At 39.8% G+C, this 52,698-nt stretch carries 49 protein-coding genes (1 of these 49 cut by a window edge); 35 read left to right on the top strand and 14 right to left on the bottom strand.

The annotated features are described in order from the left end of the window. The 3 genes from BFM98_RS14200 to BFM98_RS14210 all read left to right on the top strand — a co-directional run. A protein-coding gene (locus tag BFM98_RS14200; RefSeq protein WP_048390111.1) for an OPT/YSL family transporter crosses the window boundary here: on the top strand, positions 1 to 124 show its 3' end. It extends 1,451 nt beyond the left edge of the window; 124 of the gene's 1,575 nt are visible here — the last part of the coding sequence; its start codon lies off the left edge, out of view; the stop codon is at positions 122 to 124. 16 nt (positions 125 to 140) lie between these two features. Beyond that, positions 141 to 1,184: an S-methyl thiohydantoin desulfurase domain-containing protein gene (locus tag BFM98_RS14205; protein ID WP_066037712.1), complete on the top strand. Its 1,044-nt coding sequence runs from the start codon at positions 141 to 143 to the stop codon at positions 1,182 to 1,184. Positions 1,185 to 1,887: 703 nt separating this feature from the next. Continuing rightward, entirely contained in the window at positions 1,888 to 2,502 is a 615-nt protein-coding gene (locus tag BFM98_RS14210) for an HD domain-containing protein (protein ID WP_066037713.1), read from the top strand. Positions 2,503 to 2,690: 188 nt separating this feature from the next. Here BFM98_RS14210 and BFM98_RS14215 read toward each other — a convergent pair whose 3' ends face one another. Beyond that, positions 2,691 to 4,088, bottom strand: a complete 1,398-nt coding sequence (locus BFM98_RS14215; RefSeq protein WP_083225379.1) for a pyridoxal phosphate-dependent decarboxylase family protein — start codon at positions 4,086 to 4,088, stop codon at positions 2,691 to 2,693. A gap of 110 nt (positions 4,089 to 4,198) precedes the next feature. Between BFM98_RS14215 and pdxR the strand changes: the two genes are divergently transcribed. The 13 genes from pdxR (at position 4,199) to BFM98_RS14280 (ending at position 20,183) form a co-directional block, all read left to right on the top strand. Next, a complete protein-coding gene (gene pdxR, locus BFM98_RS14220; RefSeq protein ID WP_066037715.1) occupies positions 4,199 to 5,662 on the top strand; it encodes a MocR-like pyridoxine biosynthesis transcription factor PdxR in 1,464 nt (487 codons plus the stop codon). A gap of 124 nt (positions 5,663 to 5,786) precedes the next feature. Further along, positions 5,787 to 7,673 (top strand): ABC-F family ATP-binding cassette domain-containing protein, encoded by a 1,887-nt coding sequence (locus BFM98_RS14225; protein ID WP_066037716.1) that lies wholly within the window; start codon positions 5,787 to 5,789, stop codon positions 7,671 to 7,673. Positions 7,674 to 7,685: 12 nt separating this feature from the next. Continuing rightward, positions 7,686 to 8,813 carry a conserved virulence factor C family protein gene (locus tag BFM98_RS14230; protein WP_048390119.1) on the top strand — a complete coding sequence of 376 codons (1,128 nt, stop codon included), beginning with the start codon at positions 7,686 to 7,688 and terminating at the stop codon, positions 8,811 to 8,813. A gap of 460 nt (positions 8,814 to 9,273) precedes the next feature. Then, positions 9,274 to 10,506 carry a M20 family metallopeptidase gene (locus tag BFM98_RS14235; RefSeq protein ID WP_009374236.1) on the top strand — a complete coding sequence of 411 codons (1,233 nt, stop codon included), beginning with the start codon at positions 9,274 to 9,276 and terminating at the stop codon, positions 10,504 to 10,506. After that, positions 10,503 to 11,591, top strand: coding sequence for a tartrate dehydrogenase (locus BFM98_RS14240; protein WP_066037717.1), 1,089 nt, complete (start codon positions 10,503 to 10,505; stop codon positions 11,589 to 11,591). The genes BFM98_RS14235 and BFM98_RS14240 overlap by 4 nt, the downstream gene beginning before the upstream one ends. 1 nt (position 11,592) lies before the next feature. Beyond that, the gene (locus BFM98_RS14245; protein WP_054550825.1) at positions 11,593 to 12,339 is read left to right on the top strand and encodes an SDR family NAD(P)-dependent oxidoreductase; all 747 of its coding nucleotides are present in this window, start codon (positions 11,593 to 11,595) and stop codon (positions 12,337 to 12,339) included. 10 nt (positions 12,340 to 12,349) lie between these two features. Further along, complete coding sequence (locus tag BFM98_RS14250; RefSeq protein WP_066037718.1) at positions 12,350 to 13,804, top strand: aldehyde dehydrogenase family protein; 1,455 nt, start codon at positions 12,350 to 12,352, stop codon at positions 13,802 to 13,804. Between the two features lie 15 nt (positions 13,805 to 13,819). Next, positions 13,820 to 14,854, top strand: a complete 1,035-nt coding sequence (locus tag BFM98_RS14255) for an ABC transporter ATP-binding protein (RefSeq protein ID WP_054550827.1) — start codon at positions 13,820 to 13,822, stop codon at positions 14,852 to 14,854. Next, positions 14,823 to 15,836 carry an ABC transporter ATP-binding protein gene (locus tag BFM98_RS14260; protein ID WP_066037719.1) on the top strand — a complete coding sequence of 338 codons (1,014 nt, stop codon included), beginning with the start codon at positions 14,823 to 14,825 and terminating at the stop codon, positions 15,834 to 15,836. The genes BFM98_RS14255 and BFM98_RS14260 overlap by 32 nt, the downstream gene beginning before the upstream one ends. Positions 15,837 to 15,839: 3 nt before the next feature. Next, complete coding sequence (locus tag BFM98_RS14265; protein ID WP_066037720.1) at positions 15,840 to 16,811, top strand: P1 family peptidase; 972 nt, start codon at positions 15,840 to 15,842, stop codon at positions 16,809 to 16,811. A 17-nt stretch (positions 16,812 to 16,828) separates the two neighbouring features. Then, positions 16,829 to 18,385, top strand: a complete 1,557-nt coding sequence (locus BFM98_RS14270) for an ABC transporter substrate-binding protein (RefSeq protein WP_048390132.1) — start codon at positions 16,829 to 16,831, stop codon at positions 18,383 to 18,385. Positions 18,386 to 18,401: 16 nt separating this feature from the next. Then, positions 18,402 to 19,343 (top strand): ABC transporter permease, encoded by a 942-nt coding sequence (locus BFM98_RS14275; RefSeq protein ID WP_009374228.1) that lies wholly within the window; start codon positions 18,402 to 18,404, stop codon positions 19,341 to 19,343. 12 nt (positions 19,344 to 19,355) lie between these two features. Then, the gene (locus BFM98_RS14280) at positions 19,356 to 20,183 is read left to right on the top strand and encodes an ABC transporter permease (RefSeq protein ID WP_004229583.1); all 828 of its coding nucleotides are present in this window, start codon (positions 19,356 to 19,358) and stop codon (positions 20,181 to 20,183) included. Here the strand turns inward: BFM98_RS14280 and BFM98_RS14285 are convergent. Further along, entirely contained in the window at positions 20,172 to 21,809 is a 1,638-nt protein-coding gene (locus tag BFM98_RS14285; protein WP_066037721.1) for a PucR family transcriptional regulator, read from the bottom strand. The genes BFM98_RS14280 and BFM98_RS14285 overlap by 12 nt on opposite strands. A gap of 140 nt (positions 21,810 to 21,949) precedes the next feature. On the opposite strand from BFM98_RS14285, the gene BFM98_RS14290 reads away from it, so the two are divergent. Then, positions 21,950 to 23,305: an aspartate aminotransferase family protein gene (locus tag BFM98_RS14290; protein WP_048390134.1), complete on the top strand. Its 1,356-nt coding sequence runs from the start codon at positions 21,950 to 21,952 to the stop codon at positions 23,303 to 23,305. A 43-nt stretch (positions 23,306 to 23,348) separates the two neighbouring features. Here BFM98_RS14290 and BFM98_RS14295 read toward each other — a convergent pair whose 3' ends face one another. Further along, the gene (locus BFM98_RS14295; protein ID WP_004229576.1) at positions 23,349 to 23,801 is read right to left on the bottom strand and encodes a MarR family winged helix-turn-helix transcriptional regulator; all 453 of its coding nucleotides are present in this window, start codon (positions 23,799 to 23,801) and stop codon (positions 23,349 to 23,351) included. A 125-nt stretch (positions 23,802 to 23,926) separates the two neighbouring features. Here BFM98_RS14295 and BFM98_RS14300 point away from each other — a divergent pair, with 125 nt between their 5' ends. Next, positions 23,927 to 24,358: a GNAT family N-acetyltransferase gene (locus tag BFM98_RS14300; protein WP_066037722.1), complete on the top strand. Its 432-nt coding sequence runs from the start codon at positions 23,927 to 23,929 to the stop codon at positions 24,356 to 24,358. Between the two features lie 127 nt (positions 24,359 to 24,485). Further along, positions 24,486 to 25,136, top strand: coding sequence for a hypothetical protein (locus BFM98_RS14305; RefSeq protein WP_254660040.1), 651 nt, complete (start codon positions 24,486 to 24,488; stop codon positions 25,134 to 25,136). Between the two features lie 122 nt (positions 25,137 to 25,258). On the opposite strand, the gene BFM98_RS14310 is transcribed toward BFM98_RS14305, so the two are convergent. The 6 genes from BFM98_RS14310 to BFM98_RS14335 all read right to left on the bottom strand — a co-directional run bounded on the left by BFM98_RS14310 (position 25,259) and on the right by BFM98_RS14335 (position 30,730). Continuing rightward, on the bottom strand, positions 25,259 to 25,648 hold the full coding sequence (locus BFM98_RS14310) for an RDD family protein (protein WP_066037724.1): 390 nt from the start codon (positions 25,646 to 25,648) through the stop codon (positions 25,259 to 25,261). 63 nt (positions 25,649 to 25,711) lie between these two features. Further along, positions 25,712 to 26,674, bottom strand: a complete 963-nt coding sequence (locus BFM98_RS14315; protein WP_048390141.1) for a carbohydrate kinase family protein — start codon at positions 26,672 to 26,674, stop codon at positions 25,712 to 25,714. Continuing rightward, a complete protein-coding gene (locus BFM98_RS14320) occupies positions 26,674 to 27,558 on the bottom strand; it encodes a DMT family transporter (RefSeq protein ID WP_004229564.1) in 885 nt (294 codons plus the stop codon). Before BFM98_RS14320 ends, BFM98_RS14315 begins: the two co-directional genes overlap by 1 nt. A 39-nt stretch (positions 27,559 to 27,597) precedes the next feature. Continuing rightward, positions 27,598 to 28,848, bottom strand: a complete 1,251-nt coding sequence (locus BFM98_RS14325; protein WP_066037725.1) for a glutamate-5-semialdehyde dehydrogenase — start codon at positions 28,846 to 28,848, stop codon at positions 27,598 to 27,600. Positions 28,849 to 28,861: 13 nt separating this feature from the next. After that, complete coding sequence (proB, locus tag BFM98_RS14330) at positions 28,862 to 29,956, bottom strand: glutamate 5-kinase (RefSeq protein ID WP_048390146.1); 1,095 nt, start codon at positions 29,954 to 29,956, stop codon at positions 28,862 to 28,864. Between the two features lie 390 nt (positions 29,957 to 30,346). Next, positions 30,347 to 30,730 carry a hypothetical protein gene (locus BFM98_RS14335; RefSeq protein WP_004229554.1) on the bottom strand — a complete coding sequence of 128 codons (384 nt, stop codon included), beginning with the start codon at positions 30,728 to 30,730 and terminating at the stop codon, positions 30,347 to 30,349. A gap of 215 nt (positions 30,731 to 30,945) precedes the next feature. On the opposite strand from BFM98_RS14335, the gene BFM98_RS14340 reads away from it, so the two are divergent. Together BFM98_RS14340 and BFM98_RS14345 are read left to right on the top strand one after the other, a co-directional pair. Next, complete coding sequence (locus BFM98_RS14340) at positions 30,946 to 31,569, top strand: LysE family translocator (protein WP_066037726.1); 624 nt, start codon at positions 30,946 to 30,948, stop codon at positions 31,567 to 31,569. Positions 31,570 to 31,581: 12 nt separating this feature from the next. Then, entirely contained in the window at positions 31,582 to 32,370 is a 789-nt protein-coding gene (locus BFM98_RS14345) for a DUF1835 domain-containing protein (RefSeq protein WP_054550835.1), read from the top strand. Between the two features lie 43 nt (positions 32,371 to 32,413). On the opposite strand, the gene BFM98_RS14350 is transcribed toward BFM98_RS14345, so the two are convergent. After that, the gene (locus BFM98_RS14350) at positions 32,414 to 33,295 is read right to left on the bottom strand and encodes a LysR family transcriptional regulator (RefSeq protein WP_048390154.1); all 882 of its coding nucleotides are present in this window, start codon (positions 33,293 to 33,295) and stop codon (positions 32,414 to 32,416) included. Positions 33,296 to 33,580: 285 nt separating this feature from the next. On the opposite strand from BFM98_RS14350, the gene BFM98_RS14355 reads away from it, so the two are divergent. After that, on the top strand, positions 33,581 to 34,333 hold the full coding sequence (locus BFM98_RS14355; protein ID WP_048390156.1) for an alpha/beta hydrolase: 753 nt from the start codon (positions 33,581 to 33,583) through the stop codon (positions 34,331 to 34,333). 166 nt (positions 34,334 to 34,499) lie between these two features. Next, on the top strand, positions 34,500 to 35,840 hold the full coding sequence (brnQ, locus tag BFM98_RS14360) for a branched-chain amino acid transport system II carrier protein (protein ID WP_066037727.1): 1,341 nt from the start codon (positions 34,500 to 34,502) through the stop codon (positions 35,838 to 35,840). 48 nt (positions 35,841 to 35,888) lie between these two features. Here brnQ and BFM98_RS14365 read toward each other — a convergent pair whose 3' ends face one another. After that, positions 35,889 to 36,647: an SDR family oxidoreductase gene (locus BFM98_RS14365; RefSeq protein ID WP_066037728.1), complete on the bottom strand. Its 759-nt coding sequence runs from the start codon at positions 36,645 to 36,647 to the stop codon at positions 35,889 to 35,891. A 155-nt stretch (positions 36,648 to 36,802) separates the two neighbouring features. Here BFM98_RS14365 and BFM98_RS14370 point away from each other — a divergent pair, with 155 nt between their 5' ends. Next, positions 36,803 to 37,384 carry a TetR/AcrR family transcriptional regulator gene (locus tag BFM98_RS14370; protein ID WP_048390162.1) on the top strand — a complete coding sequence of 194 codons (582 nt, stop codon included), beginning with the start codon at positions 36,803 to 36,805 and terminating at the stop codon, positions 37,382 to 37,384. Between the two features lie 300 nt (positions 37,385 to 37,684). Here BFM98_RS14370 and BFM98_RS14375 read toward each other — a convergent pair whose 3' ends face one another. Continuing rightward, positions 37,685 to 38,857, bottom strand: coding sequence for a YhgE/Pip domain-containing protein (locus BFM98_RS14375; RefSeq protein ID WP_066037729.1), 1,173 nt, complete (start codon positions 38,855 to 38,857; stop codon positions 37,685 to 37,687). 58 nt (positions 38,858 to 38,915) lie between these two features. Then, positions 38,916 to 39,503: a TetR/AcrR family transcriptional regulator gene (locus tag BFM98_RS14380; RefSeq protein ID WP_227744833.1), complete on the bottom strand. Its 588-nt coding sequence runs from the start codon at positions 39,501 to 39,503 to the stop codon at positions 38,916 to 38,918. A gap of 153 nt (positions 39,504 to 39,656) precedes the next feature. Between BFM98_RS14380 and BFM98_RS14385 the strand changes: the two genes are divergently transcribed. The 10 genes from BFM98_RS14385 to BFM98_RS14430 all read left to right on the top strand — a co-directional run bounded on the left by BFM98_RS14385 (position 39,657) and on the right by BFM98_RS14430 (position 49,406). Beyond that, on the top strand, positions 39,657 to 39,971 hold the full coding sequence (locus tag BFM98_RS14385) for a PadR family transcriptional regulator (protein ID WP_009374222.1): 315 nt from the start codon (positions 39,657 to 39,659) through the stop codon (positions 39,969 to 39,971). A 1-nt stretch (position 39,972) separates the two neighbouring features. After that, positions 39,973 to 40,509 carry a DUF2812 domain-containing protein gene (locus BFM98_RS14390; protein ID WP_066037730.1) on the top strand — a complete coding sequence of 179 codons (537 nt, stop codon included), beginning with the start codon at positions 39,973 to 39,975 and terminating at the stop codon, positions 40,507 to 40,509. Between the two features lie 77 nt (positions 40,510 to 40,586). Further along, positions 40,587 to 41,117 (top strand): DUF2812 domain-containing protein, encoded by a 531-nt coding sequence (locus BFM98_RS14395; RefSeq protein WP_066037731.1) that lies wholly within the window; start codon positions 40,587 to 40,589, stop codon positions 41,115 to 41,117. Between the two features lie 13 nt (positions 41,118 to 41,130). Continuing rightward, positions 41,131 to 42,036, top strand: coding sequence for an ABC transporter ATP-binding protein (locus BFM98_RS14400; protein WP_054550841.1), 906 nt, complete (start codon positions 41,131 to 41,133; stop codon positions 42,034 to 42,036). Further along, a complete protein-coding gene (locus BFM98_RS14405; RefSeq protein ID WP_081011063.1) occupies positions 42,020 to 43,264 on the top strand; it encodes an ABC transporter permease in 1,245 nt (414 codons plus the stop codon). The genes BFM98_RS14400 and BFM98_RS14405 overlap by 17 nt, the downstream gene beginning before the upstream one ends. Before the next feature lie 139 nt (positions 43,265 to 43,403). Continuing rightward, a complete protein-coding gene (locus BFM98_RS14410) occupies positions 43,404 to 43,661 on the top strand; it encodes a hypothetical protein (RefSeq protein WP_066037732.1) in 258 nt (85 codons plus the stop codon). A gap of 66 nt (positions 43,662 to 43,727) precedes the next feature. Continuing rightward, positions 43,728 to 44,897: a toxic anion resistance protein gene (locus tag BFM98_RS14415; protein WP_048390185.1), complete on the top strand. Its 1,170-nt coding sequence runs from the start codon at positions 43,728 to 43,730 to the stop codon at positions 44,895 to 44,897. 223 nt (positions 44,898 to 45,120) lie between these two features. Further along, positions 45,121 to 45,657, top strand: coding sequence for a hypothetical protein (locus tag BFM98_RS14420; protein WP_048390186.1), 537 nt, complete (start codon positions 45,121 to 45,123; stop codon positions 45,655 to 45,657). 134 nt (positions 45,658 to 45,791) lie between these two features. Beyond that, positions 45,792 to 46,700, top strand: a complete 909-nt coding sequence (rarD, locus tag BFM98_RS14425) for an EamA family transporter RarD (protein WP_048390187.1) — start codon at positions 45,792 to 45,794, stop codon at positions 46,698 to 46,700. Positions 46,701 to 47,501: 801 nt separating this feature from the next. Continuing rightward, on the top strand, positions 47,502 to 49,406 hold the full coding sequence (locus BFM98_RS14430; RefSeq protein ID WP_066037733.1) for an endonuclease MutS2: 1,905 nt from the start codon (positions 47,502 to 47,504) through the stop codon (positions 49,404 to 49,406). Between the two features lie 40 nt (positions 49,407 to 49,446). On the opposite strand, the gene BFM98_RS14435 is transcribed toward BFM98_RS14430, so the two are convergent. Then, entirely contained in the window at positions 49,447 to 50,700 is a 1,254-nt protein-coding gene (locus BFM98_RS14435; protein WP_066037734.1) for a helix-turn-helix domain-containing protein, read from the bottom strand. Positions 50,701 to 50,821: 121 nt separating this feature from the next. On the opposite strand from BFM98_RS14435, the gene BFM98_RS14440 reads away from it, so the two are divergent. Next, positions 50,822 to 52,117, top strand: coding sequence for an MFS transporter (locus BFM98_RS14440; protein WP_048390190.1), 1,296 nt, complete (start codon positions 50,822 to 50,824; stop codon positions 52,115 to 52,117). Positions 52,118 to 52,698: the final 581 nt, after the last annotated feature.

The raw sequence follows: 52,698 nt of genomic DNA on the forward strand, positions 1-52,698 counted from the left end.
TGTTATTTTCACATATGTGACGAAAGGTAAGAGAGAATCTGAAATGACGGTCTTTGCAGCAGGTGTCATCGCTGGAGATGCGCTATATAGCTTCTTCTCTTCCATTCTAAAAATAGGGAAATAGAAAGGAGTCATGCTGAATGGCGAAAGGATTATCGTATGAGGATGGGATTGCTGCCGTTTATGGAGGAGCAATCCTTGGCGGAGGCGGCGGTGGTCTCCTAGAGGAAGGACTCAAGCTAGTGGAGGAAATCTTTGCAGCAGGCGAACCTCAAATGGTGGATATTACTGAATTAGACCAAGAAGATTTAGTTGCCTGTGTGGCAATGGTAGGTGCGCCATCAGCGGCCGATCAATATATTTCAAATGAACAGCTTTGTTGGAGCTATCGTAGTATGAACAACTATATCAATCGACGTCTAAAGGGCATCATTACCAATGAAAATGGTGCCATCACGACGATCAATGGCTGGTTGCAGTCAGTCTTATTAAATGTACCTGTTGTGGATGCTCCCTGTAATGGACGAGCACATCCAACGGGAATCATGGGTTCTTTAAATCTCCATGAACAACAAGAATATCAATCCGTACAATTTTATGCAGGAGGAAAAGGTGACTTCGCCGTTCAAGGCTTTGTGGAAGGGAATTTACACAGCACCGCAAAGACAGCACGCCAAGCTTCTATTTTAGCAGGCGGGCTAGTCGGGGTCACTCGAAATCCTGTGACGATTGACTATTTACAAAAACATGGCGCACCAAATGCGATTACCATGGCCATAGAGCTTGGCTATTGCTTCTTAAATGGGCAAACCTTTGAAGAAAAGCTAGCCCATGTGTTGCAGTATTTGAATGGGGTGCACATCGTATCAGGCGCTGTCACAAATTATTCGTTAACAAAGGAAAATGGCTTCGATGTAGGGGAATTATCAGTGGGTGATTACCATCTGACGTTCTGGAATGAATATATGACATTATCGAAGGAAGGGCAGGTACAATCCAAATTCCCAGATCTCATTATGACGTTCGATACAGAGAAAATGATGCCAGTTCCAAGTGCAAGTATTGAAGAAGGAATGCATGTCGCAGTGATTCATGTAGACCAATCTAACTTAAAATTAAGTACAACCATGCAAAACGAAGCACTATTGCGGGAAATTGATGAAGTGATCAAAGGCGTTCTATAAAGTAAGAAAATAAAACAGTAAAAGCTGCCATCATCTACTTGAATGTAAGATGGGCAGCTTTTATTTGTCCTTCAGCGGGATGGTAATACATTTTATCACAATCGTTCCTACTTCCTTTTTCACTTCATACATTGATGGCTTAAATGAATTTCTTACTGATTTGCACAACTCATCGAACGTGGTATTCACAAGCTGTAAGCAATTATCGTGTACGATTTTCATTAAAGGGAGGAGCTACGTTCATACATAATCAAGGTATTGACCAGAAGAAGGTAACAACCAGTAATGAAAAAACAATGCACTTCTGCTACAACTGGCGAAATCCTTTTGGTCATGCAACAAACTAACTTGTTGTTCACATTTTCGGCATGTACATCTGGCTATGCGGGTTAAACAAAGAATTTCTAAGGGAAAGTGTTCACTTTTATTTGTTTAGATGATAGGTTTTCAATACGCACGTCATCTTTTAAACAGGTTATTCAATTGTAAGCCCGCTGAAGTTAATGTTAAATCTGTTAAACACACAGCTGTTGTACATTGCTGAAAAATATGAGGTACAGAACAAATAGCTGTTCTGTACGTTTATCATACAATATTCTGAAAAATTAGTCAATTGAAATGGATTTGATTTTTAATTTTTCTAGATTACCTCTTATGTAATAAAATACAGTATAATTTTGTAGGAAAGGAATGAGTGAAGACTATGAATCATTTAATGAATAAAGTACGTGAAATATATGATCAATTTGATGCTAGTCATGATTTTCAACATATTGAACGTGTCTATCAAAATGCATTAGCTATCCTACATAGCGAGCCAACAGCAGATGAAGAAGTTGTGAAAATAGCGGTACTTTTACATGATGTCAGTGACAAAAAGTATACCGATAGCAAGGAAAAGGAAGAACAGCTTATTGCGGAATTACCTGTTAGTGAAGGTAAAAAGCAGCATATTCGAGATTGCATTGCTCAAGTGTCATTTAATGGTGGGAATGAGCTAGAAGCAACATCATTGGAAGCAAAAATCGTCCGAGATGCAGATCGTTTAGATGCGATTGGTGCTATTGGCATTGCCAGAACATTTGCTTATGGTGGCGCAAAAGGTCGCAAGCTTTATGATAAGGAAGAAGAAGCACGCACAAATATGTCAGAGTCAGAATATCGTCAAAACAATACCGCGTCTGTTACTCATTTTTATGAGAAATTATTACTGCTAAAAGATTTAATGGTGACGGAAAAGGGCAAGCAAATGGCACTTGAACGTCATCAATTTATGGAAAGTTTTTTAAAGCAACTCCAGCACGAAATCGGTCAATAGCACATAGCACAAAAACCGCCTTTTCAATTTGAAGGGCGGTTTTTGTGCTTCATTCGGGTATGGTCTTCGTACCACCAAAAGGATGTATGGTAAGCTAGTACTTTAGTTTTGTATTGACTATCAAATAGATGGGAGACGCACAAATGAGGAATCCTTCATCATGTGTTACTCCATTACCTTTTAATAGCTTAGATGGATTCATTAAAATAGGAGGATATCGCTGTTGTTAATGCTTCCCAAATGATTGCCAGGTCTGCTTGGGAAGTACGCCAATTACTGAAAGCCGCGCGAATAGCTGGCGTACCTTTGTAGACAGTTGGCGTCATGTATACTTGGCCTTGTTGATTTAAAGTTGTTAAAAATTGTTGGTTCATTTCAGCTGGCAGTGCCTCATGATTGACGGCGAAGCACACGATATTCAGTCGAACAGGTGCTAGCAATGTAAAGTAGGGACTGTCATCTATTTTTTGACCAAGCTGTTGTGCGAGTAATACATTTTCTTCTATTAATTGTTGGTAGCCCAATTTACCATAGGCCTGTAAAGAAAACCAAGCAGGTAGCGCACGAAAACGACGTGAATTTTCAGGTGTAAGATCACAGAAATCTGGATTTTTAAGGGAACTACCAAGATAGGCAGCATTATTTTGAAAAACGGTTGTTTGCAACGATTGATGACGGGTAAATTGCATAGCGGCATCATAAGGGACGTTCAGCCATTTATGTGCGTCAATTGTAATAGAATCTGCATAATTCATGCCCTCAACAAAGTGACGATACTTTGGTGAACAGGCTGCAAAGCCACCAAAGGCCGCATCGATATGAAGCCAGAAAGGGTATCGCTTTTTTAGCTCGCCAATTGCTTGTAAATCATCAAAGTCAACCGTATTGACAGTTCCCGCATTTGCTACAACTATACAAGGTTCATGTAGGTTTTCTTCAAGAAACTGCTGTAATTTTGTGATGTCAATGGCTTCTCGCTGTTCTAGGCATAGCATAGTATGAATGGAATTTCTCCCCATACCAAGCATAGAAGTTGCTTTGATTATACTTGAGTGGGGCGTTCCGCTAACAATCTTTATTGGAGGGATACCATATAGACCATCCAGAGCAGTGTTTTTTCCATAGTATTGTGCAATCCATTCCCTTGCTTGAGCAAGTCCTACAAAATTAGCCATCGTAGCCCCACTGACAAATGTTCCTCGATAATCATCGCTTAATAGCAATAACTCCTTTAGCATGTCAATTGTCGCAAGCTCCATTGTACCTGCAATAGAGCCCTTAGAATGGGATAAATTTTGATCGTAAATACTTACTAACCAATCTCCGACAATCGAAGCAGGGGTAGATCCACCTGTGACAAAACCCAAGTATCTTGAGCCTACACTACTATTTAAGCCTTCAGCAAATTGCTTTGTAAAATATTGAAGTGTTGCCTGAGCACCCTCACCCACTTCTGGAAGTGTCGGAGTAGGAAGGCTAGGGGAATGGTTCGTTACAGCTCTATGCTCCAGATTAGTAAAAAAATTGGCTGCATGGTCAACTACAGCCATTAAAAGCGTTTTTATTTTTTCCTGATCTTGCTTCATGTTCATCATGTGTCATCATTTCCCTTCATTTTAACTTAGCTATTTCTGCCTCTACACTATATAGTGATATATATAACAGTCAAATGAAGACTATAACAGTTGGAGGTCCAATGGAAATAAAGCTGAATCGTCAGTCCGATCAATCTTTAATTACTCAGATTTCAACTATCCTTGCAGAAAAAATAAGGTCAGAATTTTTACAGGAAGGGAGCCAATTACCTTCTATTCGGAGCTTTTCAAAAGAAAATCAAGTGAGCCCTGTCACGGTCAGTAAGGCATATGCCTTATTAGAAAGAAATGGTTATATTGAAGTGATACATGGCAAGGGGGCGTTTGTTCGAAACAAAGAACAAAGAAGCACAAATGAGAGCCGTAGTGATTATAATTGGCAACTAACCATTCCTGATTACATTCAACGTTCACAATCTATGTTAAATAAAAGAATGGAATATGCGATGAAATTCTCCAGTGCCACCATCCACCCTGGATTATTACCCTCTGTTTATTTGGTGAATGAAATTGTGGCGATATTACAGGCAGATCCTCAGATTGTGGCTCGTTATGGAACGGTACAGGGGGATGAAGATGCACGAAAGGCAATCCGAGACTATGTCAAAACATATAGTAATATTGCCGCAACACCACAGGAAATTATTGTGACAAACGGTGTACAACAAGGTATAGATTTAGTGGCTAAAACATTTATTGGACCTGGAGATATTGTCATTACCGAAGCCCCTACATATACAGCAGCAATCGATGTCTTTAGAAATCGTGGGGCCCACATTATTCCCATACCAGTAGACGAGGAAGGAATGCAGACAGCTCTTCTAGCGACACTCTGCCTAAGCAAACAGCCAAAGCTTATCTATACAAATCCTACCTTCCATAATCCTACAGGCACAGTTTTAAGTGAAGCAAGAAGGAGAGAATTACTGGATCTTGCCCAACAATATGGCTTTCTTATTGTAGAGGACGATTCATGGAATGAAATTTATTTTGACGATAACCCACCACCACCACCTCTGAAAGCTTTAGATACAAGTGGTCATGTTATTTATATAAAAGGCTTTAGTAAGACGTTGGCCCCAAGCTGTAGAATCGGCGCTATCCTTTCAAAAGGTACCGTTCATCAACGACTTTTATCTGCCAAATCCAGTGCCGATTCGGGTAACCCCTTATTAACACAAAAGGCACTGATTCCATTTTTACGTTCAGACCGAATGCATGCCCATTTAGAAAAACTGCGCATTGCACTTGAGATAAGAAGGGATCAGACCATTGCATTGTTGAATAAGCATGCACCAAAGGGCGTTACGTGGATCGAGCCAAAAGGTGGACTTAATATTTGGGTGTCTTTACCTAGTAATGGCAATACGGATGAGCTGTTATGGAAGGCTCAACAAAACCAAATTACCTTTTTACCAAGCTCAGCTTGTTATCCAGGAGAGCCACAATATCACCATCTAAGAATTAGTTACTCTTATCCTGAACCTCACGACTTAACACAAGGAATCATCAAGCTTTGTCAGCTTATGGAATCCTATTTACAGGACATGCCACCAGTTCGTTGATAGTTTGTTGTTCTTTGTTTACCTGCGGTTTGATGTTATGATGAATAGTGGATATCAATAATCGTCTACATAAAAATCGTGTGGGCATGAACAATACCTAACATGAAAGAGATGGAATAGTGGAATGAGTCATTTAATTGTACAAAATTTAACCAAAACAGTGGGCGATAAAACGCTTTTTCAAAATATTGAATTTACTATTTATGAGGGAGAGCGGGCAGGCTTAATCGGTATAAATGGAACGGGAAAATCAACCCTGTTATCCATTTTAGCTGGGGACATGGAAGCGGATTCGATGACAGTAGATCGTCCGAATAAATACCGTGTCGCTTATTTACCACAGGAGCCTACATTTCAGGCAGGTGAAACAGTTTTACAAGCTGTCTTTTCAGGCGATTCGCCCATTTTACAGCTGAATCGTCAATATGAGGAAACGGTTGCTGCACTAGCAAGTAACCCAACATCCGAAAGTATACAAAAGACGTTATTTAGTCTGCAACAGCGCATGGATGAAGAGCAGGCATGGGATGTCAATGCCCTTGCAAAGACGGCCTTAACAAAGCTTGGGATTGAAACTTTTGAAAAAGAGGTACTAACGCTATCAGGCGGTCAGCAAAAACGTGTTGCATTAGCGAAGGTGTTAATTGAACCAGCGGATCTTTACTTATTAGATGAGCCCACCAACCATTTAGATGTACAGTCTACAGAATGGCTTCAAGAGATGGTCTTACGATTAAAGGGTGCAGTGATTTTCATCACCCACGATCGTTATTTCTTAGATGAATTATCAACACATATTTACGAGTTAGCAAATCAAACCTTGTATCGTCATACAGGGAATTACGGTGATTATTTAGAGGCTCGAGCTATTCGTGAGGAGATGCAAGCTGCTTCTGCACAGAAGGATCGCAATCGTTATCGTTCAGAATTAAAATGGATACGTCGTGGTGCGAAGGCGCGTTCAACTAAGCAAAAGGCTCGTATTCAACGCTTTGAAAAGCTAGAAGAAAACCTAGAACGCAAAACAGAAGATGTTTCCTTGGATATGGGACTTGCGACAACACGGCTTGGACGTAAAGTGCTGGAGGCTGAGAAAATTTCGAAAGCCTTTGGCCAGCAAAAAATCCTTGAAAACTTCTCATTTCTACTACAGCAAGGTGATCGAATTGGCATTATCGGCGCGAACGGTGTAGGGAAATCAACTTTGTTGAACATGCTAGCAGGAGAGCTGACACCCGATCAAGGTGAAATTCTTGTTGGGTCAACGGTCAAGCTGGCACATTTCAAGCAAACATTGCCGAAAATGAATGAAAATGAGCGCATGATTGAATATATACGTGAGGCTTCAAATGATATTACCGATGCAGAGGGTGTCCGTTACTCAGCTGCTCAAATGCTGGAGCGCTTTTTATTCCCGTTGCATGCTCATGGTACTCCAATTGGAAAATTATCGGGCGGTGAGCGCAAGCGTCTTCATTTATTACGTTTATTGATGGAGCAACCAAACGTCTTATTATTGGACGAGCCAACCAATGATTTAGATATTGAAACATTAGGTGTACTAGAGGATTTCATCGAGCATTTCCCAGGCGTGGTTATCACGATTTCCCATGATCGTTTCTTCCTCGACCGTATTGCGAAAAAGCTATGGATACTAGATGGTCAGGGACAAGTAGAGGAAACACTGGATCTATACAGTGAGTATCTGGAGAAACGTGAGCAGACAGCTACTGTCAAAGTAGAAACGCCAAAAGTAGAAAAACCAAAATCAGAAAAGCCAAAATCAGACAAAAAAAAGCTATCGTTTAAAGAGCAAAAAGAATGGGAAACGATTGCAGACGAGATAGAGAAAACAGAAACTGCTATTATGGAGACCGAAGAAGGAATCGCTAATGCAGGCTCAGATTTTACCAAGCTACAGGAATTAACAGCTAAGTTGGATGAGCTAAATGCACAGTATGAGCATCTAATTGAAAGATGGTCGTATTTAGATGAAATAGTTAACGGATAAGGAGCGATAAACATGAAGATTATTACCATTGAACCGACGCCAAGTCCCAATTCTATGAAGATTGTTGTTGATACAGAGCTACCATTCGGGAAGAGCTATAATTTTACAAAGGATAATAAAGACGAAGCAACAGGCGAGGCGGCTGCTATTTTAGCGATTGAGGGAGTAAAGGGCGTTTACCATGTAGCCGATTTCTTTGCTGTTGAGCGCAATGCCAAATATGCATGGGAAGGCATTCTAGCAAGTATTCGTCAAGTGTTAGGGGAAGATGTCCAAACACAAGAAGAAACGGTTGTGGCCAATGAATTTTATGGAGAGGTTTATGTCCATGTACAATTTTACAAGCAGGTGCCTTTACAAGTAAAAGTTTTTGATAACCAACGTGAATATCGTATTAGCTGCGGAGACCGTTTTGTCGATGCTTTTAATCAAATTATTGAGTCAGCAGTAGATGAAAACTATATTTTCCAACGTAAGTGGATTGATTATGGGGTTCGCTACGGTGAGCTTGAGGAAATTGCTGAAACAATCAAACAGGAGATTGATGTCACTTATTCTGCAGACCGTTTAGCAGAAATTGTCACAGCTATCAATAATGATGGTGAAAAAGCCGCTGTGAAAACGGACAAACTTAAAGTGACAGTAGAACAGTTCAAGCAACCTGAATGGGAGAAACGCTTCCAACTGCTCGATCAAATGGCTGATCCTGAGCTAGACGATCTACCGCTATTAGATTTAGCCTTACAGGATGAACAAATGTCTATCCGTCGACTAGCGACGGTGTACTTAGGCATGATTGAGGATGTGGCAGTTGTCCCTTATTTAGAAAGAGCCCTACAAGATAAAAGTGCAGCAGTACGTCGAACAGCAGGTGACTGCATGAGTGACCTTGGCTTTGTAGAATTTGAAGAAGCCATGCTGCAAGCCTTACAGGACAAAAACAAATTGGTTCGCTGGCGCGCAGCCATGTATTTATATGAGGTCGGCACAGAACAGTCCTTACCAGCATTGAAGGCTGCCGAAGATGACAAAGAATTCGAAGTGAAGCTACAAGTGAAAATGGCCATTGCCCGTATCGAACAAGGCGAGGAAGCAAAAGGCTCGGTTTGGAAGCAAATGACCGAATCCCGTCAACAATAATCAGGAAAAACCAGCAAATGCTGGTTTTTTTCTATTTTGTAATGGTTGGCATTCGCCCTAATAAATGGGTAAGGTGCTTCTGAATGGTGATAGGTCCTCTCCAAGAGTGAGCGAACCACTCCAAAGAAGTGTGGACCAGCTCTTAAAAAGGGTGAACCGCTCCAAAGAACCAAAAACTTCTTTCTCCAAATTAAAGAAATCCGCTTAAAAAAGTGTTGCCTCTTCCAAACTATAATTATCTAACCACCTCAAAATCAAAAACAATACTCTCTTGCATTCGATGAATTGATCGAAAAACCGTGTAAAACAGAAAAAAATGTTGTTTTCTAGTGATTTATTGCTAAACAAAAAGTTAAAGGCGTTCTTTGAATCATTAACATATTGTCTAGTTTCATAGAGAAAGGACAATGTTAAAATAACATAAATTCAGAATATTCTTTAAAAATAGGGGGTCCTTTGCATGACAGTAACTAGTTTAAAGACAACAAAATCGTATGTGCGAGATCGTGAGACGGTCATCGCCTTAACACAGAAGCTCGTGCGCATTGAAAGCGTTTACCGTGAGAACGATCCGAAGGGCAATGAGCAAGAGGTGGCAACTTTTGTAGCGGCGTATTTACGAGATATTGGCATCGAGACGCATATCGAGGAGGTTGTGCCAGGGCGACCAAATGTCATTGGTATTATTGATTCGGGCAAGCCTGGGAAAACATTACTTTTCGAAGGACATACGGATGTGGTGACAGAGGGCAATCGAGAGGCTTGGGCCTATGATCCATTTGGAGCAGAAATTGTAGATGGGCGTATGTATGGCAGGGGAACGAATGATACAAAAGGGAATCTGGCTTGTATGATTACAGCTTGTCAGTCATTGCTACTAGATCAAGAGGCGTTTACGGGCAAAATTATTTTATGTATTCCATGTGATGAAGAAGGGCTTATGCTAGGCATTAAGCATTTTATTAAGAATGGCTGGGCCGATGGTGTGGATGGTGCGATTATCTGTGAGCCACAGGAAAATAATGTGTGTATTGCACAACGCGGGGCTATTCGTTTACAGGTAGATATTTTCGGTAAAATGGCGCATGGTGCGATTTCGTGGAGTGGCATTAATCCTAACTGGCGTATGGCACGTTTCATCGTAGAGCTTGAAAAATTGGAAAAAGAGGAGCAAGCACGATTAGGGCGTGATCCAATGCTGAATTGGCCATCTATTACACCAACGATTTTACGAGCGCCTGTAAAGGGAGATGCACAAATCAATGTCATTCCTGATCACTGTATGACAACACTCGATATTCGCACGGTGCCTGCGCAGGACCATGATGAACTACTGGGCAAGATTGAAGCGATTATTAAACGATTACAAGCAGATGATCCTGATTTCAAAGTAGAACTGACGGTTCTTGATAACCGACCTGCAACAGCAACAGCGAAGGAAGACCCTGTTGTACAGGCAATATATGAGGCTGTGGCAGAGGTAACAGAGAAGGAACCAAAATATAATGGTGTTCCAGGCGCGACAGATGGGACGTTTCTTCATGTGCATGGTATTCCAATTGTAACGGTTGGAGCAGGAGATCGAGAAATTCCTCATCAAATCAATGAGTATGTGGACATTGAAGAATTGGCAGAAACAACGGCCATTTACCGTTTAGCAGCATTAAAATTTTTGGCGGGTGATGCACAATGACAGCTTTCAAAATAGCAGTAATACCAGGAGATGGCATAGGAAAAGAGGTTATGCAGGAAGCGTTAAAAGTTTTAAATTGTTTGCAAGAACAACATAGCTCCTTACAAATTGAAACAACCATCTTTCCTTGGAGCTCCGATTACTACGTGCAGCATGGCTGTATGATGCCTAATGATGCACTGGCAACACTTCAAACATATGATGCGATTTTATTTGGGGCTATTGGCGATGCTCGTGTGCCTGATGATGTTACCGTTTGGGAATTAATTATGCCCATTCGAAAGCATTTCCAGCAATATGTGAATTTCCGTCCTATTAAATCACTACCTGGGATAGCGTCGCCCTTGGCTAACGGCAAAGAAATTGACTTTGTGATCTTCCGTGAAAATGCAGAGGGTGAATATTCGGACAGCGGTGGTCGACTGTACCAACAGCAGCCGCAGGAAATGACGATTCAAAATACAATCATGACGCGCATTGGGATTGAAAAAATTGTCCATGCTGCCTGCGATTATGCGAAGCAACACGGTAAAACCAAAATAACAAGTGCGACAAAATCGAATGCCATTATTCATTCGATGAAATTCTGGGACGAGCATACAAGCAAAACGGTGAAGCAAAGTTCTCCAGCACTACAGCTCGAATCCATTTATATCGATGCACTCGTCGCCTATTTCGTAGAACGACCACAGAATTTTGAAGTGGTGGTAGCGTCCAATTTGTTTGGCGATATTTTATCCGATTTAGGCTCTGCTATTGTAGGAGGACTTGGTCTATCTCCATCAGCCAACCTGAACCCCGAAAAGGATTTTCCATCGATGTTTGAGCCTGTTCATGGCTCAGCACCAGATATTGCAGGCAAGGGTATTGCCAATCCAATCGCTCAAATTTGGTCGCTTGCCTTACTGCTTGGCCATCAAGGCAGACCAGATTTAGAACAGCTCATTGTTAAAGCCATTTCAGCTGTGCTGCAAGAAGGCGTTGTGAAAACAGCAGATATTGGTGGACAAGCGACAACAGCACAAATGGGCGATGCGATTTGTCAGGAAATTATTAATAGAACTTTAACAGCAGGAGGTGTTTAGCATGGCAGTTGAGCAAAAGGTGATTGTGGTTACTGGTGCGGGAGGCGGTATGGGAAAGGCCATTATTCACGAGCAATTAAAGCTGGGCAATCGAGTTATTGGACTTGATCTATCCATAGATGCCTTATCAGATATTGCACAGGATGCCCTTCAATGCTTTGAAGTCAATGTGTTACAGGAGGAACGTGTGCAAGACATCTGCCAGCAGGTTTTTGATAAGTATGGCAGAATAGATGGTCTTGTTAATGCACTGGGAATTGCCCAGTCAGCTACGCCGATTGAAGAGGTCACAATGGATGAATGGAATCGTTTAATGGATGTTAATGTGAAAAGTTTATTTATCACGACAAAGGCAGTTGTCCCTTTTATGAAAAAACAGCAAAGGGGTTCTATTATTACAATTGCCTCGATTTCAGCAGTGCGACCAAGACCGGGCTTACAGGCTTATATTGCATCGAAGGGTGCAGCAGAGAGCTTTACGAGAGGACTAGCAATTGAACTAGCATCTAGTCAAATTCGGGTTAATACGATTCATCCAGGACCAGCAGACACACAAATGCTTGGTCAATTTGCCGCACAGGGTGCAGACGTAGAGCAGACGAAGCAAAGTGTCTTTGTGCAATCTGTGCCATTAGGACGATTAGTGAAGCCAGCAGATATAGCAGGAGCTGTTAGTTATTTACTATCAGATGCAGCAAGTATGGTCACAGGAACGACATTACATGTAGATGGTGGCCGTGGATTATAGGAGGGGTACAATGAAAAAAATTCCTATGTTGATAGATGGTGAGTGGGTTCACGGTGATGCTCAGACATACCTTGATGTTAAGAATCCCTCAACGGGTGAAGTGATTGCACAAATTAGCAACGCGAGTAAAGAACATGTAGAAGAGGCAGTACGTGCAGCCCGTGTAGCCTTTGAACGTGAGGACTGGCGTCAATGGAAAGCCTATGAACGTGGGCAGTTATTGATCGAATTTGCTCATTATATTCGTAAGCATGCAGAGGAATGGAGTTTGCTAGAATGTCGGGATGTAGGAAAGCCCTTATCACAGGCAAGAGCAGATATTGAAGCAGCGGCACGCTATTTTGAATTTTATGGTGGTGCAGCGGATAAGGTGATGGGAGATACAATTCCGATTGAGGATGGGCTTTTAAATGCAGTAGTGCTAGAGCCAGTGGGCATTACGGTACATATTGTGCCATGGAATTATCCGATTCAAATTACGGCAAGAAGTGTAGCAGCTGCTATAGCAACTGGTAATGCAGTCATTGTGAAAAGTGCGGAGGATACACCGCTAACAACACATGCCATTGCAGAATGGTTAGCCGATAAGTTGCCGAAAGGGATTTTCCAGCATATTACGGGCTTGGGACGAGAAGTTGGTCCTTATTTAACTTCACATCCCGATATTAATCATATTACGTTTACAGGTTCTGTTCCCACAGGAATTGCGGTGATGAAGGCGGCTGCTGAAAATGTTGTGCCTGTGACATTAGAGCTTGGTGGTAAATCTCCTAATATTGTTTTTGCGGATGCTAACATGGAGCAGGCATTAGAGGGAGTTGTACGTGCGATTATTCAAAATGCTGGTCAAACTTGTTCAGCAGGGGCACGTTTACTCATTGAGGAACGAATAAAAGAGTCCTTTATTTCCCGATTAGCCCAAAGGTTCCAAGTGATCCAAGTAGGACCAGGTGAAGCAGATATGGAGATGGGACCTTTACTGAATGAACAACAATATACAAAAATCACTGCATTATTACAGCAAGCAAAGGTAGATGGCTATGTTGTGACGGGTGGGGAACCATTGACATTGGCAGGCTATGAGAACGGCTTTTATGTTCAGCCAACTATACTTGATGGTGTTGATCCAAATGATCCATTAGCTCAGGAGGAAATTTTCGGTCCAGTGTTAACCGTCTTGACATTTTCGACTGTAGAGGAGGCCATCGCATTAGCCAATAGTACGGACTATGGCCTAGTGGCGGGCATTTGGTCACAAAATATCGATACGGCTCACTATGTGGCAAGTCGTGTGCAGGCGGGACAAGTATTTGTCAATAATTATGGGGCTGCTGGAGGCATTCAAATGCCATTTGGAGGCTATAAAAAAAGCGGAATTGGTCGAGAGAAGGGCTTTGTTGCACTGCGAAACTATACGCAAATGAAAAATATCGCTATACGCTATGCACCACCTAATCAACACTGAGATGGAGGGACGCATATGGAACAGCCAAAAGAAAAAGATGTGCTTTTAGAGGTCAATCACTTATCAATTAAATTCCATTTAAAAAATGGCAAAGAGGCAAAAGTTGTGGAAGATGTGAATTTTACTATTCATAAAGGAGAAACCGTTGCACTGGTTGGTGAATCGGGAAGTGGCAAAAGTATTACATCCTTAGCCATTATGCGGTTGCTGCCTATACCTCCAGGAGAAATTACGTCAGGTTCTATCACTTTAAACGGTAAAAATCTACTTACCTATAAAAATAAAGAAATGAGCCGTATACGAGGCAATGAAATTAGTATGATTTTTCAAGAGCCCATGACCTCTTTAGATCCCGTTTTTACGATTGGCAATCAAATGATTGAAGGCATACGAAGACACCAAAGGGTATCGAAAAAAGAGGCATGGAATAAAGCGCTACAGCTATTAAAAGAAGTCGGGATTGCGAATGCAGAAAAGGTCATCGCTGAATATCCTCACCAACTCTCAGGCGGGATGCGACAACGAGTTATGATTGCCATCGCAATGTCGAATAATCCGCAGCTATTGATTGCGGATGAGCCAACTACTGCACTTGATGTCACGGTTCAGGCACAGATTTTAAAGCTGATGCTAAAAATGAAGGAAGAGCATCGATCAGCCATTTTATTCATTACCCATGATATGAGCGTTGTTGCAGAGACAGCTGACCGCGTTATGGTGATGTATGCGGGACAGATTGTCGAGGAGGCCCCAGTAAGAGAGCTCTTTTTAAATCCACAGCATCCTTATACCACAGCGCTTTTAAAGACGATGCCAAGCCTTGAAACAGATGTCAAAAGGCTACCATCGATTCCTGGTACTGTGCCACCTGCGTATGCATTACCTGACGGCTGTCGCTTTGCGCCACGTTGTCCCCATGCGCTGGCACATTGTCATCAGGAGCAACCTGCTGTTCATCACATTCAGGAGGCACATAAGGTACGCTGTCATTTATTCACGGAGAAAGGAGAGCTGGCTCATGACAGAGAAAGAAGTTTTGCTGGAAATTAATCATTTAAAAGCCTACTTTCCTGTGAAGCGTAAATCGATGAAGGAAGAGAAAAAGGTCATAAAAGCGGTTGATGATATTTCGATTGAGATTTATAGAGGGGAAACACTTGGAATTGTTGGTGAATCAGGCTCAGGAAAATCCACCTTTGGGCGAACAATTTTAAAGCTCGTTGAACCAACAGCAGGCGAAGTGCTATATAAAGGACAACCCATCCAGCATTTAAAGGGGAATAAGCTACAAAGTTACCGCAATCAAATGCAAATGATTTTTCAAGATCCCTTTGCCTCTCTCAATCCTCGGATGCGAATCGGTTCTATAATCGAAGAGCCGATGAAGCTACAATTAACCTTGACGAAGGAGCAACGCAAAGAGCGTGTGAAGGAGCTATTACAAAAGGTAGGGCTACCTGAGGATGCCATGCATAAATTTCCACATGAATTTTCTGGTGGGCAGCGGCAGCGTATTGGGATTGCACGGGCATTAGCGATTCATCCAGAATTCATTATAGCCGATGAGCCCGTTTCAGCATTGGATGTGTCGGTGCAATCACAAGTGCTCAATCTCATGATGGATTTACAGGATGAATTTCAATTAACCTATTTATTTATCTCACATGATTTAAGCGTTGTGAAGCATATTAGTGACCGTGTGGCAGTGCTGTATTTAGGTAGAGTAGTGGAGATTGGGACAAAGAAGGAGCTATATGCCAATCCGTTGCATCCCTATACACAAGCATTACTATCTGCAATACCAGTTGTTAATTTTGATGAGCCTAAGCAAGAAATACTTTTACAGGGCGAGTTACCAAGTCCGATGAATCCACCTGTTGGCTGTGTCTTTCATACACGTTGCCCGCATGTGATGGAAAGATGCCATCAGGAGAGACCGAAGCTTCACAATGAAAATGATCATCAACGAGTAGCCTGTTTTTTATATGATAAAAAATCAGAAAATTATAATTATTTAAAAAGTGAGGTGTGAAGAATGTTTGGCAATATAACGGATGTGCCAGGTGTTAAGGTAGGACATCGCGAGAACAAGGAGGGCATCACAGGCTGTACGGTGCTAGTAGTGGAAAAAGGAGCAGTTTGTGGAGTGGATGTTCGAGGCTCTGCACCAGGTACTCGTGAAACAGATGCGTTAGATCCCATCAATGAAATTGACCGAGTTCATGCTATTTGTTTAGCTGGGGGTAGTGCGTTTGGGTTAGATGCTGCTACAGGCGTTATGCAATTTTTAGAGGAGCAAGGGATTGGGGTAGATGCAGGAGTAGCGAAAATACCGATTGTACCAAGTGCTGTACTCTTTGACTTGTTTATCGGTGATCCACATGCACGACCTACAGCACTAATGGGCTATGAAGCGGCACAAGCGGCACAAGTTGGCTCATTTCCAAATGGCAATGTAGGCGCAGGCTACGGAGCAACTGTAGGCAAATTAGCTGGTCCAGAATTTGCAATGAAGGGTGGGCTTGGTAGTGCTTCCTATGCGGGAAAAGATGGTCTTGTAGCAGGTGCTATCGTGGCTGTCAATGCAGTTGGAGATGTCAAGGACCCGACAACGAGGAAAATTTTAGCTGGAGCAAGAGATACGCATTCTGGTCAATGGGTGGATTGCTGTGCCTATTTAGAGCAACATGCACAATCAGAGGCTTTAGCGGGTACAAATACAACCATTGGTGTTGTAGCAATGAATGCCAAGCTAACGAAGGCTGAGGCTAAAAAGATTGCGCAGCTTACGCAAAATGCCTTAGCACGCACGATTTATCCTGTTCATACAATGCTGGATGGCGATACGATTTTTGTGCTTGGTACAGGGGATCAATCCTATGCACTTGATTATTTAGGCCAGCTAGCGACAAAGGTGATGGAGGAAGCAATTCTGGCTGGCATTAAAGCCGCTGAACGATTGGCGGATGTTGAGAGTTATACAAGCATTCAAAAGACAAGCACTTAGAAAAAGGGGGAACAGCCATGCAATGGAAAAAAAGCGGATTAATACTACTAACAGTGTTAATGTCAATCGTTATGGCAGCGTGTTCAAGTGATGGAGAGAAAACGACGACTACTTCAGGTACTACAGATGGTCAAGCGGCAACAGATGCTCCACAGGAAATTGTTGTACGTGTGAATGATGATCCAGATTTTTTAGATCCACATAAAGCGACAGCGTCCATTTCTTATCAAATGATTCTAAATATCTTTGAGGGGCTAATGGCTCCTGAAACGGATGGCTCCTTAAAGGAGGGACTTGCTGAAAGCTATGAAATTTCTGAGGACGGCTTAACCTATACGTTTAAAATTCGCCAAGGTGTGAAGTTTCATAATGGTGATGATTTAACGATGGAGGATATTCAATATTCCTTTGACCGTTTAATGGGGAAAAATGGTGGGGAAAAAATGTCCAATAGCTTTGATAATGTAGCATCTACAGAGGCGCCTGATGCAAGTACATTTGTGATTAAGCTAAAAGAGCCAAATTCAAATTTCTTGTACTCATTAACAGGCAGACAATCAGCTATTATTCCAAAGAGCAATGATGGGAAGCATAATGAAAATCCAATTGGTACAGGTCCATTTGCCTTTGTGAAATATGCACCAGGTACAAATTTAGAGCTTAAGAAAAATGAACAGTATTGGCAAGAAGGATTACCTTATTTGAATAAAGTAACCTTTGCCTTCCAATCAGATGATCAGGCAGCCATTATGAGCTTAATGGCAAACGAAGTTGATTTAACGAGTGTTCCTTGGCACCGTGTGAGCGAGGTAGAGGGAAGCTATAATTTATCACACCAAAATAATAACTCTTCTCTTATTGTTACATTTAACGAAACAAAGGCACCATTTGACAATGTGAAGGTTCGTCAAGCAATCAATTACGCAATTAGTAAAGCCGATATTATTGACTCTGTGTTTGCAGGCTATGCTGTGCCACTTGGCTCTAATATGAGTCCAGCGATGGGCGATTTCCAAAAGAAGGGCTTAGAAAGCATGTATGAGCGAGATGTGGAAAAAGCGAAGGCGTTATTAGCAGAAGCAGGATATCCGGATGGCTTTAAAACAAAAATTACAGTGTCTTCACACAATGATATTTACTCAAATATTGCACAAATTGTCGTAGCTAATCTACAAGAGATCGGAATTGATGTAGAAATTGAAGTAGTGGAATGGGGAATTTGGCTAGATCGCGTTTACTTTGGTCGTGACTATGCAATGACAACGATTGACTTAACAGGTCGTGCATCTGCTTTTGAAGTGTTGAATGATTACATTTCTACAAACGATAGTGAAAACTTCTTCTTATTTAAAAATGAAGAATACGACAAAATTATGGCTGATGTTTTAAAGGAAACCGACCAAGCCAAGCAAATAGAGTACTATCATCGTGCACAGGAAATATTAGCTGAGCAGGCAACAGCAGTGTATATTGCGGATTATCAAATCGTTTGGGGATCTGACAAACAGGTGACGGGGCTCAAGAGCTATCCATTCTGGTTCCACGATATGTCAGAGGTCAAGTTTTCAAACTAGAAAGGGATGAGTGCTTATGATGTATATCCTACGTCGAATCATCCTGTTAATAACAACCATCCTTCTAGTATCCATTATTACATTTGGTGTTTTTCAAATTTTACCTGGTGATCCAGTTCGCACAATGCTAGGAACAGAGGCGGATCCCACTCAAATTGAAAATTTACGATCTGAGCTTGGCTTGGATCGTCCTCTTTATGAACAATATGTGGATTGGATGAAGGGCTTATTGACAGGGCAATTAGGGAATTCCATTCGATTTTCCATGCCAGTAAAAGAATTACTATTTGATCGACTTCCTGTCACCATGTCATTAGCAGGACTCACCCTTATCATTGTCTTAATCATCTCATTACCTTTAGGGATGTTTGCAGCAAGAAGACAAAATAAATTAAGTGATGTGTCATTATCGACTGTAACCCAGATCGGTATGGCAGTGCCTTCCTTTTGGCTAGGGATGATGCTTATTCTTTACATTGGCCTACAGTTCAGCTTCTTTAAAATTAGTGGCTATATACCTTGGACACAAAGTGTAGCAGGGGCGCTCAGTACCCTAATACTTCCAGCCTTAACGATTGCGATTCCGCAAATTGCGGTGAATTTTCGTTATGTTCGTACAGCCATTTTGGAGCAGGTCCAGCTCGATTATGTCCGTACGATACGCAGTAAAGGGATGTCTGAACAAAATGTAATGTATAAGCATGTTTTGAAAAATTCCATGATTCCGATATTGACGGTTTTTGGGTTGATTATGGCGGAGGTTGTGGCAGGAACGATTATTGTGGAGCAGGTGTTTTCATTGCCAGGGATTGGTCAGTTATTGATTACGGCTATCAGTAATCGTGATTTTCCACTCGTACAAGGGATCGTTATGTATATTACAGTAGCTGTCGTCATGATTAATTTTATCGTCGATGTTTTATATTCTGTGTTGGACCCTAGAATTCGATTACGTTAAGAGGTGACTACCATGAAACAATTACAGCGCTATACTAAAAAAATCAATTTAGTCATTGGTCTCCTCGTCATTGTTGGCTTTCTGCTCGTCATGATTGTTAGCTTTTTTTATACACCCCATGATGTCAACGCGATGAATATACCTGAAAAATTGCGTGGTCCAGGTGGTGCCTATATGTTTGGAACAGATGAATTTGGGCGAGATATTTTTAGTCGCATTATGAAGGGGACACAAACAGCCTTTGCCGTGGGTCTATTAACGGTTGCGATTGGAACGATATTTGGTATTCTCATAGGCGGAATTGCAGGCTATGTTGGTGGCTGGGTCGATGAAATATTTATGCGTACGATGGACGCTTTAATGGCCTTTCCAGGAATCATCTTAGCATTAATGCTTGTAGCAGTATTCGGCCCAGGAATAACGAATACAGCGATAGCGCTGGGGATTATCGCGATACCTGCTATTGCGAGGATTGCCCGCAGTGGCTTTGTGCAACAACGTGACTCGGAATATGTGCTGGCAGCGAAATTAATTGGTGTTAAGCCTTATAGCATCATGTTTCGTCATATTTTGCCAAACATTTCGTCGCAAATTATTGTGGCAGCAACCGTGACTTTTGCGACAGCCATGTTAGCCGAGGCAGCACTGAGCTATTTAGGGCTTGGGGTACAGCCACCAAACCCTAGCTGGGGCAGAATGTTAAAAGATTCACAAGCCTATTTAATCGGTGCCCCTTGGTATACGTATGCCCCTGGAGGAGCCATTACGATTCTTGTTTTAGGCTTATATATGCTCAGTAATGCTTTACGAGATTTTATGGACCCGCGTTCAAAATCGTAATAGATCAGGTGCTGTCTTTTGCAACAGTTCATATGCCTTAACAGCCATCTCAATATTGAGGCGATGGGGAGCTTGTAAAAAATCAGCACCTAGTATACTTTCTAAGCGTTCTATTCGTTTGTAAAGTGTTTGACGGACAATAAACAGCTGTTCTGCTGTATCATTTTTAGCTCCATTACAGGACAGATAAACAGCTAATGTTTGAAATAAATCATGGCTACTTTTTTGATCTAATACTAAAATTTCCTGTAAATAATCTTTTACAAATTGTAGGAGAGCTGTTTGATCCTGCTGTAATAACAATCGATAAACACCTAAATCCTTATAATAGATGGAGCTCGTCAATTGATGATGCTGCATTTGGATGGTTGATTTGGCTTCCTTATAGCCCAGATGAACACTTTCGATCGTTTGATAGACATTGCTAATACCACAGCTAAGGGTAAGTTGCTCAAAAAATTGTGCTGCTTTTCTTGCAACGATTTGTGAAATCGCTTGATCAAAAGCGTCGCGATTGTCTTTCATATAATCTGCGGCAATGAAAAAGGCTAAAATAATTATTTCGTGCTGTCTTACTGAAACAGTGGGGAAAAATCCAAGCTTTTTCAGAATTGAACGAACATACATGGCATTTTGTAGCTGGATTTCCTGCCATTCTTCTTCAGGCACAGTATTGGCTTCATCATGTAGATTGAACACGACGACTCGGTAAAATAAATTACGACTTTCGATTGGTAAATAGCTTTGGTAGTATTGAATATCTACTGGCTGACCTTGAATTAAGGCTAGTATGAATTCATCTTCACGGCTTTGCTGTCGCTCCTGAAGCATGCGGTTACGCATTAAAATATGGGCAATCGACATAGTTGCTCGTTCAAGATTTAACAAGGTGTAATCACTCTGCTTTGGCAGTTCAGAATGCATACATAAATAGCCCCACACTTGTCCAAGCCCATTAACAGGAATAATGACAAAATGGTCTTTACCCAAGGATAGAAGGTGCAAGGGCTCTTGTAGTTCTAACTGCTGACAATGCTCCTCCATGACACGTAAGTATTTTTTAGCCTCCATAGGATAATAAAAGCTTTTTGTATCTTCTGAAACAAATAGAAAAGGAGCATTTGTATCTTGATGGAGTACTTGTAATATTTTTAAAATACCATTTGGCATTAATGATAATTCCATAAAAGTTTTGGATAGTGTATCTAGCTGTGTAAGTGCCTGCTGGTGTTGATTAATTATGTACGTGTGCAAATCTTGCGTAATATCAATAAATCGTACAATTTCCTCAAAGATGATGATAGGGAAATGATGGGCATTTGCCATGGCAATCAATTCTACGGGAACATGGTCAAAATAGTCGCCAATTTCTATACAAAGACCAGCTGCCTCATTACGAATAAGGTTCTGTAAGTAGGCTATTTGTGTTTCTCGTTCTAGCTGTAAACCGACACCCGTGGTTAAAATTAATTCACCACCATTGATTAAGGTTTCAAAATCTTTAATTTCTAATATATGTGTCCACAATACTTGGCGATCTAGGCCGTGCTGCCCTGCAATAAGCTTCGCTGATTCAAAATGCTTGCGCTTGAGGACATCACGTACGAGTAGAGGATGTTTCGACATCAATTAGCACCTGCCCTTCGAATGTACAATGTCTATTTCATTATGTTAGAGAAATCAGAAAATTTCAATATTAACTAGCTTAATAGGGAAAATGGTGATAGACAAAAAGACACCGATGATACACGATTGGAGGTCATGATATGGAGCGAAACGATCAGTTTACACATACTTTACAGCAAAAAGATCATGAAAACATTTGGCATCACATGTCTATCTATAACGACAAAGCACCTCCCATTATTGAGCAGGGAGAAGGGGCATGGATTACAGATAGTTTAGGCAATCGCTTTTTAGATGGCATGTCAGGCTTATGGGCAGTGAATGTAGGGTATGGGCGTGAGCGTCTTGCTAGGGTTGCGTATGAGCAGCTAAAAAAGCTTTGCTATGCTCCTTTAACACAAAGCCATGAACCTGCCATCAGGCTCGCTGAAAAAATAAACAGCTTACTTGAGGATGACTATATGATGTTTTATTCCACTAGTGGCTCAGATGCGAATGAAGTAGCGTTTAAGTTAATACGTCAATACCATCAACAAAATGGGGAAGGGAACCGCTACAAAATCATTGCTCGTTATCGGGGCTATCATGGCAGTTCACTTGGGGCATTAGCAGCTACAGGTCAGGCATTACGTAAATTTAAGTACGAGCCGCTGACACCGGGCTTCTTACATGTTGCTCCACCTGATCACTATCGTCGTCCAAAAGGGCAGTCAATTGAGGCATACAGCCTAGCACTTGCCCGAGAAATGGAAGAAAAAATTATTTGGGAGCAAAAAGAAACCATTGCGGCTGTCATTATGGAGCCACTCATCACGGGTGGTGGAGTGCTTATTCCACATCCAACTTATGTCAAAGAAGTCGAGCGCATTTGTAGAAAGCATGGAGTATTACTCATCATGGATGAAGTCATTTGTGGCTTCGGACGGACAGGTAAGCTATTTGGCCATCAGCATTTTGATATTCGACCAGATGTCATTACCATGGCGAAAGGATTAACGAGTGCCTACCTACCACTATCCATTACAGCTATACGGAAAGACATTTATGAAAAATTTAAAGAGACGGACGGCTATAGTCATTTTCGCCATATCAATACGTTTGGGGGCAATCCAGCAGCTTGTGCAGTGGCCTTAGAAAATATAAAAATCATGGAGGAGGAAGGACTTGTGCAGCGAGCAAGAGATTTGGGTATTCAATTCCTACATGATTTGCAAGACCTATTAGAGCTGCCTTTCGTTGGCGATATTCGTGGGCTTGGGCTACTCATTGGCATCGAGCTGGTTGAAGATAAACAATCTCAAACACCTGCTAAGCCTGAGCTAATCGCGAAAATCATGGCTGATTGTCAAGCAAATGGCTTAATTATTGGAAGAAATGGTGATACAGTTGAAGGCTTCAATAATATCATTACGTTAAGTCCACCGCTGTGCTGTACAGACGAGGACTTTGATTTTATGGTTGCTGTATTAAAACGAGTATTTGCAGCCAATGTCTAGCCTAAGGCGATTCCAAATGTGCGAAAAACACGAGGAATCGCCTTTAATACTGTCGTTTATGCCCTTTCTTCACCTCTTCCCAGTCAATTTCGATGTTATGCAACACACGTGTTAGAAGACTGTGAATGCAGTTAATCTCCTCATTAGAAAACCCCTCAAGCGCACGAGCATTGGAATATTCGCCCTCCCGTTTTAAAAAAGGATAGATGTCCATACTTTTAGCTGTAGGAAAAAGTAATTTATTTTTCTTATTTCCTTGTTCAATTCGTTTTTCAATAAAGCCTTTGGTCTCCAATTTTTGAATAGCTCGTGAAGCCGTTGTACGGTCTACCTTCAAAAGCTCTGCGACTTTCTCTTGAATAATACCTGGATGTTCACAAATACGGATGACATATAAATATTGCCCCTTTGTCAAATCCAATTCCTTGAATTCAATATTGCTTATCGAGTCTAATGCCCGTGCTATGGCACCTATTTCACGTAAGATTTCTTTCATGTTCGATCCTCCTGAGATTTTTGTTGTAATTGCAATAAAAATCATTCTATACTAATACTATCATCTTCAAAGTGAAATTGCACCTAGAGAAGATGATAAGGCAGGAGAAACTAGGAGGAATAGTAATGACTATAAAAAAAGTGACAACTGAAGCAGAATTACAAACAGCGTTTGATTTTAGACGAAGCGTTTTTATTGAAGAGCAGCAAGTCCCTGAGGAAGAAGAATATGATGAATTTGATGCACTGGATGCTCCATGCGATCATATTTTGGTGTATTACAATGAGCAACCTGTTGGAACAGGGAGACTTCGAGTTGTAGAGGACTATGGCAAATTGGAGCGTATTTGTATATTAGAAGAATACCGCAAATATGGCCTTGGTAAGGAAGTTATTGTAGGCCTAGAGCAAATTGCTCGAGATAAAGGGCTAACAAAAGCAAAATTAAATGCTCAGTCCTATGCAGAAGGCTTTTATGAAAAATTAGGCTATCAGCGTGAAGGTGAAGAATTTATGGATTGTGGCATCCCCCATATTTTAATGAAGAAATACTGGTAACAGACGAAATTCACACGATTATAGAACATGCCAGACTTAGCGTCATACTTTGTAACTTTTTAATCGTTGCTTGGGTCTACTGCTGAAAGGGGGGATGTTGTTGAAGAAATGGATATGCCTTTGTTTCATGTGTTTGTTGTTACTGACTGCTTGCGGTAGTCAAGTCATCATCGAATGGGTTGATTTAATTAAATGGGATGGTGAGCAATATGAAGCTGTATATGAAGTAGCGTTAGCAGATCGTTCATTCATCGATAAGGAAATAGGGGAAGTTGATTTTAAAGTGGCAGATCATATCAAAAGAACTTCCTATCGCTTTAAGGATGGCGATGCAGCCTTCCATGAGAAGGGAACAAAGCTTTATGCGATAAAGGGTCTTGACGATGCCATTGCGGTAGAGGATCAGTCGGTTATTAATGGCTATCGAATTTATATGATAAGAGCTGAAGCTCCGCCGCGACGGAATTTTGATCAGGTTCCATTAGAAGAAGTGAAGAAAATAGAATTTTACTCATCTACGGAAGAAGGCAATCGGAAAACGGCTAGCTATACAAACCAGTCTGACATGGCAGATTTAAAGGCAATTTTAGTCAATAGTAAACCAGCCCCATCCTTTGAGCCAAACAGGGATACGAACCGTTATGATGTACTCCTTTATACAGACGATGCCATTGCTTTTCAATATGGCATACAATTTGATGGTACTACTTATTTTTGGTTTCCGTCAGAAAACGCGATTTTATCGAATGATATACAGCAGTTTATTTCCAAAGATTAGCGTACTTCTCTAAAGAGAATTCCATGCTACTTTCTGTAATGGTTCAGGCGATCAGGAAGATTAACACTTTAGCAAAATGCTCCAATTAAAGAAAGCTGCCCAAACGATAAGGCAGCTTTCCTTTATTCTTTCTTTACAACCGTACCTGCAAAGCTATCATGAGGAAGACGTTGACCGTGCTGCTGCTCGAAGGCTTGGCGATCTTTTAGATAATCGAACGTACTGATAGTGTCTCGATATGCCATGCGTTTAATAATTTGACATGCTGATAATGGACGACCATCTTCATTTTCGAGTGCTAATCCCATTGCTTTGTAGCCAATCGTTTGTCCGTTTTTACGGAGTTGTGCATATTCTAGCGCCCACAATACCACAGTTGGCGTAACGAGTGCATGAACAGCCTCATTTTTTACTTTTTTTCGTAGGAAGTATTCAACCCCAAACGTGACAGCTGTTGAAACAGCTGTATCGATTAAAAATGCAGCTGTGCGTTTTTTTGTCATCGATTCCATATAAGCCCTCCTTAAATGACCTGTCACTAGTACATACGAACAATAAGGACAAAAAGTTTCGGTTTATCCTAGATTCATATCTAATGAAAGTACAGGATAGGATGGAATCGCCCCATGCTTTGTTGTTGAAATGCCCGCATATCCGTTTGCAAAAGATAGCAGAGACATTGCATACTGTTCACAATGAGCTACCACTTGATCTACTGTTAGTTGATGATGAAGAAATTGACTTAAAATCGCGCCAATAAAAGCATCACCAGCCCCAGTTGTATCAACGGTTTGTACCTTGTTAGCAGGAGCCTTCACATGATGCTTTTTCGTATATAAGGTAGCCCCAGCAGCACCATGTGTAATGATAATAACTTCTACATATCCCTTGAATAACGTTTGAACAGCTTCCTGTTCATCTTCTAGAGTTGTTAAAAACAACAGTTCTTCCTCTGAAAGCTTGACAATATGGGCTTTTGGTAAAAAGGCTAAAATGGTTTCACAACACGCCGTCTTATCCTGCCATAAAGGAAGGCGCACATTCGGATCGAAGGATATAAGGCTTCCTGCTTGATGTGCCTGTTCAATAAGGGCAAGATGTGCTTGTTTCATAGGACTCTCTACAAGATTAACAGAGCAAAAGTGAACGATATCGTGCGCTGTTAATAGCTGCGAGGGGAGGTATTCCTGTTTGTATAAGAGATCTGCAGCATGTCGGCGATAAAATTGAAAATCTCGTTCGCCATGTTCATTTAATGAAACAAAGGCAAGACTTGTTTCACCATCCGTTGATTGACGAATAAACTGTGTATCTACACCTGCTTGCTGCAACGTTTTGATTAGGAAGTCACCAAAGGCATCCTGACCGACTTGTGTAAGAAGGGCCGCCTGCTGTCCTAGCTTTGCACAGACAGCGGCTACATTGGCAGGTGCCCCTCCTGCATGTTTAGTAAAATGCTCAATGTTGGCTAGGGAGCCGTGCTGCTGTGTCGGTGTAAAGTCAATTAATAATTCTCCAATTGTGAAGAGCTTGCCCATTATGAGACCTCCTGTGGTAGTCGCTTTTTCTTAGGAACATAAATGGTATAAAAAATACCAGCGAAAATGAGAAGGATCCCCATCGTTTGCGTAAAGCTTGGCATAAAATCAAGCAATAGCATATCCAGTAAAATGGCGACAACAGGGTCGACAAAAACCAATACAGAGACAAGAATCGTAGACAGGCTACGAATACTATCAAAAAATAAATAGTAAACAAATCCTGTATGAATAAAGCCTGTGCCGAGTATATAAAACCAATTGGTTGACGTTAATCCATCAAACAGCGAGAAGTCGATAAAAGGCAGTAGTATCACGATTCCAACTGTTGTTTGAATATAGGTTAACGCATACGAGCTAAGCTTCGTGATGGTTTTGCTTGTTAGCATTGTAAGGGCGTAAAATACTGCTGACAGTAATGCCCAGATAAAGCCAGATTGCATAAATTCTGAGAACGACACAAAATTATTGAGACCGATGATAAAAATACTACCGATAAAGCAAGTGATTGTTGCGACAAGTGCCTGAATGGTCATTTTTTCCTTCAAAAAGATAGCGCCTAAAATTAACACAAATATGGGGGCTAAATTATAGATGGAAATGGCAATTGAAATGGACATTTCCTCAAAGGCTTTAAATAAAAATACCCAGTTTAACACAATAAAGACACCGCAAATAAGCGTTTGAAAAATTTCTTTCTTATCCCATACCTCTGTTTTATGTCCACCAGTGATGAGCCACATACCACCTAGAAAGAGGGTTGCGCAAATGCATCTAACAAAGACAAGCTCTGTAGCGGGAACACCAGTGTGAACGGTAAAAAAGCCGATGGAACCAAACAGTGCCATGGAGACTGTTAGTTTAATGATTGCTGAGATGTTCATACGAAACCTTCCTTCTATTATTTTATGAAACTATAAGAACTATTCACGAATTTGGCCGTTGCCATGAATAACATATTTTGTTGATGTTAATGCAGGCAAGCCCATTGGTCCACGGGCATGTAGCTTTTGTGTACTAATACCGATTTCTGCACCATAGCCAAATTCAAAGCCGTCTGTGAAGCGGGTGGAGGCATTATGATACACTGCTGCTGCATCAACATTGTTTAAGAACGTCTCGGCGGTTAATTGATCTTCTGTAATGATGGCCTCAGAATGATTTGTGCCAAAGTATTGAATATGCTCAATCGCTTCATAGACATTTTCCACCAATTTAACGCTTATTTTTAAATCAAGGAACTCTGTCGCATAATCTTCCGCCGTAGCTGGAAGGGCAGCTGCAAATTGCTGACATACTTGCTCATCACCGATGATGGCTACACCTGCATGATGAAGGGACGTTAAAAGCTGGACACCATGTTCTTGAAACCAAGTAGGATGAATGAGTAAGCTTTCTGCTGCATTACAAACAGAAGGACGCTGTGTTTTAGCATTCAGACAGATTTTTTCTGCTTTTATGTAATCCGCCATTTCATCCACGTAAATGTGACAGTTGCCTGCACCTGTTTCCAGTACAGGAACAGTCGCTTCATTGACAACTAAATCGATCAGGGCTTTGCCACCGCGAGGAATGAGCACATCTAAGTACTCTTTTAAATGGAAGAGTTCTTTGGCTGTTTCGCGGCTTGTATCCTCAATTAATTGAACAGCATCTGTAGGGATGGATGTTTTAGCAAGCGCGCGATGAATACTTGCAACAAGAGCCATATTAGAAAACTTAGCAGAGGAGCTTCCACGCAAAATAACTGCATTGCCCGTTTTTAGGGAAAGTGTTGCTGCATCGATCGTGACATTTGGTCGAGCTTCATAGATCATACCAATAACACCAAGTGGCACAATTCGTTTTTCAATGCGCAGCCCATTGTCTTTTTCAATGCGTTCAACAATTGTACCTACTGGATCGTTTAAGGAGACGAGTAAATGAATGGCATCGGCCATTGCCGCAATCCGTTCTTCATTGAGCATGATACGATCTAACGTAGACGCAGGAATACCTTGCTGCTCACCCTGTGCCAAATCCTTTGCATTTTCAGCCATGATGTCAGGTTGATCGATTAATAGCTGTTCTGCAATTTTTTTCAGTGCCTCATTTTTCTCGCAGGTTGTTTTAATATTTAACATGTAGCTTGCGGCTTTTGCGCGTTGTCCTTTTTCTTGAATTTCACTTGTCATTTGTCATTCCTCCTTAATTCGTTTGAATTTTCAGCCATTTGTCTCGGTGAATTACCTCAATAGGGCTTTTCAGCAATGTATCAGTCCGTTTTCCCATGGCAGAGATAAGCTCTTGGGATGAGTACAGTACTTCGCCGCGTCCTAGTAAGTCTTTCTCACTATAGACTTCAACAACATCACCATTTACAAAATCACCTTCTACACGATAGACGCCAGCAGGTAATAGACTTTTCCCATTATTCATTAAAGCCTGTTCAGCACCACTATCTATAAAAATTTTACCAGAAATTTCCGTAAGTGCAATCCACTGTTTATGATTTGTTAACACAGCAAGCTCGTCATGCTCCACATAAGTGCCATCACCATGTCCTGCTAAAATATCGACGAGCTTCTGTGCACCATGACCTGTTCCGATAAACACCTTCACTCCTGCACGTAGCGCTGTTCGGGCAGCCAGAAGCTTAGAGGCCATGCCACCTGTGCCAACCTTTGATCCTGTACCATCCGCAAAGCTTAGTAGATCATCTGTAATAGCTGCTAATCGATCAATGCGCTCTGCCTGAGGGTTTTTATTGGGATTGGCATTATAAAGGCCATTGATATCTGTTAAAATGATGAGCTGATCTGCGTGGACAAGTCCACTAACGAGTGCTGAAAGCATATCGTTATCTCCAAAGGTTAATTCACTAATTGACACTGTATCGTTTTCATTAATAATCGGTAGCATGGATCGTTCTAACAATTCCTCGAAAGTCGCATAGGCATTTTTATAGCATTCTTTTTTAGAAAAATCTGTTCGTGTCAATAATATCTGTGCAGGCATGATATCGTAAATACTAAATAAGGCACTGTACGTTTGAATAAGTAGGCTCTGTCCTACAGCAGCAGCTGCCTGCTTTCCTTTCACTGTCACAGGGCGAGCAGGGTAGCCTAGTTGTTTAAAACCCGCCGCTACAGCACCTGACGAGACAAGCAACACTTCATGACCCAATTTCTTCAACTCGGCGATTGCCTGCACATGGTCCATTAAGCGAACTTTATCGATTTCACCCTTCACATTCGTTAAAGAGCTACTACCAATCTTAACAACAATTCTTTTTCTCTCCATCTCACTACCTCCATCATTGCTGAATCAAGATAAAAAAAGCCTTTTCATCCTAAAAATTAGGACGAAAAGACTTGCCTTCCGTGGTACCACCTACATTGAATATCATGCGACATTCCACTTTTCTCATAACGCTCGAGACTGCGCCTAGTTTGGCTAGGACGTTTCACGAAGTAGGTTTCATTAGTCTTTCTTGTACAATGCCTTTCAGCCGATGGGCATCGCTCTCTTTTCAAGCAGTGGCTAACTACTGGTCTTCGTTCGTTTTCTCATCTATTGACTAAAGGATGCACTACTTCTATAAGTCTGTCAAGCTGAATGGATAAATTACTTGAAAGTTTTGATAAATTAAGAAAGGGATGCGCTAAAACGCTAAAGAGGTCGCTTATTCAATTATTTAAACCACCAAATCGCAATGAAAAGGGGAAGCATAGCCAGTACAATGACAAAGAAACTCCAAATGACTTGTTTCCCCGAAGACATATTTTTGGGTTTAATGCTCATTTGTTCATACAGCTGGTTAATGGCCCGTTGCTCTTTCGCATAAAGCATTGCTTGAAATTCTTCGTAATCTTGTATATAGCTAGATGGGGCACGTGGACTGAAGCGTAAATTTCGAATGGAATCTGTAATCTCTTTGTCAGCCATCCAATACGTGATGACAGGTGCTAAGCCTGCGTTTTGTGTGGCCTTTACCTCAATGTCATGGGATTTCATTTTATAGTAAACCTGTCCATGCTCATCCTCATATTGCGTGACAATATCACTTACTGCCATTATCAATCACCTCTTATGGAAGTTATCTGGTTTATCATGAGTTTCTACTATTATAATGGATTAGGGAAGAAAAGTATCGCTTGAGCGAGCATAAATTGTGAAACCGAAATTTAAAAAAAGTTTTGGATAAAGTCATAAACTTACATCTAGTGAGAACAACGTCATGTAGTATAATGTATATAGTTTTTTAAAAGAAGTTGAAGGAAGGGAAAGTTTTGGACATCTCAACGTTATTTGCGTTTTTAGGGGCTGCGATGATTTTAACCATTATGCCAGGGCCCGATAATTTATTTGTGCTTGCCCAAAGTATTACACAAGATAAAAAAGCGGGTATTGCCACATCTTTTGGATTGTGTACAGGGCTACTTGTTCATATTAGTGCAGCAGTACTTGGTATTTCTGCGATAATTTATCAATCGACCATTATTTTTACCATGGTCAAATTTGCAGGAGCAGCGTATTTATTATATCTAGCTTGGCAATCATTTCGTGCTAAAGGAGACCCTTTTACGTTGCAACAGCAAAATACGCAAGCCTATATTAAATTATATAAAAAAGGAATATTAATGAATATTTTAAATCCTAAAGTATCGTTATTTTTCCTAGCGCTGTTACCACAGTTTGTTAATCCATCGCAAGGACATGTGGCGTTTCAAATGCTTATTTTGGGTATTGTATTTTTAATACAAGCGCTTGTATTATTTTCATTGTTTAGTATATTTGCAGGGAAAGTTAGACAAGTCATTATTGGTAAACCTGCGATTGCTAAACGACTAAATACAGTTCAAGGTATTCTATTCACATTTATCGGGATACAGATTGCCATCAGCAAACAGTAGGGAGGAATGGACATGGCTATTTTACATATTACCTTTAGCTTAGCAACGCAGGGTTCTATGAAACTTGCAATTCGTCAACATCGTTTGCAGCGAAGTGAATCAGTTCTAAGTGTCCATGATGATCTCTCGATTGGACCTCTTCAAAACTTTGAAGAACGTAAAACTTGGTTAGCCACGCATATTTTAGATGATGATGACCAGCAATTGTATGATGAGATGTATGAAAACTGGAGGAAAAAAATCGCTAATTTACCTTGTGATGTGGATGTGTGGATTTGGTATAGTCACAACACACATGAACAGATAGGACTGCGCTATGTGATGAGTGAGTTAATTCATAAATGCAGTATGGTGTATGGTATTGATGCAACGGAGAATCTGAAGAGTATTCACCCCAATTTAGACATTCGCCATACAGGCGAGCTTTCCTCGGAAATGCTAATGAAGCTTCGCCCTAGTGCAAAACGATTCTCTGTGCAAGAATGTCAGCAACTCGCTAAGGAATGGGAAAACATTAAAGAACAGCCAAGTACATTACGGTTATGGAAAAGTGAACTATTGCATGTAGAGGAAGATGCAATGGATGCATACATTATCGCCAGTGCAAAAAATTTGCATTTACAGCAAAATGAAGAGTGGCTAATGCCTACGCATATTTTGGCACAGACATTTGAAACATTTGTCCATTATGTAGGAAATGATTTTGTAGAGTATCGCTTACTGACGCTCGTCGAACAGGGAGTATTTGCAATGAAAGGCGATACAAATGATATTTTTTCCTATCAGGTTAAATTACTGTAGCATAAAAAAGATCAGGGCTGCCAAAGCCTTGATCTTTTTTATATTATTTATTGTCATAAAAATCAAAAACAAATTGTTTAAACTGACGTGCAGATGGCGATAAATAACGATTTTCTATCCAAGCCATGCCGATAATTCGTTCACATACCATATCCTCAACATGGATTTTAACGATTTTTTTGGGGTTTAAATCCTCATCATCGGGTAGTAAGGAAACGCCAAGCCCCGCACCAACAAATCCAGCGATTGTCGATACTTCATCACCTTCATAAGAAATTTTAGGCTTAATGCCCGCAGCATTTAATAAGCGATCAGCTGAGCGGCGTAATGCATAGCCTTTTTTCATTAAGACAAAACTTTCATGCTCCAATTCTTTCATTTTGATGCTTTTACGATGGGCTAATGGATGGTCAATTGGGACCATTATAAAGAGCTCATCTCGCCATAATTCCTTCCAACAAACTGGCGGCTCTGTATCGATCGCGGCTAGTAGGCACAAGTCTAACTCACCTGCCAGTAATTGTTTTAACTGTGAATGGGAGTAGTTTTGTGTGAAATGAAAACGGATATGGGGATGTTTTTGACGGAAGGCACGAATCAAGTCGGGTACAATACTCGTTCCAAGTGTATGTAAAAAACCGAGTGATACATCTCCAAGTTCTGGATTATTAAGCTCCTGTAATTCTAAAACAGCCTTTTCATATTCTTTACGCATGCGCTGGACACGATATAAAAATAGCTCTCCATATCGGTTTAGCATAATCGAGCGCCCTTGTCTGTCGAAAAGCGGTACACCTAATTCTTCCTCCAGCTTTGAAATTGAACGACTAAGTGCCGGCTGTGAAATCGCTAATGCTTCGGCAGCCCGTGTCATATGCTCTAACTTTGCAACGGTTACAAAATATTCTAATTGTTGCCACTCCATTTTTTTCACCTCTTTTCTTGTGATTTTTAAGTTATCTGCATTATAACGGGAAACAGACGGGAAGTATAGGTAACAAAAAATTTTTAAAAGGACGTTGCAATTATTTAGCAGAAAGGAAAAGTTAAGTAGCAGAAAGTGTGATAGTACAGCCGTTAAGTTGACATCATTCATGCACAATAAACATTGATTTGATAAAAACTATAAATTGTACATTATGAATAAAGGGTGATAAGATAGACACATAAAATACACAATTATTAATTTCCGTGAAGGGGATATCATAAAATGAAGTTAACAAAGCCACAACCTCTAACAATCGAGGGAGGCAAAAAAGCCGTACTATTACTGCATGGATTCACAGGTAGCACAAAAGATGTGAAAAAGCTAGGAGAATTTTTATCTCAACGAGGTTATACTGTGCATGCACCAATTTATAGTGGGCATGGCGTAGAACCAGAAGCATTATTAGAAACAAAACCAGAAGATTGGTGGAACGATGTAGTAGAAGGTTATAACTTCCTACAAAAGAAAGGCTATGAAGAAATCGCTGTTGTTGGGATTTCACTTGGAGGCGTCTTTTCGTTAAAGGTCGCAGAGACATTCCCAGTGAAAGCATGTGTAGCGATGTGTGCACCGATTACACGTGATAATTCAAAAGGCTTATTTACACGTTTGTACCACTATGCTCGTTTATATAAACACTTTGAAAATAAATCAAAAGATCAAATTATTTCAGAATTACATGAATTACGTATTTCACCGAAGGATTCATTGGACGGCGTAACACGTTTAACAACAGAAACGCGTGAAGAATTATCAACAATCAAAGCACCAACTCTTGTGTTACAAGGCTCACTAGATGATGACCTATATCAAGAAAGCGCACCTTTTATTTTAAATACTGTGGAAACAGACGACAAAGAAATCATTTGGTATGAAAACTCTGGCCACATTATTACATTGGACAAAGAACGCGATAAAGTGTATGAAGATGTTTATAAATTTTTAGATCATATTGAATGGTCAGTTGCAAACTAAGAAGGGGCTGTCAGTAGACAGCTCTTTTTTTGTTGAATCTCACTGGATAAACGAAAAAACTATTGTAATTATAATAAATGCTTGATAACATGATGAAATTGTAGTGAAAAATCATTCGATTAAAATAATTTGCTATAGTCTAAAACTTCTAAGGAGCACATCAATTATGCAACAAAAAATACCTTTTTCAACTTACGCAGTCATTGGTACCATGTTATTTGGACTGTATTTTGGAGCAGGGAACCTAATTTTTCCTATTCAAATGGGTCAATTTGCTGGGACTAATTTTTGGTTTGGATTAATCGGATTTTTAGTGACTGCTATCGGCTTACCATTCCTCGGAATTTTGGCAATTGGCTTATCAGGTAGTAATGGTTTACGTGATCTAGCCAATCGTGTTCATCCTATATTTGGTATTATTTTTTCATTGGCACTGTACTTAACAATCGGACCATTCTTTGCCATCCCACGTACAGCAACTGTACCTTTTGTAGTAGGGTTTGAGCCATATATTCAAGCACAGCATGCAACGCTACTACTAGCTGTATTTAGCTTTGTATTTTTCGCGATTGTCTACTATTTTTCTTTAAATCCAGCGAAAATAATGGATTATATCGGTAAATATTTAACGCCTGCATTTTTAGTTGTTTTATTTATTTTAATTATTACAAGCATTACGAAGCCAATGGGCCATTTCCAGCAGCCAATTGGTGAATATATGGATGCCGCCTTTATGACAGGCTTTAAAGAAGGCTATAATACGATGGACGCCCTTGCCTCACTAGCCTTCGGGATTGTTGTCATTAATGCAATTAAAAGTGCAGGGATTACAAATCGTAAGGAAATTGCCAAGGCTACATGGACATCAGGTATTTTTGCGATGGCTTTAATGACGCTGATTTATGGTCTCATAACATATATGGGCGCTTCCAGTATTAATGCTGTCGGGACTTTTGATAATGGTGGTTTAATCTTTGCGGCAGTGGCCGATCATTATTTCGGCTCATTTGGAGCTATTTTATTGGCGGTCATCATCGTGCTCGCTTGCTTAAAAACAAGTATCGGCTTAATTACATCTTGTAGTGAGTTTTTCCATGAGGTATTTCCAAAAATTAGTTACAAATGGTTTGTGTTTCTGTTGTGTGCTGTATCCTTTACGATTGCGAATTTTGGTTTAAACAATATTATCAAATATGCTATTCCAGTTTTAATGTTCTTATATCCATTAGCAATCGTCCTAATCTTGCTCGCTCTAAGCTCATCCTTCTTTAAGAATAAGCAAACAGTGTATGCCATAGCGATGATTTTTACATTTTTCATTAGCCTGATTGATGGCTATAAAGCTCTGGTAGAAAGTGTGCCAGATGCGAAGTTAGGTATATTGGATGCAGTAGAGAAATACTATTCTGCGATGCTACCTTTTTATGATATTGGCTTAGGATGGATACTGCCAGCGTTAATAGGGGCAGTAATTGGAAGCATGATTCCGTCTCGAAAAGTTATATAATGAAAGAAACACGCACAGAAAATGTCTCTGTGCGTGTTTCCTTATGGATTAGTAAGCTGTCCAGCCACCATCAACAGCAATAACTTGTCCATTCACAAAGCTAGCCTCATCTGAGCCTAGGAAGATCGCTAATTGAGCGATTTCTTCTGGCTGACCAGCCCGCGGATTGATGGATAGTCCTAATGCTTGTCGTGCAGCACCTGTTTGGCTCATATTTGTCATAGAAGAGGCGATATTGGTCATCACTGCTCCTGGAGCAATACCATTACAGCGAATATTTTTATCAGCATACATAAAGGCTGTATTTTTTGTTAAACCAACTACCGCATGTTTTGAAGCTGTATAAGCAGCCCCAGCCCGTGCACCATATAAGCCACCTGCAGAAATATTATTGACAAAGACACCATGACCTTGTGCAAGGAAAATTTCGGTAGCCATACGCATAGAGCGCATAATAGCTGTTGTATTCACTGCAAATACTTTTTCCCATCGTTCATCAGAAATTTCTCCAACTGGCTCCATACCATCCATAATACCTGCATTGTTGACTAATATATCTAATTGACCATAGTTCGTTTTTGTTTCATCAAATAAGCGTTGTAAGTCTTCTGTTGATGCGACATTGGTTTGAATGGCAAATGCTGTTCCTCCAGCCGCTTGAATACCTTCCACAACCGCTTGGGCACCCTCTAAATTTAAGTCTGAAACGGCAACCTTAGCGCCTTCTTTTGCATATCCTTCTGCAATGGCTTTCCCCATACCTGAAGCTGCACCTGTCACAATGGCTACTTTACCTTCTAATCTCATCTCAAAGACCTCCTCATAGTAATTTCTTTACTTATTGAACATCTGTTCATTAAAATCATATAATAAAGATGAAAGCGATTTCAATATGCAAAAAAACGGGATGTGTTGAGTAATCAACACATTTGGACAATCTGTTTATTAAGGAGTTGAAAAAATTGCGCACTACGGATTTACGGATTATTAAAACGAAGCAAGCTCTCCACGATGCTTTATTGACATTGCTTAGCCAAAAACCATTGGAGCAAATCTCCATTGCTGAAATTTGTAGAGAAGCAAAGGTCAATAGAGGAACCTTCTATTTACACTACGAGCAAAAAGAGGGGCTCTTTGAAGAGTACTTTCAGGAGATAATGGAGGATTTATATCAATCCTATGAAGAACCCTATCGTGCCGTCACGACATTGGATACAAATCAATTAGATCCCAATACTATCCGTATTTTTCATCATATTGAACGCTTTAAAATGTTTTACCGTATCGTCTTTTCTAAAAATGTCCCGCTGACCTACTATTACATGCTATTTGATGGGATTTATTCCCTGCTAAAACGCGATATTACCACACAGCACATACATCAAATGGAGGATCATATCTCGATCGACTATTATAGTGCCTATCAAGCAAACGCCATCATCGGACTCATCATCCAATGGTATCGCGGCGATTTCAGCGATAGCGTGACCATGTTAAATCAACAGCTAGCAGCTATTTTAAAGAATGTGAGGAGTGGGGGATAGAACGCTTGAATTGAAGGATAGAAGAGAAAAAGTGGCGGATAGAACGCTCAATTTGAAGGATAGAGAGAGAAGTGACGGATAGAACGCCAGAATTGAAGGATAGAAGAGAAAAAGTGGCGGATAGAACGCCCAATTTGAAGGATAGAGTAAGAAGCAGTGGATAGGACGCCAAAATTAAGGATAGTATAGGAAAAGTAGCGGATAGCCAGCTCAAAGTGAAGGATAGAAGAGAAAGAGTAGCGGATAACCACTCAAAGAGAAGGTCTACATCAACTTGTAGACCTTCTCTTTTCTATTAAATCATCGGACTGGAGCTGGCTTAAATGTGACGATTAACGTAGCGATGGCTAGTGTCACGAAGATGATGATGGCCAATGAGCTACTGTTTTGCAGGAGATTATCAGAACTACCACCAAAGATGATTGTGTAGTAGCCATCTGCTCCATACGAGGCAGGTAGCATGGCAGCGACCTGTTTGTATCCTTCAGATAGCATGGTTTTTGGAACAAGTACACCTGATGTTACTAATTGGAGTGAGAGAGCACAAATATTAAATATCATCCCCATATTCCCAAAGGCAATTACAAATACTTGGGCCAAGCTAAGGAAAGCAAGATACATTACAGATTGGAAGAGATAAATCGACAGCAGGCTTTCTTGACTATCGATATTAAAAAGGTGCATCAAGCCAATTGTTATGAATGGCAATGTAAAGGCTACGCCCACATTGAGTAGCTGTCGTGCGAGAAACAATTGCCATTTTGATAGGCTGTCTTGAACGAGCTGTGCTGCTTGCTGGTGTTGCATAATCATAACCATCGCTCCCACCAAGGAGGAGATGATGACCATAAGTGGGACAAAGTTTGCAGCAAATCCCTTTACATCATTGGTTTTTACAATCGTACCATCGACGGGATGGTCTTTGACATTCATTACAGTCGTTTTGACAGAAGTGGTAATTTGTTGGGCAGTGTGTTGCTCGAAGGGAAGCTGAGCAAATTGTTGAGCAAAGACTGCAACCGCTTGATTTTGTTGCATTGGATAGAGGGCTTGATTGATTTCTTCTGTTAATTGCTTTGCTACACCCTCCATCATATTTTTCGCTACACTTGCATTGGCTTGATTAATCGCATAAATAATTTCAGCCTCTTTCCCTGCTTGAATTTGATTTGTAAAATCGGATGGAATTTGCATAATCATATTAATTTGTCGTTCGTTTAATGCGCGCTCAGCTTCCTTCATCGAAGAATAGTCCTTCATTCCAAAGGGGATGGAGCCTTTGATGTTCTGTGCTACCTGTTGACCCATTACAGAATCTTCCACAACAATACCAATGCTTAACTGTTCCGCTCTTTCATTGACACCATCATAGGCAGTCATCCAAATTGTAAAGAATATTAATTGGAAGGCAATGGTTGCAACAATGCCGATATAGGTTTCACGAACTCGCAATAGTGCTTGTAAACCTGTCATTTTTTATTCCCCCTAAAATTAAGTAAGTACTTACTTGCATTGATTAGAAAAATTTTTTCTAGGAAACGAGTCCCCTAGAAAAAATAGCAACACTAGTTTGTAAAAGTTCTTCAGTTGGTAAGTCAGACACGATAGTTCCAAGGCGAGCACGTGACATAAAATGACCAAAATTCAAAGCTATAAGCGATAACGCTGCTGCTTCAAAATCAACTTCTCTTATTTTTCCTTGTTGATGCATCTCTTGAAAATAGTGAATGAGCTCCTTTTTTATGAGGAGCGGGAGATTGGCGATTTCCTCACTAATTTCAGGAAATTGAATAGATTCCTTAAAGCCGATCATGACAAAATCTTTAATCGACATTAAAAAATGAAAATGCTTCAGTGAGAAATTCAATAAATCCTTTTCTAATTCCCACGTTACATTTTGATTGATCTCCTGCTGTAGAAGAGGATAATAAGAAAATTGCTCAATAATGGCTTTTAATAAACCACGTTTGTTGCCAAAGTGACGAAAAAGAGTGACCTCATTGACACCTGCTAATTCTGCAATGGTTTTGGTAGTTGCAGCTGTATAGCCTTTTTCACTAATCAATTGTAGAGCAGCTTCGATAATTCGTTGCGCAGTTCCTTTCGTTGTCAAGAACATACTTCCTTCCATGCAAGTAATTACTTACATCCTAGCATAGTGTACGAGGATCTGCAACACTGTGAATGAGCGTTGACAATTATATCGACTGCTGATATATTTTGAATATATCGACTGGCGATATATTGATAGACGATATAAAGGAGGATTTGTATGACACAGGAGCATCCGCCATTAACAGAGGGCGTTTATTATATTTTATTAGCATTATATGAGGCGAGGCATGGCTATGGCATTATGCAATTGGTGGAAGAAATGAGCAATGGAAGAGTGCGCTTAGGGGCCGGAACCATATATGGTGCGATTAAAACATTGTTGGAACGAGGATGGATAGAGGCACTTGATGGAGATGGCAGAAAGAAAGAATATATTATTACTGAAACTGGAAAAACAGTGGTGGAATATGAAATTTTACGATTAAGGGAACTTTTTGACAATGGTATCCGTATAACGAGAGGAGTTGAATAATATGCATAAATATCGATTGATGATTAATCCCTATGCAATAGAGAAGTGGGTCAATGACATGGCTAGTCAGGGCTGGCACTTAAAAAAATTTACATGGATTCGTTTTACGTTTGAGCGTGGAGAACCAAATAGCTATATTTATCGCCATGATGAATTAGAGCGATTCGGTACGCACTATGAAGAGGGATTTCTCGAATTTCTCAAATCCTCTGACATTGAACAAGTAGACCGCTCTGGAAATTTTGTATTTTTTAGAAAAGCAGCACAGGAAGGTCCATTTGAGCTGTATACAGATAAAAAAACGAAAATTGGTAACCTGTCAAAAAAGATGAGGATCCTGCTTTCTCTTATTCTACTTAATTTGTTCATTGGACTGATCGGTTTAATTGGCGATTTTTCGGAGCAAACAACAGACTGGGTTGGTTTTGCGTTAAATACGCTGAATCTTGTGGTTGTTGTAGTATTTGCCCTCCCATTCTATAAGCTTATGCGTATACGTAATCGATTAAAGAGAGAATTAAATGTATTTTCGGATTAACGAAGCGTCTATTATTTTCCGGGAAATCAGAAAATAATGAAAAAGGAAGCATGATTTTATAGTAGGAGTGATGCAAAATGAAAAAAAGAATGTATCGTTTTTTTATTGATTACGAAAAGGAAGAACGCTGGGTCAATGACATGGCAGATCGGGGGTGGAATCTTAAAAAGACAGTAGTAGGCTACTTTGTTTTTGAAAAAGGGACACCAGGTCAATATATTTATCGAAATGAATTTATCAATAGAAAGTCGAAGGATTATTTTGAGTTTCTAGACGAAATGCATATCGAGTGTGTGTCTAAGTTTGGTGGGTGGGCCTATTATCGAAAACCAAAATCGGAGGGCCCTTTTGAGATATTTTCAGATGCTTCCTCGAAAATAAACTATATTAAATCCATGAATCGCATTTTTATATTCGTGCTACTGTTAAATTTAATCATTGGTATTTATAATCTATCCCTTGGTTTACGGGAATTCGTTGTAGGATCTATGAATACAAGTGTGGGGTGCATGAATTTGATTGTCGCCTTACTGCTATTCATTCCTATAGTAAAAAATGAAAATCGTAAAAAGGGCTTGAAACAAGACTTACATATATTTGAAGGATAAGGAGGAAGACAACATGACATTACAGTTACAGCATGTCACAAAGAAATACAAGGATTTTACAGCTGTAGATGATTTAAATTTTACCATTGAAAAAGGGGAAATTTTCGGTCTAATTGGTCAAAATGGTGCAGGAAAAACAACGACATTCCGAATGATTTTAGATTTACAGGAGACGACAGCGGGGACGATTACTTGGGATGGGCAGCCAGTTAATGCCATTAACCGAGATGTCCTTGGTTATTTACCAGAGGAGCGTGGTATTTTCCCAACAATGAAGGTAGAGGAGCAGCTTTACTTTTTTGGTGAGCTACGTGGCATGAAACGAGCAGAGCTGAAAAAGGAAATAGATTTTTGGATTCAACGCTTTGAACTGGAGGAAAAACGCAAGGATAAGGCAGAAACACTGTCAAAGGGGAATCAGCAAAAGGTACAGCTAATTGCAAGCTTTATCCATAAACCTGCGTTTTTAATTTTAGATGAGCCGTTCAGTGGGCTAGATCCCGTCAATAAAGATTTACTAAAGGATGCTATTTTACTATTGAAAGAGCAAGGCACGACGATTTTGTTCTCCAGTCACCAAATGGACAATGTCGAGGAGCTTTGTGATCATTTGTGTTTATTAAAACGAGGTGTTTCTTTATTTTCTGGAAGCTTACTAGATTTAAAGAAACAATATGGTAAAACAAAGCTTGCTGTCCGTACGGATTGGTCAACAACACAATTATTGGCACTTGATGGTGTCAAGGATGTGCGTGTAGAGAAGGAGCAAACAGTGCTTACATTAGTGGACGAAAGCTTTGCTCAAGGTATCTTTGAGCAGCTATCCAATGGGAAGTATATTGAAAAATTCAGCTTAGATTATTTATCGTTAGATGAAATCTTTAAAGATAAGGTAGGTGGCCATGTTGTCGAAGTTTAGTTTATTAATGAAGCAATTATATAAAGCTAAAATTAAATCAAAATCCTTTATCTTAATGACTTGTTTATATGTAATTGTCATGTCAGTGGCTGTCTTCTGGTCAGAAATTAAGGAATTATTCACAGGTGATGATGAAGCACAGCAAATCGCGATTATTAATAAAACCTCTGCTGATCTAAGTGGTATTTTTGTCTCGAATGGAGATATGAATTTTATTCAAGATGAGCAAGATGTATCGACCCTTGAAAAAAGAGTAAAGGACGGCAAGCTGGATGCGATTGTGACGATTAACGACCAAAATGGTCAATTACATGCGGAAATTGCTACGTTTACACCACTGAAATTAAACGATCAATCTACATTATCATCCTTATTACAATATGCAGGACAACACTATGCCGTACAACAATTATCGCTTTCACCTGAGCAAGCGGCACAAATCATGGCAGCTCAAACAACAATTTCCACGAAAAACTTAAATGAGGCATCAACAGGTGGAAAAAGTGAAGAAGAAAAGCAATCAGGGCTAGTAGTTTCCTATGCGGTAGGAATTTTAATCTATTTCTTCATTTCTACATTCCTATCGATGATTACGACTGAAATAGCCTCTGAAAAAGGCTCACGCGCAATGGAAATGCTGTTAGTTAGTGTCAAACCTGGGACACATTTTAAAGCAAAAATCGCTGGAGTTTTATTGCTCGCTTTAACACAGATGGGTATTATTGCGATCGTGTTCCTTATCTATGCGAAGTTTATCAAAGGTGGAATGGTTTGGGATGCAGCTGCTAGCATTGTCAAGGAATTGTCCGTTGGCTATGTCATCTATGCTATCGTATTCCTACTGTTAACAGTTATCCTTTATCTTATTATCGGTGCATTATTTGGCTCTTTAGTATCGAAAGTAGAAGAGGCGGGTCAAGTATTAATGCCTGCGATGATTATTACGATTATTGGCTTCTATGTTATGCTGACAGGCATGGGGAATCCAGATACAATTATCATTAAAATATTCTCTTATATCCCACTAACTTCTGGAATGATCATGCCAATGCGTATTGGCGCTACAGATATCGGTGGCATTGTACCATTACTTTCTTTAGGAATTTTAGTCGTAACGATTGTTGTCGTATACCTATTCAGTTTATCGTTCTATAAACGTAGTGTATTGACATATAGCTCTGGCGGCGTCATTCAAAAAATTAAAACGGTATTAAAGGTAACAACATAACATAATGGCAGCTACATGGATAATGTAGCTGCTTTTTTGGTGTCATGGTGCCATTGTTAGCAAACAATGTAAAGGAATTTACGGAATCAGTCGAATTTTGGCTAGAAAGAAGCTATAATTTATAAAAGGGGATGGGATGATGTTAGCTAAATCAGAGGTGGAGGCAATTCTTGACCGATCATCAAATCAGCGTTTAGCAACAATCGAAGAAAAAGCGCAGCTCTTTCAAAAGCTTCAACAGCTGTGCGCTACTAGTAAAGAAATAGCAGAAATTCTTCACTATTGCACTGAAGTGGAAATTTTTGTTGATAATGCTCACCCTAATCAATATAGTTTGCAATATAAGGTACACCAGAATGGCTATTGTATAGCAGATTCGTATTTTTTCATCCTATAGAAAATGAAACTTTTTTACATGGTAATCGTAAGTAATTAGTAGAGATAAATTGCAGGGGGTAAACATATGTCTGAATTCAACAATGATCTTTTAAAATCCAAGGACCCATTCGCTTCAGAAAATCCTTTATTACAGCCAAATCCACTTTTACAGCAAACGGCTGAGCAAAAGCCAGTACTTGTATCTGAGCAGGAACTATCACAAATCGCTCAAAACCAGCTAATGTTAAAGCAGGATCCAGAGGTTCATACACTTGCACAAAAAATTGATGTCAAAGATCAAATTGCCATGCTAGAGCTCGGTAAAGAAACGGCAAGTGGCATTTCAACCTTTTCTGATAAAATGCTCGCAACGATGAAAGCTAGTAAGCTGGAAGAATCGAGTGTGCTTTTAAATAACCTGAATAAAATTATGGATAAATTTGATCCACAGGATTTTGCGGAAGAGAAAAAGGGCGGTTTCATCTCCAAGCTCTTTAACAAAGGAAAAGAGCAATTGGAAAGATTCTTATCTAAGTATGACAGCATGAATAAAGAAGTGGATGTCATTTACCGTGAAATCCAAAAATATGAAGGGGAAATGAAGCGTAATACCATTGACCTTGAAAATTTGTATGATCAGAACTTAAACTACTTCCAATCATTAAGTAAATTTGTTGCAGCTATTGAAGTGAAAACAGAAGAGGTTCGTGCGTCTTTACCAGCACTTGAACAAAAGGCTCAAAGTGGTGATCAATTGGCAGCTATGGAATATGAAACAATGCTACGCGCTGTGGAATTATTAGAGCAACGTCGCTATGATTTAGAAATGGCACAACAAGTATCATTCCAATCAGCACCACAAATTCGCTTAATGCAGCAAGGGAACAATCACCTAATTGCCAAGATTAATTCTGCCTTTGTCACAACGATTCCGATCTTTAAGCAGGGGCTTATTCACGCAGTGACATTAAAGCGTCAAAAGTTGATTTCTGATTCTATGGTGGAACTAGATCGCCGTACGAATGAAATGCTTGTGCGTAATGCTGAAAATATTAGTAAGAACAGTGTGAATATTGCTCGTCAAGCTGGTAGCCCAAGCATTAAAATCGAAACCATTGAAACAACATGGCAAACAATTATGGCTGGTATTCAAGAAACAAAGCAAATTCAAGCAGAAACAGCAAGAAACCGTGAAGAAGGTCGTAAACGTATTGAGCGTTTGCAATTGGAGTATGAGAAACTGAAAAAAATGTAAGGCTAAAGCTTCTTGCAGCTATTGTTGCAAGAGGCTTTTTTTATGGAAAGGGTAGGCAGATAGAGGCTCCTTCCACACAAGGGAAATGATCTTTGACAAAAAGCAAAATAGTGATTATGATAATGTTAAATGAGAATGATTATCAAATAGAAAAGGAAGCGGAAAGATGCTACACAAAGGTATTCGATTACATGTAATTATTCGTGGAGGAGTGAAAAAATAAATGGCAAATAAAATAAATCCCTCTACATTGTCGTATGAGCCGTTTAAAGATGGAACGCTTGCTCTATACACGACAGATAGCTTAATGATTGTACCGCAAAGTCGCTATCTAGAGCTTTTGCATATGGAAGAGTTATATAATGCTATGTATAAGGATTTAGATAACAAGCAAAATGGTTTAGAACGAGAACGAAAAATGCTAAAAAAACAAAATGCACAGCTAACAGAGGATCTACAAAAGTTAAAGCAGCAAAACACGGTCTTGCAGAAAAAGGTCACTGAATATAATTGTGTGGTGGAGGAGATGAAGGTGCTCCGTCAACAAAATACAGACCTTCTCATTGAACTAAGTAAATATACAGCGATGTCAAGAGAGTCATTGACGGGGCCCTTGAAGTCGATGATTCGAGATATGCGTGAGCAAGGGGTTGGAATTAAAGAAATCCATATTCGCATCAAGCGCCAAATCAATCCAGAGATTAGCTATAGTACTGTACGCAAGTATATTTCTGAGCTAGAGTCGGAACAAAAAGGTTAACAGCTTATAAAAGGAACTAGAAATTTGGCATTTACAGCAGCTACTCAAAGTCCTATAATGAGTCTATTCTTTAACTAGTTTAAGATTATAGGAAATCGTTAACCGATTTCAGTAAGAGTAGGAGCGTTAATATCATGTCAAATGAGAAAAAAGGAGTTTTGGCAGCCTTTTTTGCCTATGCCTTTTGGGGAGCATTCCCTCTATATTGGAAATTACTTGAGCATGTACCAAGTATGGAGATTTTATTATCCCGTGTCATTTGGTCCTTTGTCTTTACGGTGCTGGCAGTACTCGTATTTCGAATGCGTCAGGATCTCGTAGCAGATTTAAAATATTTATGGTCACATCAAAAGCATTTCTGGCAGCTTGCGGGTGCATCCTTTGTCATTTCAATGAACTGGTATTTATATATTTGGGCAGTGACGCATAATCATCTCATTGAAACGAGCTTAGGTTATTATATTAATCCGCTATTGTCTGTAATTTTCGGGGTGATTTTCTTTAAAGAATCGCTGAGTCGTGCACAATGGGTAGCAACAGGAATTGCTTTTATTGCGGTGATTATTTTAACGATCAATTACGGCTCAGTACCTTGGGTAGCTTTATTGATTGCGCTATCTTTTGCTATTTATGGTGTGCTGAAAAAGAAAATTACACTGGATGCTACAAGAGGCCTAGCCATTGAAACGTTATTGATTTTACCCTTTGCATTAGGCTATTATGTCTATCTTTTTGCTACACATCAAGCCTCGTTTTTACATGTCGATGTTAAAACAGATATTTTGATGATCTTTAGTGGTTTAGTAACAGCCGTCCCGCTTATTTTATTTGCGAAGGGGGCACAAAATATTCCTTTATATTTACTAGGGTTTATCCAATATGTATCGCCAACGATTGTCTTGATTTTAGGTATCGTGCTATACAAAGAGCCATTTAGTCAGGTTGAGCTCCTTGCATTCAGCATTATTTGGGCAGCTTTACTTTTATTTTCTGGTTCGAAAATTATAGAAACAAGAAAAGCCCATCATAAATCAGTTTCGTAAAAGACTTGTAGATTTTTCTACAGGTCTTTTTTGTAACTTTTACCACTTCGCTATGTAATACACAAAACTTTTTTATTCCTTATCGGATTGGGCTGCTAGATTGTCTGCTATTTTGTTTAATCGTATCTTAAAAATCGATGAGGCTAACAATGAATAACTCATTAACGGCAGCTTTATACTACGCTAAATGCAAGACTGCATAATGAAAGCCCATAGCGTTTATTTCACCACTCACAGTTGATGTGGCAGAGACTGTAGGGATTATAAAAAAAAATAAGAAAATGAAGGTAAACAGGCAATGGGTAGTCTTTTGTTGCATTTGGGTACTCCCTCCAAATAGAGTCTTTTTGATAGATTCGACAAAATAGGAGAAAACCTTTTGAAGGTAGGTACCTTTACTTTCCTGTTAGCATATAGTAAAATGTCAATAATTAGATAACAATGATCAATTAATGAGAGGTGCTTTTTGTGAGTGCGGTAGGTTCTAACTAGGTAAAAATTGAATGAAATAGTGGCGATGACGACAGCAGGGGATACATGTTATGAACACCCCTTATTTTGTCATGGATCTATTTCAACAATCTATGTAGATACCTACAATACTTTATTAAGCGTGGCAGATAGGATAGAAACTTCAATTAGCTGAAGTTTTATTTGTGATGCCAGGAAAACGCGCCTTTTAAAGATAGAGCTGTGGGGATTCCTCACAGCTTTTTTATTTTGTTTAAACCATCATTGCTATCTATTATTGGGTAGGTATCTTCATGTATGATAAAACATTACAATGAGGAGCAAAAAGAAATGAATAATACTACACTTGAAAAATTACAATATCATGAATTAAAGGACATCGTTAAATCCTATTGTGTCAGCGGGTTAGGAAAACAGCTTTTAGATAAATTAATGCCAAGCTCAAACTTAACAGTGGTAAAAAATCGGTTGAATGAAACAACAGAAGCTCGTGCAATATTGGATGCAGAGGGGCATGTTCCGTTTTTAGGGGTATCGAATATTGAGCATATTATGACAAAGCTTGAAAAGGGAATGCTTCTAGATCCCAGTGAGCTAGTGAGTATCTCTGATTTTTTACGAGGCTGCCGCAATATCAAAAAATTTATGTTAGATAAGGCATTTTTTGCGCCTGTTCTTTCCTCTTACGCTCATTCTATGGCTGAATTTAAAAGCGTGGAGGAGGAAATTAATTTTGCGATCAAAGCCAATCGTGTAGATTCGGCTGCTAGTCGTGAATTAAAACGCATCCGACATCATATGGAAACGACAGAGGAAAAAATTAAAGAACGTTTAACGAAATTTTTAAATAACAGTGCCAATAAACCGTATATTCAGGAATTTTTTATTAGTCAAAAGGATGATCGCTATACGATTCCGATTAAGGCGACCTATAAAAATCATGTACAGGGTACGGTCGTTGAAATTTCCTCAAAAGGGGCAACCGTTTTTATGGAGCCAAGTGTTGTCGCTAAATTAAATGTAGAATTAGCTACCTTAAAGGCTGAGGAAGCCGTGGAGGAATACCAGATTTTAGCGTCTTTATCAGGGCTATTGATGGAACATCTTCATGCCATCACCATTAACATGGAGTTGATTAGTCAATACGATATGGTTTTTGCCAAAGCGAAGTTCAGTAGACAAATTGGTGGTAGGGAGCCACGTATAAATGATTACGGTTATATTCAACTAATCAATGGTAAGCATCCATTACTACCAGGAAATGCGGTACCCCTTCAATTTTCCATCGCGAAAGACTACCGTAGCTTAATTATTACAGGTCCAAACGCTGGTGGGAAAACAGTTGTGTTGAAAACCATTGGCCTTTTAACATTAGCTACGATGTCGGGCTTCCATATTGTAGCGGACGAAGGAACGGAAATGGCTGTATTTGATCATATCTTTGTTGATATTGGCGATAATCAAAGTATAGAAAATGCACTTAGTACGTTTTCTTCTCATATGAAAAATCTTTCCGATATTATGAGAGCTGCTAATAATCATACACTCTTACTATTTGATGAAATTGGCAGTGGAACAGAGCCAAATGAAGGAGCTGCACTAGCCATTGCGCTATTAGAAGAATTTTATCAAATGGGCTGTATAACTGTGGCAACTACACATTATGGTGAAATTAAACGATTTTCTGAAATGCATCCTGATTTTATGAATGCGGCAATGCGCTTCCATGCTGATACATTAGAGCCTTTGTACCAATTACTCATCGGCACCTCTGGAGAAAGCAATGCCTTATGGATTTCTAAAAAAATGAATGTCCGCGAAGCGGTTTTACAAAGAGCAAAGGATTATATAAATAATAAACAATATCAACTGACGATCGTTCAGGACAGTAAAATTCGAAAGCCTAAAGAAGAGAAAAAAAGCTTGGCAGCAGCTTATACATTTGCAAAGGGGGATCGTGTGAAATTATTGGACTATGATGATGTGGGATTGGTATATGAAGAAATGAATCCGTACAATAATGTTAGCGTATTCTATCAGGGGCAAATACTAGAGGTCAATGTAAAGAGGCTTGCCCTTGAATTACCTGCAACAGAGTTATACCCTGAAGGATATGATTTAGAGACATTATTTGTAGACTATCAGGATCGGAAGCTTCAGCACGATATCGAACGTGGGTCGAAAAAAGCGTTACGCAAGATCCATAAACAAATAAAGAGTGATCGTCAGCAATAAAAACAAGGGATTGCACAGCCTCGTGCAATCCCTTTATTAATTAATTTATGGAATCAATCTGTGCCTTAATCGTTCGATAGACTTCCTCAATTTTTCGTTTATAGGGCAAATCCACTAAATCCAGTGAATCTGTATAGGCCATTTTTGCAATTTCATAGGCTGTTGTTAGCTCACCAAAATGTGCATAGCAAAGGGCTTTATAGGAAAAGCATTCATTTAAGCTTAAAATATCATATGGATGATTAATATAGATCGGTCTGTGTTTATACTGTTCGAATGCAGCCTTCGCCTCCTCATATTGTCCTAGTAAATATAAGGATTTTCCTTTTTCAGCATAGTAAAAGTTTGGATCTAGCTTGTCTAAATAATCATCGTGTCTAAGCTGATAAAAACGTTCTATTTCCATCAGAGCCTGCTCATAATTATTGCTGTAATTATTACAATAATGTGCCTTCAATACAAAAATAAAAGCATCAACCTCAACACGTTCAGCAAATGCCTGATATTGCTCCAGTTTCATAAACATATGATTGGTTTGTTCAAAATCACGATCAATCATGGCACAATAGGCACCAATTCTGTACATATTATCAATCTGATAGAACAATTGGTTTTTATGAGCATTGGCAATCGTCTCTTGAATTAATTTTTTCCCTTCCTCATGCTCACCAATTGCAAGTTGGAAAATACTTGTATAATAAGTCATTAATAAGGCATCACGAGAATCGAGCTGATAGTCCTCTTGTTCGATAATTTCCTTTGCCTGTAAGATACGATCGTACGCCAATGTATATTGACGTTTTGCTGCTAAAATAGCCATCTCGAGGATAAAGGTTTTGAACCAATGGCTGAGTAAATTAATTTCCTTAAAAATAGTGCGTGCTTGCTGAAGCGGGACTTCCCATGTTGTTAATCCAGCTTCATACTGGGCATCTGCGTAAATATACAATAAACGGCCAGCTTCATAACTTTGAGGCAGGCCCTCCACAGACGGCTTAATTAAATCGACAATTTCTTGATGATGATGAGCATCACCACGTTTTACTTCTGCAAATAAACTTTCCACCTGCTCTAATAGCTGGCGTATGGAGGATGGGGTTACTTCTTCCAGTAATTCACTAGCTTTTACACCTAAACGTTCAGCAATATAGTCAAGGCTTTCCATAGAAGGCTTAGCCTTATCATTTTCTATTTGGCTTAACATTCCTTTAGTTAGACGATCACCGGCAAGTGCCTCTAATGTTAATTTTTGTTCTTTCCTTAATTTGCGAATTCGTGTGCCTAAAGAGTCCACTGCCTCGCCTCCTTTTGTTTAATTATATTAAACTTTCTCTTGCATGAAAAGAGGGAGTTGTGGTATATTTTGTTTAACATAATTAAACTTTTTAATTTAATTAAATAACGGAGGGATTTAGATGAATGAAGCGGAAAAATTAAAAAAGGCGACCTATCACTTATGGACGTTCACGGCGAGTAAAATGATTGCCATGTTGGGTGCAAACGTCATGGCATTCGGTATTAGCTTGTATATTTTAGCGATGACTGGGTCGGCAATGAGCTTCGCTACCAATATGATTTGTTCAGTATTACCACGCGCACTTGTCGCACCCTTAGCAGGCTATGTCGCAGATAATTTTTCAAAAAAACGTACAATATTAATAGCACAGGCAGGAACCATTTTGACAGTAGGGGGATTACTGCTTTATACAGAAACAGTAGGAATGTCCGTTTATGCTATATACATAGCTACTGTTTTTAATACTATTTGCTCAGCCTTTTCTGGTGTAACGTTTTCATCAGCCATTGCCACACTTGTCAATCCAGAGAGATTACAACGTGCGATGTCATTTAACCAAATGTCAATGTCCGTAGCTGCAATTGGAGGACCAGTCATTGGTGGTATGATGTATGGATTTTTTAATATGGATGTATTTTTAATGGTGAATATGGTGGCCTATGCGATTGCCTTTTGTTTAGAGGCAACAATGGATTTTAACCTTTATAGTACAAGAGGGGAAGATACGAAAAAAGAAAAGATGTGGGAAGGGCTGAAAAGTGGTTTTCATTATATCAAACAACGTAACGTCATTAAGACCATTATGTGGGTAGCATTGTGGATCAACCTATTCTTTTCTGCCATTGCTGTTGGAGGAACGTACATCATTATTGAATTGTTAAAAGTAGAATCCACACACTTTGGCTTTATTGAAGCGTCTGGTGCATTAGGTATGCTCTTAGCATCCCTTTATTTCGCAACAAGATCTGAAGTAAAGGTACCTTTACGCTTTTCGAAAATCAGCTTATTACTATTGGCGGGAAGTGTTGGCTTAGCAGTCATCCCTTTAGTTACTGATTTTTCCTATATAGCTATTGTGATCTTCTATCTCATCATTTACTTTATTTTCGCAATTTTCGAAATGGGGATTAATATGCCCATCGGGGTGTATATGCAAAAAATCATTGCGGAAGAGTACCGTGGGCGTGTTTTTGGGCTAATGGAGACGATGGCGATGTCCATGATGCCGATTGGTATGGTAGTCTATGGCATGTTATATGATACATTACCAGCAACTATTATTTTACCAGTAACGAGTGTCATTATTATTATCATTTCACTTGTGATGCTACGCTCATCTATTTTAAAAGAGGCACATCCAGAGTATTATGAAAAAGCAGCTCTCCCAGAAGGGGTCGCGAACACAACAACTTAAAAGAACAGGCTGGGACAGAACTCGATTATATTGAAAAACAATAAAAATGGATATTAGCTTTTTCACTTTAAGAAGTTAAATATGCCTTCCTAAATCAAAAAAATGTTAGACTAATTATATCTTGGTCTAACATTTTTTCTTTTTGTCCCAGCCTCGTTCTTAGTGTTGAAAAACAAAACATTCAATTGAAAGGTAGAAATGGATTTCCGTTGCAGGCTACTTGCTTTCCTGTGGGCGAGCGCCGAATCGCTTCCTCCGCTACGGCTCCGTGCAGTGTTTCGCCTGTCTCGCTATCCCACGGGAGTCAAGTAGCCTTCCACTTCAACCCACTAACTTTTTAGCAAAGGTTTTCAAATAAAGTGAAGGTCTTCACTACCCATTTTATGGAGGGCTTTTGACACTCATTACTTCTTCGCAATGAAATTAAGAGTCTATCCTTTCTCTAATCATACAAATAATAGGCTAATTTGATTACTACGGCTAGCTAGTATGAAAGATAAGGAAAAGCCCCTTTTGCAGAATGGTTGATTGGAGTGGAGCCAGCGTCACTCCTAGGGGATTGAGTGATCTGACCCCAAAAA

Source organism: Lysinibacillus sp. AR18-8 (assembly GCF_001705465.1).
Classification (GTDB): domain Bacteria; phylum Bacillota; class Bacilli; order Bacillales_A; family Planococcaceae; genus Lysinibacillus; species Lysinibacillus capsici.

Bases quoted from the DNA above. Each gene is read 5' to 3' on its own strand.
- BFM98_RS14345 (WP_054550835.1), top strand. From the start codon at position 31,582: ATGGCTATTTTACATATTACCTTTAGCTTAGCAACGCAGGGTTCTATG.
- BFM98_RS14385 (WP_009374222.1), top strand. From the start codon at position 39,657: ATGACACAGGAGCATCCGCCATTAACAGAGGGCGTTTATTATATTTTA.
- BFM98_RS14290 (WP_048390134.1), top strand. From the start codon at position 21,950: ATGGAGCGAAACGATCAGTTTACACATACTTTACAGCAAAAAGATCAT.
- BFM98_RS14365 (WP_066037728.1), bottom strand. From the start codon at position 36,647: ATGAGATTAGAAGGTAAAGTAGCCATTGTGACAGGTGCAGCTTCAGGT.
- BFM98_RS14245 (WP_054550825.1), top strand. From the start codon at position 11,593: ATGGCAGTTGAGCAAAAGGTGATTGTGGTTACTGGTGCGGGAGGCGGT.
- BFM98_RS14375 (WP_066037729.1), bottom strand. From the start codon at position 38,857: ATGACAGGTTTACAAGCACTATTGCGAGTTCGTGAAACCTATATCGGC.
- BFM98_RS14305 (WP_254660040.1), top strand. From the start codon at position 24,486: ATGTGTTTGTTGTTACTGACTGCTTGCGGTAGTCAAGTCATCATCGAA.
- BFM98_RS14420 (WP_048390186.1), top strand. From the start codon at position 45,121: ATGGCAAATAAAATAAATCCCTCTACATTGTCGTATGAGCCGTTTAAA.
- BFM98_RS14415 (WP_048390185.1), top strand. From the start codon at position 43,728: ATGTCTGAATTCAACAATGATCTTTTAAAATCCAAGGACCCATTCGCT.
- proB (WP_048390146.1), bottom strand. From the start codon at position 29,956: ATGGAGAGAAAAAGAATTGTTGTTAAGATTGGTAGTAGCTCTTTAACG.
- BFM98_RS14225 (WP_066037716.1), top strand. From the start codon at position 5,787: ATGAGTCATTTAATTGTACAAAATTTAACCAAAACAGTGGGCGATAAA.
- BFM98_RS14235 (WP_009374236.1), top strand. From the start codon at position 9,274: ATGACAGTAACTAGTTTAAAGACAACAAAATCGTATGTGCGAGATCGT.
- BFM98_RS14350 (WP_048390154.1), bottom strand. From the start codon at position 33,295: ATGGAGTGGCAACAATTAGAATATTTTGTAACCGTTGCAAAGTTAGAG.
- BFM98_RS14355 (WP_048390156.1), top strand. From the start codon at position 33,581: ATGAAGTTAACAAAGCCACAACCTCTAACAATCGAGGGAGGCAAAAAA.
- BFM98_RS14380 (WP_227744833.1), bottom strand. From the start codon at position 39,503: ATGTTCTTGACAACGAAAGGAACTGCGCAACGAATTATCGAAGCTGCT.
- BFM98_RS14295 (WP_004229576.1), bottom strand. From the start codon at position 23,801: ATGAAAGAAATCTTACGTGAAATAGGTGCCATAGCACGGGCATTAGAC.
- BFM98_RS14405 (WP_081011063.1), top strand. From the start codon at position 42,020: ATGTTGTCGAAGTTTAGTTTATTAATGAAGCAATTATATAAAGCTAAA.
- BFM98_RS14270 (WP_048390132.1), top strand. From the start codon at position 16,829: ATGCAATGGAAAAAAAGCGGATTAATACTACTAACAGTGTTAATGTCA.
- BFM98_RS14280 (WP_004229583.1), top strand. From the start codon at position 19,356: ATGAAACAATTACAGCGCTATACTAAAAAAATCAATTTAGTCATTGGT.
- rarD (WP_048390187.1), top strand. From the start codon at position 45,792: ATGTCAAATGAGAAAAAAGGAGTTTTGGCAGCCTTTTTTGCCTATGCC.
- BFM98_RS14255 (WP_054550827.1), top strand. From the start codon at position 13,820: ATGGAACAGCCAAAAGAAAAAGATGTGCTTTTAGAGGTCAATCACTTA.
- BFM98_RS14390 (WP_066037730.1), top strand. From the start codon at position 39,973: ATGCATAAATATCGATTGATGATTAATCCCTATGCAATAGAGAAGTGG.
- BFM98_RS14285 (WP_066037721.1), bottom strand. From the start codon at position 21,809: ATGTCGAAACATCCTCTACTCGTACGTGATGTCCTCAAGCGCAAGCAT.
- pdxR (WP_066037715.1), top strand. From the start codon at position 4,199: ATGGAAATAAAGCTGAATCGTCAGTCCGATCAATCTTTAATTACTCAG.
- BFM98_RS14260 (WP_066037719.1), top strand. From the start codon at position 14,823: ATGACAGAGAAAGAAGTTTTGCTGGAAATTAATCATTTAAAAGCCTAC.
- BFM98_RS14250 (WP_066037718.1), top strand. From the start codon at position 12,350: ATGAAAAAAATTCCTATGTTGATAGATGGTGAGTGGGTTCACGGTGAT.
- BFM98_RS14300 (WP_066037722.1), top strand. From the start codon at position 23,927: ATGACTATAAAAAAAGTGACAACTGAAGCAGAATTACAAACAGCGTTT.
- BFM98_RS14440 (WP_048390190.1), top strand. From the start codon at position 50,822: ATGAATGAAGCGGAAAAATTAAAAAAGGCGACCTATCACTTATGGACG.
- brnQ (WP_066037727.1), top strand. From the start codon at position 34,500: ATGCAACAAAAAATACCTTTTTCAACTTACGCAGTCATTGGTACCATG.
- BFM98_RS14205 (WP_066037712.1), top strand. From the start codon at position 141: ATGGCGAAAGGATTATCGTATGAGGATGGGATTGCTGCCGTTTATGGA.
- BFM98_RS14275 (WP_009374228.1), top strand. From the start codon at position 18,402: ATGATGTATATCCTACGTCGAATCATCCTGTTAATAACAACCATCCTT.
- BFM98_RS14410 (WP_066037732.1), top strand. From the start codon at position 43,404: ATGTTAGCTAAATCAGAGGTGGAGGCAATTCTTGACCGATCATCAAAT.
- BFM98_RS14430 (WP_066037733.1), top strand. From the start codon at position 47,502: ATGAATAATACTACACTTGAAAAATTACAATATCATGAATTAAAGGAC.
- BFM98_RS14315 (WP_048390141.1), bottom strand. From the start codon at position 26,674: ATGGGCAAGCTCTTCACAATTGGAGAATTATTAATTGACTTTACACCG.
- BFM98_RS14325 (WP_066037725.1), bottom strand. From the start codon at position 28,848: ATGACAAGTGAAATTCAAGAAAAAGGACAACGCGCAAAAGCCGCAAGC.
- BFM98_RS14310 (WP_066037724.1), bottom strand. From the start codon at position 25,648: ATGGAATCGATGACAAAAAAACGCACAGCTGCATTTTTAATCGATACA.
- BFM98_RS14395 (WP_066037731.1), top strand. From the start codon at position 40,587: ATGAAAAAAAGAATGTATCGTTTTTTTATTGATTACGAAAAGGAAGAA.
- BFM98_RS14265 (WP_066037720.1), top strand. From the start codon at position 15,840: ATGTTTGGCAATATAACGGATGTGCCAGGTGTTAAGGTAGGACATCGC.
- BFM98_RS14240 (WP_066037717.1), top strand. From the start codon at position 10,503: ATGACAGCTTTCAAAATAGCAGTAATACCAGGAGATGGCATAGGAAAA.
- BFM98_RS14320 (WP_004229564.1), bottom strand. From the start codon at position 27,558: ATGAACATCTCAGCAATCATTAAACTAACAGTCTCCATGGCACTGTTT.
- BFM98_RS14210 (WP_066037713.1), top strand. From the start codon at position 1,888: ATGAATCATTTAATGAATAAAGTACGTGAAATATATGATCAATTTGAT.
- BFM98_RS14230 (WP_048390119.1), top strand. From the start codon at position 7,686: ATGAAGATTATTACCATTGAACCGACGCCAAGTCCCAATTCTATGAAG.
- BFM98_RS14400 (WP_054550841.1), top strand. From the start codon at position 41,131: ATGACATTACAGTTACAGCATGTCACAAAGAAATACAAGGATTTTACA.
- BFM98_RS14335 (WP_004229554.1), bottom strand. From the start codon at position 30,730: ATGGCAGTAAGTGATATTGTCACGCAATATGAGGATGAGCATGGACAG.
- BFM98_RS14215 (WP_083225379.1), bottom strand. From the start codon at position 4,088: ATGAAGCAAGATCAGGAAAAAATAAAAACGCTTTTAATGGCTGTAGTT.